Annotated in this window: 46 protein-coding genes and 1 other RNA gene (2 of these 47 running past the window's edge); 22 read left to right on the top strand and 25 right to left on the bottom strand. The window is 48.0% G+C overall.

All coding sequences use genetic code 11. The features are described 5' to 3' along the window. Window positions 1-522: the 5' portion of a LysR substrate-binding domain-containing protein gene (locus tag H6F52_RS17335; protein ID WP_190536220.1), read on the bottom strand. It extends 387 nt beyond the left edge of the window; the window shows 522 of its 909 coding nt (coding positions 1-522); it begins with the start codon at window positions 520-522; the stop codon falls past the left edge of the window. Between the two features lie 227 nt (window positions 523-749). Here H6F52_RS17335 and H6F52_RS17330 point away from each other — a divergent pair, with 227 nt between their 5' ends. Together H6F52_RS17330 and H6F52_RS17325 are read left to right on the top strand one after the other, a co-directional pair. Beyond that, complete coding sequence (locus H6F52_RS17330) at window positions 750-1,631, top strand: aspartoacylase (RefSeq protein WP_190536219.1); 882 nt, start codon at window positions 750-752, stop codon at window positions 1,629-1,631. A 144-nt stretch (window positions 1,632-1,775) separates the two neighbouring features. After that, window positions 1,776-2,645: a hypothetical protein gene (locus tag H6F52_RS17325; protein ID WP_190536218.1), complete on the top strand. Its 870-nt coding sequence runs from the start codon at window positions 1,776-1,778 to the stop codon at window positions 2,643-2,645. 176 nt (window positions 2,646-2,821) lie between these two features. Here H6F52_RS17325 and H6F52_RS17320 read toward each other — a convergent pair whose 3' ends face one another. Then, on the bottom strand, window positions 2,822-3,427 hold the full coding sequence (locus H6F52_RS17320) for a thioredoxin family protein (protein ID WP_190439919.1): 606 nt from the start codon (window positions 3,425-3,427) through the stop codon (window positions 2,822-2,824). Between the two features lie 72 nt (window positions 3,428-3,499). Here H6F52_RS17320 and H6F52_RS17315 point away from each other — a divergent pair, with 72 nt between their 5' ends. Further along, complete coding sequence (locus H6F52_RS17315; protein WP_190412776.1) at window positions 3,500-3,904, top strand: NIL domain-containing protein; 405 nt, start codon at window positions 3,500-3,502, stop codon at window positions 3,902-3,904. 37 nt (window positions 3,905-3,941) lie between these two features. Here the strand turns inward: H6F52_RS17315 and H6F52_RS17310 are convergent, their stop codons facing one another. Then, window positions 3,942-6,095, bottom strand: a complete 2,154-nt coding sequence (locus tag H6F52_RS17310; RefSeq protein WP_190536217.1) for a HEAT repeat domain-containing protein — start codon at window positions 6,093-6,095, stop codon at window positions 3,942-3,944. Window positions 6,096-6,173: 78 nt separating this feature from the next. Here H6F52_RS17310 and surE point away from each other — a divergent pair, with 78 nt between their 5' ends. The 4 genes from surE (at window position 6,174) to H6F52_RS17290 (ending at window position 8,338) form a co-directional block, all read left to right on the top strand. Then, on the top strand, window positions 6,174-6,851 hold the full coding sequence (gene surE, locus H6F52_RS17305; RefSeq protein WP_190536216.1) for a 5'/3'-nucleotidase SurE: 678 nt from the start codon (window positions 6,174-6,176) through the stop codon (window positions 6,849-6,851). Between the two features lie 100 nt (window positions 6,852-6,951). After that, window positions 6,952-7,137 (top strand): hypothetical protein, encoded by a 186-nt coding sequence (locus H6F52_RS17300; RefSeq protein WP_190412893.1) that lies wholly within the window; start codon window positions 6,952-6,954, stop codon window positions 7,135-7,137. Next, entirely contained in the window at window positions 7,134-7,391 is a 258-nt protein-coding gene (locus H6F52_RS17295; RefSeq protein ID WP_190412779.1) for a hypothetical protein, read from the top strand. The genes H6F52_RS17300 and H6F52_RS17295 overlap by 4 nt, the downstream gene beginning before the upstream one ends. Before the next feature lie 11 nt (window positions 7,392-7,402). After that, window positions 7,403-8,338, top strand: a complete 936-nt coding sequence (locus H6F52_RS17290; protein WP_190536215.1) for an NAD-dependent epimerase/dehydratase family protein — start codon at window positions 7,403-7,405, stop codon at window positions 8,336-8,338. 71 nt (window positions 8,339-8,409) lie between these two features. Here H6F52_RS17290 and pgsA read toward each other — a convergent pair whose 3' ends face one another. The 4 genes from pgsA to H6F52_RS17270 all read right to left on the bottom strand — a co-directional run bounded on the left by pgsA (window position 8,410) and on the right by H6F52_RS17270 (window position 15,789). Next, window positions 8,410-8,937, bottom strand: a complete 528-nt coding sequence (gene pgsA / locus H6F52_RS17285; RefSeq protein ID WP_190536214.1) for a CDP-diacylglycerol--glycerol-3-phosphate 3-phosphatidyltransferase — start codon at window positions 8,935-8,937, stop codon at window positions 8,410-8,412. A gap of 111 nt (window positions 8,938-9,048) precedes the next feature. Continuing rightward, window positions 9,049-9,690: a sugar transferase gene (locus H6F52_RS17280; RefSeq protein WP_347275936.1), complete on the bottom strand. Its 642-nt coding sequence runs from the start codon at window positions 9,688-9,690 to the stop codon at window positions 9,049-9,051. A gap of 466 nt (window positions 9,691-10,156) precedes the next feature. Then, window positions 10,157-12,073, bottom strand: coding sequence for a hypothetical protein (locus tag H6F52_RS17275; RefSeq protein ID WP_190536213.1), 1,917 nt, complete (start codon window positions 12,071-12,073; stop codon window positions 10,157-10,159). A gap of 74 nt (window positions 12,074-12,147) precedes the next feature. Continuing rightward, window positions 12,148-15,789: a hypothetical protein gene (locus tag H6F52_RS17270; protein WP_190536212.1), complete on the bottom strand. Its 3,642-nt coding sequence runs from the start codon at window positions 15,787-15,789 to the stop codon at window positions 12,148-12,150. 530 nt (window positions 15,790-16,319) lie between these two features. On the opposite strand from H6F52_RS17270, the gene H6F52_RS17265 reads away from it, so the two are divergent. The 4 genes from H6F52_RS17265 to cobT all read left to right on the top strand — a co-directional run bounded on the left by H6F52_RS17265 (window position 16,320) and on the right by cobT (window position 19,687). Further along, window positions 16,320-17,027, top strand: a complete 708-nt coding sequence (locus H6F52_RS17265; protein WP_190412784.1) for a Crp/Fnr family transcriptional regulator — start codon at window positions 16,320-16,322, stop codon at window positions 17,025-17,027. Between the two features lie 58 nt (window positions 17,028-17,085). Continuing rightward, window positions 17,086-17,613 carry a universal stress protein gene (locus tag H6F52_RS17260; RefSeq protein ID WP_190439805.1) on the top strand — a complete coding sequence of 176 codons (528 nt, stop codon included), beginning with the start codon at window positions 17,086-17,088 and terminating at the stop codon, window positions 17,611-17,613. Window positions 17,614-17,727: 114 nt separating this feature from the next. Continuing rightward, complete coding sequence (locus H6F52_RS17255; RefSeq protein WP_190536211.1) at window positions 17,728-18,483, top strand: DUF2232 domain-containing protein; 756 nt, start codon at window positions 17,728-17,730, stop codon at window positions 18,481-18,483. An 88-nt stretch (window positions 18,484-18,571) separates the two neighbouring features. After that, a complete protein-coding gene (cobT, locus tag H6F52_RS17250; RefSeq protein ID WP_190536210.1) occupies window positions 18,572-19,687 on the top strand; it encodes a nicotinate mononucleotide-dependent phosphoribosyltransferase CobT in 1,116 nt (371 codons plus the stop codon). A gap of 92 nt (window positions 19,688-19,779) precedes the next feature. Here cobT and H6F52_RS17245 read toward each other — a convergent pair whose 3' ends face one another. Further along, window positions 19,780-20,157 (bottom strand): hypothetical protein, encoded by a 378-nt coding sequence (locus H6F52_RS17245; protein WP_190412895.1) that lies wholly within the window; start codon window positions 20,155-20,157, stop codon window positions 19,780-19,782. Window positions 20,158-20,647: 490 nt separating this feature from the next. Here H6F52_RS17245 and H6F52_RS17240 point away from each other — a divergent pair, with 490 nt between their 5' ends. Further along, a complete protein-coding gene (locus H6F52_RS17240; protein ID WP_190536209.1) occupies window positions 20,648-21,283 on the top strand; it encodes a phycobiliprotein lyase in 636 nt (211 codons plus the stop codon). A 49-nt stretch (window positions 21,284-21,332) separates the two neighbouring features. Further along, window positions 21,333-22,487: an extracellular solute-binding protein gene (locus H6F52_RS17235; RefSeq protein WP_190536208.1), complete on the top strand. Its 1,155-nt coding sequence runs from the start codon at window positions 21,333-21,335 to the stop codon at window positions 22,485-22,487. Here H6F52_RS17235 and H6F52_RS17230 read toward each other — a convergent pair. The 5 genes from H6F52_RS17230 to H6F52_RS17210 all read right to left on the bottom strand — a co-directional run bounded on the left by H6F52_RS17230 (window position 22,435) and on the right by H6F52_RS17210 (window position 31,806). Next, window positions 22,435-23,109, bottom strand: coding sequence for a hypothetical protein (locus H6F52_RS17230; protein WP_242033978.1), 675 nt, complete (start codon window positions 23,107-23,109; stop codon window positions 22,435-22,437). The genes H6F52_RS17235 and H6F52_RS17230 overlap by 53 nt on opposite strands. Window positions 23,110-23,208: 99 nt before the next feature. Further along, on the bottom strand, window positions 23,209-25,008 hold the full coding sequence (locus H6F52_RS17225) for an EAL domain-containing protein (RefSeq protein ID WP_190536207.1): 1,800 nt from the start codon (window positions 25,006-25,008) through the stop codon (window positions 23,209-23,211). Between the two features lie 519 nt (window positions 25,009-25,527). Next, the gene (locus H6F52_RS25805) at window positions 25,528-29,760 is read right to left on the bottom strand and encodes a PAS domain S-box protein (RefSeq protein WP_190536206.1); all 4,233 of its coding nucleotides are present in this window, start codon (window positions 29,758-29,760) and stop codon (window positions 25,528-25,530) included. Between the two features lie 316 nt (window positions 29,761-30,076). After that, window positions 30,077-31,204 (bottom strand): aldo/keto reductase, encoded by a 1,128-nt coding sequence (locus tag H6F52_RS17215; RefSeq protein WP_190536205.1) that lies wholly within the window; start codon window positions 31,202-31,204, stop codon window positions 30,077-30,079. A 101-nt stretch (window positions 31,205-31,305) separates the two neighbouring features. After that, window positions 31,306-31,806: a bifunctional nuclease family protein gene (locus tag H6F52_RS17210; RefSeq protein ID WP_190412793.1), complete on the bottom strand. Its 501-nt coding sequence runs from the start codon at window positions 31,804-31,806 to the stop codon at window positions 31,306-31,308. 131 nt (window positions 31,807-31,937) lie between these two features. Between H6F52_RS17210 and H6F52_RS17205 the strand changes: the two genes are divergently transcribed. Both H6F52_RS17205 and H6F52_RS17200 read left to right on the top strand, forming a co-directional pair. After that, a complete protein-coding gene (locus H6F52_RS17205; protein WP_190439813.1) occupies window positions 31,938-32,108 on the top strand; it encodes a hypothetical protein in 171 nt (56 codons plus the stop codon). An 88-nt stretch (window positions 32,109-32,196) separates the two neighbouring features. Continuing rightward, window positions 32,197-32,904 carry a riboflavin synthase gene (locus H6F52_RS17200; protein WP_190536204.1) on the top strand — a complete coding sequence of 236 codons (708 nt, stop codon included), beginning with the start codon at window positions 32,197-32,199 and terminating at the stop codon, window positions 32,902-32,904. Between the two features lie 41 nt (window positions 32,905-32,945). On the opposite strand, the gene H6F52_RS25800 is transcribed toward H6F52_RS17200, so the two are convergent. Further along, on the bottom strand, window positions 32,946-34,619 hold the full coding sequence (locus tag H6F52_RS25800; protein ID WP_242033977.1) for a M23 family metallopeptidase: 1,674 nt from the start codon (window positions 34,617-34,619) through the stop codon (window positions 32,946-32,948). A 118-nt stretch (window positions 34,620-34,737) separates the two neighbouring features. Beyond that, window positions 34,738-35,565, bottom strand: a complete 828-nt coding sequence (locus H6F52_RS17190) for a biotin--[acetyl-CoA-carboxylase] ligase (protein ID WP_190536203.1) — start codon at window positions 35,563-35,565, stop codon at window positions 34,738-34,740. 95 nt (window positions 35,566-35,660) lie between these two features. Between H6F52_RS17190 and pgeF the strand changes: the two genes are divergently transcribed. Next, the gene (gene pgeF / locus H6F52_RS17185) at window positions 35,661-36,452 is read left to right on the top strand and encodes a peptidoglycan editing factor PgeF (protein WP_190429690.1); all 792 of its coding nucleotides are present in this window, start codon (window positions 35,661-35,663) and stop codon (window positions 36,450-36,452) included. A gap of 232 nt (window positions 36,453-36,684) precedes the next feature. On the opposite strand, the gene H6F52_RS17180 is transcribed toward pgeF, so the two are convergent. The 3 genes from H6F52_RS17180 to H6F52_RS17170 all read right to left on the bottom strand — a co-directional run bounded on the left by H6F52_RS17180 (window position 36,685) and on the right by H6F52_RS17170 (window position 42,999). Next, complete coding sequence (locus H6F52_RS17180) at window positions 36,685-39,240, bottom strand: hypothetical protein (RefSeq protein WP_190536202.1); 2,556 nt, start codon at window positions 39,238-39,240, stop codon at window positions 36,685-36,687. Between the two features lie 468 nt (window positions 39,241-39,708). Beyond that, window positions 39,709-41,862: an iron uptake porin gene (locus tag H6F52_RS17175; protein ID WP_347276226.1), complete on the bottom strand. Its 2,154-nt coding sequence runs from the start codon at window positions 41,860-41,862 to the stop codon at window positions 39,709-39,711. Between the two features lie 444 nt (window positions 41,863-42,306). Then, on the bottom strand, window positions 42,307-42,999 hold the full coding sequence (locus tag H6F52_RS17170; protein ID WP_190429670.1) for a RibD family protein: 693 nt from the start codon (window positions 42,997-42,999) through the stop codon (window positions 42,307-42,309). A gap of 263 nt (window positions 43,000-43,262) precedes the next feature. Between H6F52_RS17170 and H6F52_RS17165 the strand changes: the two genes are divergently transcribed. Beyond that, the gene (locus tag H6F52_RS17165; RefSeq protein WP_190536201.1) at window positions 43,263-45,434 is read left to right on the top strand and encodes a sensor histidine kinase; all 2,172 of its coding nucleotides are present in this window, start codon (window positions 43,263-43,265) and stop codon (window positions 45,432-45,434) included. A 178-nt stretch (window positions 45,435-45,612) separates the two neighbouring features. On the opposite strand, the gene H6F52_RS17160 is transcribed toward H6F52_RS17165, so the two are convergent. The 4 genes from H6F52_RS17160 to rnpB all read right to left on the bottom strand — a co-directional run bounded on the left by H6F52_RS17160 (window position 45,613) and on the right by rnpB (window position 49,590). Then, window positions 45,613-46,695: a Gfo/Idh/MocA family oxidoreductase gene (locus H6F52_RS17160; protein WP_190536200.1), complete on the bottom strand. Its 1,083-nt coding sequence runs from the start codon at window positions 46,693-46,695 to the stop codon at window positions 45,613-45,615. A 90-nt stretch (window positions 46,696-46,785) separates the two neighbouring features. Beyond that, window positions 46,786-47,415 (bottom strand): ribonuclease III, encoded by a 630-nt coding sequence (gene rnc / locus H6F52_RS17155; protein ID WP_190429694.1) that lies wholly within the window; start codon window positions 47,413-47,415, stop codon window positions 46,786-46,788. Next, window positions 47,351-48,760 carry a DICT sensory domain-containing protein gene (locus H6F52_RS17150; RefSeq protein WP_190429667.1) on the bottom strand — a complete coding sequence of 470 codons (1,410 nt, stop codon included), beginning with the start codon at window positions 48,758-48,760 and terminating at the stop codon, window positions 47,351-47,353. The genes rnc and H6F52_RS17150 overlap by 65 nt, the downstream gene beginning before the upstream one ends. Before the next feature lie 414 nt (window positions 48,761-49,174). Next, window positions 49,175-49,590: RNase P RNA component class A (gene rnpB, locus H6F52_RS17145), an RNA gene on the bottom strand. A gap of 176 nt (window positions 49,591-49,766) precedes the next feature. Between rnpB and H6F52_RS17140 the strand changes: the two genes are divergently transcribed. The 3 genes from H6F52_RS17140 to H6F52_RS17130 all read left to right on the top strand — a co-directional run bounded on the left by H6F52_RS17140 (window position 49,767) and on the right by H6F52_RS17130 (window position 52,776). Next, window positions 49,767-50,645, top strand: a complete 879-nt coding sequence (locus H6F52_RS17140) for a 6-carboxytetrahydropterin synthase (RefSeq protein WP_190536199.1) — start codon at window positions 49,767-49,769, stop codon at window positions 50,643-50,645. A 264-nt stretch (window positions 50,646-50,909) separates the two neighbouring features. Beyond that, window positions 50,910-51,968, top strand: coding sequence for a tetratricopeptide repeat protein (locus tag H6F52_RS17135; protein WP_190536198.1), 1,059 nt, complete (start codon window positions 50,910-50,912; stop codon window positions 51,966-51,968). A gap of 421 nt (window positions 51,969-52,389) precedes the next feature. Next, window positions 52,390-52,776 carry a CAAD domain-containing protein gene (locus H6F52_RS17130; protein WP_347275920.1) on the top strand — a complete coding sequence of 129 codons (387 nt, stop codon included), beginning with the start codon at window positions 52,390-52,392 and terminating at the stop codon, window positions 52,774-52,776. Between the two features lie 293 nt (window positions 52,777-53,069). Here H6F52_RS17130 and H6F52_RS17125 read toward each other — a convergent pair whose 3' ends face one another. The 3 genes from H6F52_RS17125 to H6F52_RS17115 all read right to left on the bottom strand — a co-directional run bounded on the left by H6F52_RS17125 (window position 53,070) and on the right by H6F52_RS17115 (window position 54,849). Next, window positions 53,070-53,666 carry a pentapeptide repeat-containing protein gene (locus tag H6F52_RS17125; protein WP_190412805.1) on the bottom strand — a complete coding sequence of 199 codons (597 nt, stop codon included), beginning with the start codon at window positions 53,664-53,666 and terminating at the stop codon, window positions 53,070-53,072. Window positions 53,667-53,834: 168 nt separating this feature from the next. Then, window positions 53,835-54,671: a pentapeptide repeat-containing protein gene (locus H6F52_RS17120; protein WP_190412806.1), complete on the bottom strand. Its 837-nt coding sequence runs from the start codon at window positions 54,669-54,671 to the stop codon at window positions 53,835-53,837. Then, window positions 54,658-54,849 (bottom strand): hypothetical protein, encoded by a 192-nt coding sequence (locus H6F52_RS17115; protein ID WP_190412807.1) that lies wholly within the window; start codon window positions 54,847-54,849, stop codon window positions 54,658-54,660. The genes H6F52_RS17120 and H6F52_RS17115 overlap by 14 nt, the downstream gene beginning before the upstream one ends. A 662-nt stretch (window positions 54,850-55,511) precedes the next feature. Between H6F52_RS17115 and ilvD the strand changes: the two genes are divergently transcribed. Both ilvD and H6F52_RS17105 read left to right on the top strand, forming a co-directional pair. Next, the gene (ilvD, locus tag H6F52_RS17110; protein ID WP_190536197.1) at window positions 55,512-57,197 is read left to right on the top strand and encodes a dihydroxy-acid dehydratase; all 1,686 of its coding nucleotides are present in this window, start codon (window positions 55,512-55,514) and stop codon (window positions 57,195-57,197) included. Window positions 57,198-57,306: 109 nt separating this feature from the next. Beyond that, window positions 57,307-57,671, top strand: the start of a protein-coding gene (locus H6F52_RS17105) for a cytochrome P450 (protein WP_190536196.1). Its footprint extends 967 nt past the window's final position; 365 of the gene's 1,332 nt are visible here — the first part of the coding sequence; its start codon is at window positions 57,307-57,309; the stop codon falls past the right edge of the window.

The raw sequence follows: 57,671 nt of genomic DNA, 5'->3' as shown, positions 1-57,671 counted from the left end.
CTCTGGTAAAGCGACAATTAAAGACTCATGGCAAATCGTCATCCAGGATAAATCAACTTCTTCTTGCATCCAGGACGGCAAATGGAAAAAGCCAACATCCAGATGGCGATCGCGCAGTGCTTGCATTTGGATGGAAGTTGCTAACTCTCGCCAGACGAGTTCCACAAGCGGAAAACGTTCAAGATAAACTCGCAGAATATCTGGCAAAAAGCTGTTTGCCATTGAGCTAGTAAAGCCGATTACCAAACGCCCGATTTCTCCACGACTAGCACGTTGCGCCATATTGACCGCACGATCTACGCTAGCGATCGCGCTTCGAGCTTCGTCTAAAAAGACTCTTCCAGCGAGGGTTAACTGGAGCGGTCGCTGGGTGCGATCGAACAGCTGCACTCCCAGATCGTCTTCGAGATCGTGAATTTGTTTGCTCAAGGGAGGTTGCGCGATATGCAGACGAGCAGCAGCACGAGAGAAGTTTAACTCCTCTGCAACCGCGATGAAGTAATGCAAATGCCGAAGCTCCATTCGTTCTTCACCACTATGTCTTTGCCCTAATCTTGGCAAGATAGGAATGCAAATGTCAAATTAATATCAGTTTTTAAACACTATATCTTTGCAATATAGTTGCCTAGCCAAGAAAGTATTAGACATCTAGTAAACCCTTCGTTAATCTAGATGAAAAGACGTTATCAACCTCAACACATCTAAGTTAATAGATAGTGTTGTAAATAAGTATAGGGAGCCATTATTTTATGAAGAAGATCGAGCGTGTTGCCATTGTAGGGGGAACGCACGGAAACGAACTCACCGGAATTTACTTAGTGAAGAAATTCGAGCGATCGCCCAACTTGATTCAGCGACCTAGCTTTGAAACTCTTACCCTGTTAGCGAATCCCAAAGCCTATGAAATCGGGAAACGGTATGTTGATACCGACCTTAATCGCTGTTTTCTTCGCCAGGATTTGGAGAATTCGAGTCTTTCTAGTTACGAAGCGCAACGAGCCAAGGAGATTTATGGGAAATTTGGCTCTGGGGGGAGCCATCAGGCAGATTTGGTTGTTGATTTACACAGCAGTACAGCAAACATGGAGCTAACAATTATTCTCGCTAGCAAGCAACCTTTTAACCTTCAATTAGCGGCTTATCTCACATCTTTTCATTCAAAAGTGAAGGTACTTTACTCGACAACCAGAAATCAAGGCACCCCTCATCTGGACTCAATTTGTGAATTCGGCTGCACAGTTGAAGTCGGTGCGGTGGCTCAAGGGGTATTAGATGCAACTTTATTTCAGCAAACGGAGGAACTTGTCCAGGCAATTTTAGACTACACGGAAGCCTACAACCAGGGAACGCCACCTCCTGTAAGAGATACCCTTACCGTTTATCACAGCATCCAGACAATAGACTATCCCAGGAATGAGTTTGGAGAGATTCAGGCAATGATTCATCCCCAGCTTCAATTTAGAGATTATGAAGCGCTTCATCCCGGCGATCTCATGTTTTTAACGTTTGATGGTCAAGCGATCGCTTATGAAGGTGAAGCAACAGTTTATCCAGTCTTTATCAATGAAGCAGCCTACTATGAAAAAGGAGTTGCTATGTGTTTGACTGAAAAGCAGGAAGTCACCATTTAGCAAAAGTCTCAAGTGTCGAATTCAGATTAAATCATTTCTAACTCTTCGTCAGTTAAAAAATATCGCGAACTTGGAATTGTGGATTTTATTGATTAACAAAAATAAAAAGTAAATCGGTAATTCAAAAACACAAAGGAGTCATAAATGAAGGCGCAGCAGGCAGAACTTTACCAAAGTATTCAAGAATTCCCCCTTGACGATCCGGAGTCTGCTTTTCCCTTTAGTCAAAGGTTAGCAAGAGAAAACGGTTGGACGGCTCAATATACTCAGCGTGCCATTAACGAATACAAAAAGTTTATTTTTCTTGCCCTTGTAGTTGGGCATCCTGTCACGCCTTCCGATCAAGTAGATCGAGTTTGGCATTTGCACTTAACTTACACTCATTCCTACTGGGATGAGTTTTGTGACAAAGTTTTAAAAAAACCATTGCACCATCACCCAACGAAGGGCGGTTCCAGCGAACAGGATAATTTTTACAGGTGCTATAACGAGACGCTGATTAGCTACGAAAAACTCTTTGGACAGCAACCTCCTAGCGATATCTGGTCACCACCCAACACTCGATTTGGTAAAGACATTGAGTGCAGACAAGTCAACACTCATCGGTACTGGATCGTACCCAAACCATCTTTTACTCTGACTTGGTTGCCATCTATTTATCTCCCTCGCTTGCCTTTGGGGCAATTCCTAGCGATCGCTCTATTGTCATTTATATTAGTTCTAACTATCAGCAGCTCTACGCTACTGATAGCAGGGATTTCTACTCAGACAACTCACTCTATAAGCTCTGAATTAGCACTGGCTCAAACAAGCGAAAATTCTCCGCTACCTCGCAAGACTCCAACCCCTACTCCTAAGAACAAAGATCGTCCTACTTCGGAAAAATCTTCAGGATCGTTTTGGTGGTGGCTGCCAATATTCCTCATTTTTTCCCTGTTCGGAAGTCGCGGCAATAACAGTGGTGGTGGTAGTAATGATAGTACGAACAACGGCTGCGGCTGTGGCTGTATGTGATCGGGCATCTGTTTAAGACTGGACAAGAGACATACAACTAGAGAAACCCTGTCCAAAACCCTTGAGTGGGCGTCATTTTTGGCGTTACCTTCAGCAATCAGGTATCACCAGGATGGATTTCTGATTGATCGGTGCAAACCCCAAAAATCTTCTAACAGCGACTGTTCTCGTAATTCTTAATTGCTTTTTACTTGGCTACCGTGGCTGCGAGGATCATCCTGACTAACTTTGGCGGGTGTAACGGGTGATTGGAAGGCAGAAACCTGTCCCCCAGCTTGGGCGTAAGGCAGAGGTACAGAAGCAACAAGGGCGTCAATGTTTGCCTGCATGACGGGACGAGGCACCTCACCAATCGTTTGAGCGATCGCGTCTCCGTTATTGCCGAAATAGACAAAATGGGGAATCCCATCAACGCGGTAGCGCGTCATCTCTGGCAACCACTTATTGTTATCCACATTTAGCATGACAAAATTCATCGAATCAGCATACTGCTCTTTCAGTTCGCCCAGATCCTTTGCCATTGCCTGACAGCTGGTACACCAGTTCGCATAAAATTCCATCAACGTCGGCTTGCCATTGCTCAAAGCCACTTCTAACGGTGTAGATTGCTCAGCTTGGGTGTCCAGGGAAACTGAACTTGTCTCAGTTTGTAGTCCCAAGAATAGGAAAACGCTGAGGACAATCGCTACTAAAGCAATCAAGAAGTTTGTGACACGTTTCGCGCCGGTTCCTAGCGACGGCGGCTGGGAGGTTGCAGTTGATTCAGGTGAATTCACAGCCATCGAAGATTTTTTCACGATTGTTATAGATGAGCTACCTTTAGTGTACCAACTCCCTCCAGAGCTACCTTTGCCGTGAAAAAACGAGTAACGTTGACTTTTCCCAAACGAGCGATTCAGATGCCAGTAACTTATCGACTGGCGAAGGATTTTAATGTAGCGGCGAATATTATTCGTGCCCAAGTGGCACCCAATCAAATTGGGAAGCTAGTGGTGGAACTTTTGGGCGATATTGATGCAATAGATGCGGGAATCGAATGGATGCGATCGCAAGACATCAGCGTTTCTTTTGCCAGTCGCGAGATCGCGATCGATGAAGACGTTTGCGTTCACTGCGGGTTATGCACTGGCGTTTGCCCCACAGAAGCTTTGACGTTAGAACCGCAGACATTTCGGCTTAATTTTACGCGATCGCGCTGTATTGTCTGCGAACAGTGCATTCCCACCTGTCCCGTAGAGGCAATTTCCACTAATTTTTGAATTGAAAATGCCTCTTTTTGGCGAATTGAGTCCAAGACTAGGCGATCGCATAATTGTAGTAACCGCAGCGCTCTTGAATGGCAGCGATCGCATCGAGGATCGTGCTAAGAGCAACGCTATTCTCCGATTTTAAGAGCATCTGGCGTAGATGAGGCAATGCTCCAGCGCTGCCGATTTTCCCTAGACTATAGGCAGCCTTCTCCCGAACGCTAACGTCTTCGTGGTTAACAGCTTGCCTGAGCGCCCCTACAGCCGACGGGCTATTGATTTGACCTAAGGCCCAAGCAGCACTCCCTCGAACGCTAGCGTCTGGGTGGTTGAGAGCTTGTCGCAGTGCTGCTACCGCCGCTGGAGTGCCGATTTGACCTAATGCCCAAGCAGCGCTTCCACCCACAGTCGCGTCTTCATCGTTCAACGCCCCCAACAGCCCCACCACCGCAGCCGGAGAACCGATTTCCCCTAAAGCCTCCGCAGTCTTCTCGCGCACCCGATAGTCGGTATCGTGCAAAGCCTCCAGCAGCCCGGTTACGGCAATCTGGCAGCCAGTGCTGCCTAAAGCAGAGGCAGCATTTTCGCGCACCCGATAGTCGGTATCGTGCAAAGCCTCTAGAAGTCCCGCTACCGCTGCTGGGGAGCCTATTTTTTCTAACGCAGCGGCAGCACTTTGACGAACCCCAAAGTCTTCATCATGTAACGCTTGTCGCAGCCCCACAACGCTGACTTCACTGCCGATTTTCCCTAAAGCCTCAGCCGCTTTTTCTCGAACATCAAAGTTTGGATGGTTTAAAGCTTTCAGTAGCGCCGCTACGCCTTCCTCCTTGCCCATAGAACCCAGGGCATAGGCAGCCATCCAACCCACCCACGAATCGTCATCGTCCAAAGCTTCTAAAAGCCCAGCTACCGCCGCTTGGGCAGGCGCAGGCTCGATGCCCTTTCTGCCGATTTTCCTTAAAGCATAGGCAGCACCCCTGCGAACATAAAAGTCACGATCCTTTAAAGCTTCTAGCAACCCTGACATTGCCGCCGGAGAACCGACTAAACCTAACCCATAGGCAGCACAACTGCGAACCTCATAATCTTCATCTTTCAGCGCCTTCAGCAGCCCCGATACTGCCAACGGATTGCGGGTAAGGCCTAAGCCGAATGCAGCCCTCTCGCGCACCCGATAGTCTCGATCCTGCAACACTTCCAGTAGTGTCGCCACCGCCTCCTCGCTGCCAATTTTTCCTAAAGCATAGGCAGCTCTTCGGCGAACATCAAAGTCATCATCGTTCAACGCTTGCCGTAGCGCCATCACCGTTTCTTGCGTGCCAATCGAACCTAATGCTTCGGCTGCTTTTTGACGCACCCGATAGTTTTCATCATTTAACGCTTGCAGTAGCGCTGATACCGCCTGCTGAGTGGGAATTTGACCTAAAGCATAGGCAGCATTGTAACGCACCCGAAAATCTGCATCGTTCAAAGCTTCCAGTAGCGCCGACACTGCTTCCTCGGTGGGGGTTTGACCTAAAGCGTAGGCAGCTCTCCCACGCACATCAAAGTCCTCATCGTTCAATGCTTGCCGCAGCACCCCTACGGCTGCCTGGGTACCAATCGCGCCTAAGGCATAAGCTGCACTCTCGCGCACCTGAAAATCTTCATCGTTCAACGCTTGCCGCAACCCCATCACTGCGGCATCGGTGCCGATAGAACCTAATCCATAAGCTGCACTCAAGCGAACACCAGAGTCGTCATCGTTCAATACTTCCAGCAGCGCTGTCACGACTGCATCGGTGCCGATGGAAGCTAAGCCATAAGCTGCACTTTCACGCACCTTATCGTCAGGGTGGTGAAGCGCTGGGAGTAGGCTGGGGATTGCACTATCAGAGCCAGTGATGCCTAAAAGTTGAAATTTCAACTCTTGAGGAACTTCTAGAGAAGCAACTAAACCGACGGTTGCGGCTTGAAACTCCGGTTTAACGGCTCCTGCCATCTGTGCGCCTAACCTCAAATCCACTTCTAAGGCTAACTTCACGACTCGCACTACCTGAGCTTTTTCCTCCAAGCGCTGTAACATCTGGACTATGGGGTCTGTCCATTTCAGATAATTTAAATATTCCTGTTTGAGCTGGTCATCACTCAGTGAGAGTACCTGTTGGAGGAGGTTTTCGGCGGTGTAAGATTCCTGAATCGGTTGGTGATGCAATTCCATCTAGTTGCCTTCTCACATTTGAATCAATGGGTGCTTGAGCAAACCGTCTAGGCTACGTCCGACTCAGCAAAAAAATATATGACTTTGATTTTAACGAACGACGACGGAATAGACGCTCCTGGAATCCGAGCGCTGCACAAGGCGATGAATGGCAAGGGGATGATTGTGGCTCCTCAAGACCATTTATCCGGATGCGGTCATCAGGTGACGACAACTCAAGCGATTCATGTCCGGCGTCGCTCGGATTTTGAATATGCGATCGCGGGTACTCCCGCTGATTGCGTTCGCATTGCACTTACGCATCTTTGCCCTACTGTCAAGTTTGTCCTTTCTGGCATCAACGCCGGTGGCAACTTAGGAGCCGATGTTTACATTTCAGGGACTGTCGCCGCTGTGCGCGAAGCAGCCTTTCATGGCATTCCGGGGATTGCCGTTTCCCACTATCGCAAAGGTAAACTGAATGTCGATTGGGATGTGGCGGCGAGGTGGACGGCTGGAATTTTAGCCGATCTACTCAACCGTACCATTGAACCGGGAACGTTTTGGAATGTGAATTTGCCGCATTTGTTACCCGGAGATCCCGATCCGGAAGTGGTGTTTTGCGAACCTTCTCGGCAACCCTTGCCAGTTAACTATCGCGTTGAAGGCGATAATTTTTACTACGTCGGAGAATATGCCAAACGCGATCGCACTCCTGGTAGCGATGTTGATGTCTGCTTTTCCGGCAAAATCGCCGTAACTCAGCTGCGACTTTAAAAAAGGTGAGGTAAGATACCGCTCCCATAAGAGTTAGCGAAAATCCCTTAATGCAGTCCCTTCGTGTAAGATAGCCAAGGTTAAATTGAACTCAATAGTGGTGGAACCATCCGAAGCACAATACCTAATTCTCAACGCCTTAGATACCTTAGAGCTACTTAGCAATGCGGTGTATGATGAAGACACAGGAATTTGGGTAATTGAAACCCCTAGCAATGTCTTACCCTATGCTCGACTCCTGCAAAATAGCGATATTGTTCCTATCAAATGGGTATCGGAACGATGACAAAACCTACTGAGATTGAAAAGCAACAGTATGCAAGAATAAAAGAACTTTTTGCTTTATCTCGACAGCGCTACTTGGATGCAGGAGGCGATCCTCGAAAGCGCCCAAGTGGTCTTAAAGGTGATGATTACTTGACCGATGAAGAAAGGCAAGAACTATTTGCGATCGCTCGCGGTGGAGTTAAAATCATCGGGGACGAAGTTCACTGTGAAGGGCGGTCTTGGAAAATATCCGCAAAAGATATAAATAATTAGAATTAATCAAAATGCGAATTTTAATCATGGGCGGAACCCGTTTTATCGGGGTTTATCTAACAAAAATTTTGGCAGAACAAGGACATGAAGTGGTGCTGTTCAATCGGGGAAATAAACCAGCGCCCGTTGAAGGTATCAAACAAATTCAGGGCGATCGCACGGATGCTTCGCAACTAAAAGAAAAGTTATCTCAAGAAAAATTTGACGCAATTTTTGATAATAATGGTCGGGAATTGAGCGACACCCAACCTTTAGTAGAAATTTTTAAGGATCGGGTGCAGCATTTTATCTACATGAGTTCTGCGGGTGTGTATCAAAAGTCAGATCAGATGCCTCATGTAGAAGGGGATGCCGTCGATCCAAAAAGTCGTCACAAAGGTAAGCATGAAACGGAAGCTTACCTAGCACAACAGAAAGTGCCTTTTACGTCGATTCGTCCTACCTATATTTACGGCCCACAGAATTATAACGATCTGGAAGCTTGGTTTTTCGACCGGATTGTGCGCGATCGCCCAATTCTCATGCCCGGACATGGCTTCCATCTCACCCAACTCGGTCATGTAAAAGACTTAGCGGTGGCAATGGCAGCAGTTTTGGGCAATTCTCAGGCAGTGGGACAGATTTATAATGTGTCGGGCGATCGCTATGTTACTTTTGATGGTCTAGCGCGTGCTTGTGCGATTGCAGCCGGGAAGTCCCCTGAGAATTTACAAATTCTCCACTACGAACCCAAAAAGTTTGACTTTGGCAAACGCAAAGCTTTTCCTTTCCGACTTCAGCACTTCTTCGCCTCAGTAAATAAAGCCAAGGCTGAACTAAGATGGCAACCAGAATATGACTTAATTTCTGGGCTAAAAAACTCGTTCCAGAAAGATTATCTTGCCTCTGGTCGGAACAAAGCCGAGATAGATTTCTCAATTGATAACGAAATTCTAGAAGCAGGCTAAATCAACTACAAAGACACGAAGACACGAAAGAGCGATTAGTCGTTGTAGAGATACGATGAATCGTATCTCTACTAGCTAACCGCTGAGGGTTGCTCGGTTTTTTGGGGGAGAAGGTAAATAACTCCAGAAATCAAAGTAAAGGCAACGGAAATCCAGAAAGCAATTATGGCGGGAATTTCCCAAAAGACAGGCAGAGGTGCGATCAAAAGCGCGATCGCAATAATTTGACTGACTGTTTTTAACTTGCCCCAAATATTTGCTCCACTAATGGTCGTTTTGTTAACGCGCCAACCCGCGATCGCTAACTCTCTTGCCAAAATTAGAAATACGCCCCATGCCGGTACTTGACCGAGTTGAATGAGCGGCAGTAGCGGAGCCAACACCAGTAATTTATCAACTAACGGGTCAAGAAATTTACCCAAATCTGTAACTTGATTCAATTTACGAGCCAAGTAGCCATCTAACCAATCCGTAGCCGCCGCAACCAGAAAAATTACCAATCCCACAGTGCGAGTTTCAGTTGTTGGGGTGTCCAGGCAATAAAGCAGAACTGGCAAGGCCAGTAAGCGAGATAAAGTAATCCAGTTGGGTAGCGTCATAACAAGCATCGATCTGATAAGTTAAAAAGACTGTAGACTCCGGACGGTTTCGCGTCCAGAGTCTACAGCCTGAAATTCTAAGTTTACAGTTAGCGATTCGCGATTCGCTTTTTAACAAGCACCTTTCTTCTTCACAACTGCCATCACCGTCTTGAAAATCAAGCTGAGGTCGTAAGCAACAGACCACTTTTGCTGGTAATCAATATCCATGCGGACGATGTCTTCAAAGTCTTGGACGCTAGAACGACCGTTCGCTTGCCACTCGCCAGTAATTCCCGGCTTAACATTCAATCTTTCCCAGTGATGAGCATCGTAGCGCATGACTTCATCAACGGTCGGCGGACGGGTTCCTACTAAGCTCATGTCTCCCATCAGAACGTTCCAAAACTGCGGGAATTCATCTAAGCTGGTGCGACGTAAGAACTTACCGATGCGGGTAATTCGGGGGTCATTTTCGTTTTTAAAAATATGCCCTTTCGCTTGGTTATCGACCAGATGCTTGAGCTTCTCTGCACCAACAACCATCGAACGGAATTTCCAGATGCGGAACTTGCGTCCATTCAAACCGCAGCGAATCTGACTGTAAAAGACAGGACCTGGGTTATCCAGTTGCATTGCGATCGCAACTGGAATTGTAATTGTCGCTGCGATCGCTAACCCCACGACGCCTCCCAAGATATCAATCAGGCGCTTCTCTTTGCTAGTGACAGAGGGATGACAGCTTGGCTGTTTTGTAACATCAACCAGATAGATTTCATCAAACGCCGACGAAGCAACGTCGAGGGATTCGGGGAGGTGGGAAGTAGTAATCACTGTTTTTAAGTTGGCTTCTAGAATCAGGTTGCTCTTATGTCAATATAGGCAACACCCCTTACAGATGAATCGTTGAAAGCCCTTACTTTACCGAATCTTTAAGGGAATCGGTATTTTTTTAAGTTTTGTTAGAAGTACGGTTGACAAGCTACAGATTTCAATTATTTAATCCTCTGCCTGTAGGAGGATTGAGAAGGATAATTCTTTTTACCTGAAAGTACGTCGTTACGCGTCTCTTGCGGGTCAGAACTTACCCGGCAAGGATTGAGAAGGATAATTTTTCACCTTGAAGTACTCCTCCCCAGTCTTTTGCAAACAAAGATTTTTCCCGATTTTCCTCCGCACGTAGGGGGAATTGCGGAGGGATGTTCTTGTGACTGAATACAAGCAGTCTCGGATCTCATCGCTAAACTGTTGCCGGTACTAACAAGTCAAAAACTAATGGTTCTTCTAGTTTTTGATAAGTGCTTGTCAGGATAGTGTTTAAATAGCGAAGATAGCGATCGCCCTGCTGAGCATTCAGTCGATACATCTGGGTCGCTTCTTTCTCAAAAAGTGGAGCCTCTGCGATCGCTTGATAGTCAGGATTTTGCTCGGAGGTGGAACTCAGCAGTCCAAACTCGGCTTCCGACGGCACGATACCCGCAGGCAGCTTTCCTTCCAAAAGCGCCATGACGCGAGAATAACAAACCCGCGTATTAATGCCGCGATACTCTAATAACTGCATAATTTCATTCAGCGGCAGCGGTTCTTCGGGTAAAGCGCGTAAAAGTTCCAAAAGCAGAAAATAATCGCTGTACTGCTGCGTTTGTTGCTCCAACAGTTGAGGATACAGCGGTAACGTAGCCAAACCGTAAGCCACTGGACTACAGTTTAGGGTTGAGTCGTTTGCGCCAGTATCCCGAATCAAGACTGCTTTTGGGAGTTTTTGTCGCAGCCATTGAGCGATTTCTCCGACGGCTGCGGTTCCGCCAGTACAGATAATTTGATGAATTCCTGATGCGGGTATCCCTGCCTGAGTTAGCAGCGCATTCAATTCTTGATTCAGTTTTTCAAGAAACGGTTTGAACACGCGGTTTTCTAAATCTCGGCGTGTCACCAAACAGGACTTTCCGCCCAATTCCACGGTATAGCTGTCTTGCTGTTGCAGAATTCGTTTGACAGAATTGGCAGCTTCCAGAAGCGCTTGTCCCAGGGGAGAACTTTGCAATAACGATGCCAAGCGATCGCGCGTTGCTAAATCGGGTTCCCCGGCTTTGGGAAGGCTCAAGGATGAAGAATGCAGGATGAAGGATGACTCGAATTCATCTTTCATTTTGCCTTCTTCATCGTTCAAGAGTAATTGACCGATGATGTCTTGATCGATAGCGTTACCTGCATAGGCAAGACTTCGACAAGCAAACTGAGAATACGTTAAGTCTTTAAGATTTTCGGGCAAATTCACCACAGCGAGTTCGATGGTAGTGGCACCCGCGTCGATCACCAGAGTCCCGCCTTGCCAGGGGACTCCCGGTAAGGTTGCACCTTCAATTCCTGCCAACAAAGTAGCGATCGCATCTTCAAGAAAGAAGATTTCCTCCGGATTTTCCACCAGATGGGCACCCAGTACGGCTTCGCGGATGTTGAAGCGGTAGGTATCCCCCCATTTAGCAGGACAACCGACAATCACACCACTCAAGCAACTCATCGCTGCATTCAGCGTAGAGGGCTTTAAACCTGCGGCACCCACTAAATTAGGTCTCAATTGTTCTGTGGGGGATAGCGGGTTTCCCTGCCTTCCTAGAGGTCTTAGAGTGGCAAATAACGCTTGCAATGAGCGTCCCAGCCAGTAAAGGGAAATTGGCTGGTCGAGCGACCACTGCAATATCGGCTCCCATTTTTTGGCAGATGAATAGTAAGGAATTCCCACCTTCAAGTACGGTTTAAAGCCTTGAATAAAGACTCCTTCTTTACGATTGGCAAGAGAAGACGCCAGAACACCCACTGCGATCGCCGCTGGTGTATGCGCGTAAGTGTTACTCGCGGCTGGTGTATCGGCGTAAGCGCTACTCGCAACCCCCGATGACTGCTCTGAATTGCTCCAAGCTGGCCCCGTGTAAGTCACTGCGGGTAAACGAAAGCTGGTTTGGGTAGATTCTGTCTGTCCTTGGCTTATCCAATAGATGGGATATCGTTCACCCGTCGAACCATTTAACAAAACCGCAGACACGCCAGTTGTGCCAAAGTCAATCCCTAAGTACCAGGCATACTTGCTGACATTCTCCGCAGGCGATGGTTTTGCAGACTCAAGGACAGTGGAAGAATGAATTGAATTTGGATTCATTATCCCGATCGGGAGCAATTTTGTACTTTCTAAAACGAATGGGGATTCAAGGGTAATTTTCTGAGTGGGTATCCCTACGGAGTTTTTTTTTCCGGGTTCGATGAGTCTGAAAATATATCCAGCTCCAAATCAAAATCGTCAGTTTGAGGCAGCGTCGGCTCAGAAACGGCTTCTTCCTCGGTTGCCATCGGTGGATTGTTAGGGAACTGAGCGATCGCATCGTCTGGTGGAGCGATCAGTTCTTCCAATCGCAATAATTCTTCCTGCCAATCCGATTCCCCTAGGTGTGTTATTTCGACTTGCGAAATTTCTGGCATTTCCTCAAATTCCCAGTCGCCTAAATCTTCTTCCTGCAACCCAGTTAGCGCATCAATATCGGCATCGGACGCGATCGCTCTTTCTCTGGGTGTTTCTAGACTCTGTTCCTCATCGGCAAATAATTCCCACGATTCATCGAACTCAATCGATACTGCTGTCTTCTCACCAGTAATTTCTGGCGTCTGTTGTGCTTCCGAGTCAGAGAAGTATTCTTGCTCTAGCGCCGCCGTTTCAGTAGGTAGTAGATTGACTTCTTCGGGGAAGAATGACAACGATTCGTCGAAATCGATGGCGGCTGGTGCCTCCCTTGGCGGATTGGCTGACTCCTCCGACTCCCAGTCGGCAACGTATTCTTGCTCTAACGCCGCCGTTTCGATTGGTGGTAGCTCTAGATCGACTTCTTCTTCGGAGAATACCAACGATTCGTCGAAATCGATGGCGGCTGGTGCCTCCCTTGAAGGATTGGCTGGCGGTGGCATTTCTTCCCACTCCCAGTCAGCAACATATTCGTGTTCCAGCCCCGCCGTTTCTGTAGGTAGCTCCAGATCGACTTCTTCGGGGAATACCAACGATTCATCGAAATCGATGGTTTCTGGCATCTCTTCTGGCGTTTCTGTTGACGTGATTTCTAACGTCTGTTGCTGGGAATCAGCTATGTATTCTCGATCCTCCTGTATTCCTAGTTCTGCTTCTAATGTCGAACCCAGCGAGGGCAATACTTCCGACGATTCATCAAGATTAGCGGGGGGAAGAAAAGCGATCGCTTTGTCTGGCGCTGGGTCTAAGGGTTCTACAGGGAACAAGGAAGCCAAATTCCAATCCGCTCTTTCATCGGCTGTTGTCGTGTTCGCCGTTTCCGGTTGCTCCTGATGGGAATTTTGTGGATGGTGAGCGATCGCGTTTTCTGTTTCTGAATCTAAACTGAATTCCCCAGACGGCAATCTTTCCGACTCCCCATCTGTTCCCGGAACAGAATCCTCCTCCACAAAGCTATCTAGGGCGAGATCGTCCCAATCTTCCATCAACAACTCATCCAGTTCCGTCACTGGCAAAGCTTCCTGGTGTCTCTTCCCCTGGGTTACTTCTGACGCTTCCGCTTGTGTTTCAACAGCGTCAACCGTCCCCTCTGGTATCTCCGTCCCAAAAAGCTCTTCCTCCTCTGCGAACCAGTCATCTTGAGTCTGAATTTCTGTCGCGTTATCGCTAAAATCCGCCTCTCTATGGCTCCTCTGCTCCTCTGATTGCGGGAACACGCCCCCCTGCGGTGCCTCAAAGCTAGACAGATCTTCACTCAGCAGTTGCAGCGTATCTCTATCCAGCCAGAAAAACTCGTCTTGGTCAACTGAGAAAGTATCCATCGCCAGCAGATTTTCGTCTGGCGAAGCGGGAATGTAGATATCTTCTTCCAGACTTGCAGCTTCCTCGGTTGCAGGTTGCTCTGTATCCTGGATTTGAGTTTCCTGGATTTGAGTGTCCTGGATTTGAGTATTCTGGATTTGAGTGATTTCCTCCACACTCGGAGGTGTGACGAGCGCTAAGGGAGATTCCGCTGGCAGTACTTCCTGCTCCTGGAACAGATCCTCCTGCAACAGATCGGTTAGTGCCGAAATGACCAGATCCCCTTCTTCCACTGTTTCAGGATTGAAGGCTTCATTAGTTTCGACATTTTGTTCGTCTCTGGCAATCGTCGGAGCGATCGCCCACTTCTCAACTTGGATAACCGTCTTTTCCCAATCTTCGGGAAATAAGACATTTTCCCAAGAGTCCTCAACTTGCTCGACTCTCGCAGGTGGTTGCGCGATCGCGGCATCTTCAGCGGGGTCTTCCAAACCTGCAAACAGGGCATCTTCTAAAGAGTCCTGACTGCTATAAGGGCGAGGGTTCCTCTCTCCGGCTGAATCTTGAGGAATGATTGGATTTATACTTTCTGATTGAGTTTGGGTATCTCCGGCGGGATTATTCTCCGGTTGTTTCTCAACTTTTTGAGCTTGTTGTTCGGGATTCTGTGGGAGCGGCGGCGTCCCAAACAAGCTTTCAAAAAAATCGTCGATTTCGTCGCGCTTCCTGTCGGGAATCGTGGGAAGGATAGGCTCCGTCTGGAAGATAGTTTTCATATCATCGTCATCCAGCGATGCCATCTCCAGATTGCCCAAGTTCTCTAGATTCAAGTCTTCCAGACCGCTACTCTGGGCACCAGAGGTAGGGTTCGATGGAGTGCTAGCAGACGATGCTGTCCCAAAAAGATTATCCTTTGAGGAGGCTTGCCTTTGTACCGACTCGCCTAAGCGGTCCGTTGGCAGATTGAACTGGGGACTTTGCGGCTGCTCCTGTTCCACCGAGCGGAGGGGCAATTCAACCCCCGGATACGGCAATGGCTGTCTGGCGACAGGAACATCATTCGGCGAGAAATTGAATTCGTTGCGATTAGAAGGTGGAGAGGAGGGTTGATCCAGCGTTTGGGGTTCCCTCTGGGGATAGGGCAGTTGCAGAGCGCCGATCCCTGGTGTTGTCGCAGTCGGACTCGCGCTACTTGCATCTACTTGTGACTGCCGAGACGATTGCAAAATTGCTGAGGCTTCTTGCTGGAACTGCTCGGTGAGCTGATTTACCAACTCTGTAAACATCACCTCGCTTTGCTGCCCCAAGTTGTGCATTTTATCAAGTCCTTGGGCCAAGGACTCTTGATAGCTAACAAGATTGCGTTGCAGTGCCTCGAAGACTGTACGAATGGTTGAATCCAGCGTTGCTAGCAGTTGATCGGATTTTGCCTGTAACGTTTGCAGTTGTTCCAGGCGCTCTCGCGGATGTAAAGGTAAAGAATTGCTAGATATCGCGTCTGAATAGCTAGGTGAGAAATTATACGGTTGTTTTTGACCTTCTGGAGGGAGTACCTCAGCACTCAAAAACTGAGTTTCCAAATTTCTCAGGGTTTGAGCCATCTGTTGCGTGAGAGTTTCCTGCAAGCGACTAGAAAGTACCTGCAAAAATTCGGAAATTAGTTGCTGCTGTGCCGCTTGTTGCTGGGCAAGCGTTCGATGGTGCAGCCGATAACTCTCCATCTGCCGAATCTCTAGAACCAGAGATTCCCGCTGTTGGCGGAGACTCTCCAGATCCCCCTGCAAGGAGTGCATCAAGCTGGTTCGCACCGCTTCCATGTCTTGCTCAACCGCTTGCACAATCTGTCGTGCTGTTGCCTGCGGTTGGTATTCCTGATGCCGAGCTTCATCTCCAGCGCCTAATTGTTGCTGTGAGACTAAATAGGTACGAACCTGCTCTAGAAGCCGACGCTGCTCTTGGACATCAACTGACCTGAGCCAAGGCCGACGGGAGCTGGCCTTGTAGAGGATGCTGTCAATGTTAGCGATTAGTGTAGAAATCGCATCCGTCTCGTGAGTCACAATGGAATCCCTGGCTAGAACGATTGCACAGTTATCAGAAGTTACTATACTGCCACTGCCTATAATGTTAGACTGCCCAACAAGAACAACTTATATTAAACAGGGTGTTGCATCTACCGGGTGAATTATTTCAAGACTGGTAATTCTAAATGTAGATAGAATTTTGGGTTGTAGCGTTTTGTCACCCAATGGGTACAAAGAAAGCGATCGCCCAAAATCAAAGCGTTTTGGATTAAGATGTGAGTTTTGCTAGATGCGTCAGCAGCGAGTCGCGGGTTTCCTCTATGAGGATAATAAAGATAGGGTCACTGGCTCAATGGGTGCCTCCTAACTCTGATTGGTACGCTGCCAAGAGCCTCCTGTTCAGCCTAATTATCTTCGAGAGCGTAAACACCATATTCGGGAGATGCCGACCTGATTGCTGAAAGTTTCCGGCTCAACGGTTGCTCTTGATTCAAACGCTACCAGCTAGCCCCACTCCAGTGGGCCACTCTTTATCAGTTCTTAGCTTTTTCATTTGTGTTGGCCCGATGGAAGACCGATACACCCCCCGCGAACCGAACTCTAACATGAATGCGTTGATTCGCTCCACACCTTTGTTTACCGGCTTACCAGAGACCGTTGTGGAGAAAGCCACTTCCCATGTCGTCACTCGTACCCATCCTGCAAATCAGGTGATTTTGCTGGAAAATGACTGGGGCGGCTCTGTCTACTTTATTCTGGAGGGTTGGGCGAAAATTCGCACCTACAACCTTGATGGTAAAGAGGTAACGCTGAATATTCTTGGCAAAGGAGAACTTTTTGGCGAAATGGCAGCGTTGGATGAGGTTCCTCGTTCAACGGATGTAATTACGCTAACTCCTACGACGATTGGCAGTATGCCTGCTCAAGATTTTGTTCAGTTAATTCATAACGAACCACTAGCAGGCGTTCGCTTGGCTCAGCTGATGGCAAAACGCCTGCGTCAAGTCAACCGTCGCCTCCGATTGCGAGAATCAGATAGTATGTCCCGCGTTGCCGACACGTTATTATTCTTAGCAGAAGGACAGGGAAAAACTGCCCAAAAAGGAACGATGATCCCGAATTTACCCCATCGTGAGTTAAGCAGCCTCAGCGGTCTGGCGCGAGAAACGGTGACGCGGGTTTTAACAAAGCTGGAAAAAAAGGCGCTGATTATGCGCGACCACGATATCTTGTGCATTCCCGATTTGGCGGCTTTGGAACGGCTAATCGTCTAATAAATATACGGCAGCGGCACTCTGGGTGCCCAACTGCCATTTATCTGGGTGCCTAGTCATGGGTTTTCAGAAAATATTGGTTGCTATCGACGACTCTTCTTTATGTCAGGCTGTCTTCGCTCAAGCGCTGGAATTGGCGCAGGCGAATCGTGGAGCAATGATGCTGCTACATTGCCTCAATAGCGAGATACTCGGTGAAATAACGCCACGGCTCTCTGGTGAGATGGGTTTGTATCCTCAGATGATGACATCCTATGAGAATCACCACCTCACGCTCGAAAGGCGAATCCAACAGGTGCAAGATTTGCTCCGAAGTTACTGCGAAAAATCTACCCGTCAGAAAGTGCCGACGGAGTTTGATTACAAAGTAGGCGAGGCTGGGCAAATGTTATGTCAAGCAGCTGAGAATTGGGGTGCCGATTTGATTGTGATGGGACGTCGGGGGCACAAGGGATTGACAGAAGCTTTGCTGGGGAGTGTGAGTAATTATGTGCTGCACCACGCTCCCTGTTCGGTGTTGGTAATTCAGGGCATAGATACGGAGCATCCTGAATCACTGGCGACTGGGGAAATAGCGGATGGATAAAGGGATACTGGAAATTGGTAATGGGTCTTGTAATTCTCTCCTGAAGCTGCTGAAGCTCGGCTCAAAACGGGAATAGAGGTTAAATTTAGGATCTGGCTTTGTTTTTTAATCTGCATGAGCGATCCTTTTGAAGACGGTCAAGCTTCTGGTCTGGGGAATTCTCAGAAAATCGAAGATGAGGCGAATCTAAGCGAAACACCCCCGGCAACCAGTGCCCAAGGGAACAATTATTCCGAACCCCAGGTGAAAGCAGTTGCTCCCCTGATCATGGTGGAAACTGCCTTTCTGGCTAGTACTTGTAGCCTGATTTGGCTGATTAATTATTACTTTCCAATGGGACCGCTGCTGCGGATGTTTTTCCCAATCCCGATTGCCCTCGTATACCTGCGATGGGGACACCGGGCGGCTTGGATGGCAGCGTTGGTTTCTGGGTTGCTGTTGTCCGTCCTAATGGGACCAACTCGCAGCATTCTGTTTCTGATCCCCTACGGTCTCATGGGTGTCCAACTGGGGGCTTTGTGGCGGCGCAGGAGCAGCTGGCTGTTCTCGATTGGTACGGGGACAATTATTGGTACGTTTGGATTCTTTTTTCGGTTTTGGCTGCTGTCGATTTTATTGGGGGAAGACCTCTGGGTTTACATGACTAGCCAGGTGACGGAACTGGCAGAGTGGGTATTTGTCAAGATCGGGCTACTGCAAGAGCCGAGTCTATCTTTGATTCAAGCGATCGCATTCGGCATGATTATTCTCAATAACGTTATCTATATGTTTGTCGTGCATCTGGTGGCTTTGCTGCTACTCGATCGTTTGGGCAACCCGATTCCCCGTCCCCCTCATTGGGTGCAAGTGCTGCTGGATTATGAAGAATGAGGGAGAAAAGTTAAAGGTTGATTTCGCCTTTTTCCAGTTGCTTTGAGCCTCACCACGACTCAACCCTCAATCCAAAATCCAAAACTCGATGATTCATGTCTACACTCAGATAGAACCGGGACATCGATGGCTCCAGCGATATCGGGGACGTCCATCGGTGTTTGCTTGTATTTTGGGCTTTACCGCCACCGGGCTGATCCCCGGTATTTCAGCAGCTGGAGCAACGCCAGAGGATCGACAATATACAGCGATCGCAGATGCGGAATTTTTGTATAAAGGCCCTCAGCCTCAGCCTCAATATCCTCTGCCTCCTCTGCAAGCGGGTGCCTCTCCAGTGCTAATCTCCCGCGCGGTGGTTGAAGCACTCGGTATTCCTGTTTATTTGTTCAATGCTGGATTGCCCCAGCCGCCAACTGTTCCAGTCATTGATTTGGAAGGTGCCCCTGCCCAGTGTCTCAGCGGCGGAAATGCTTTGCCTCTTGCGACAGTGAAACATCTGTGGGAACAAGGACTGATTTGGGGGCAAAAACTAGCGGCAAGTATCCCGGATGGATATTTAATTCTGGGAGAGTGCGTCGTAGGGGGAACGACAACGGCTTTGGCAATTTTAACGGGCTTGGGTGTCCCCGCTGCCGGTAAGGTCAACAGCAGCCATCCTAGCTGCAATCACGCGCAAAAGTGGGCGGTGGTGGAAGCTGGGCTGAAAGCCTTTAGGAGCAGAGAAACTCAGGGACATAAGGGTAGCGTTCATCTGACACAAGACCCGTTACATCTGGTTGCGGCAATTGGCGATCCGATGCAAATTGCGGTTGCGGGGATGGCGATCGCTGCAAGTCGCACTTGCGGTGTCATGCTGGCGGGTGGAACGCAAATGCTGGCTGTCTATGCCTTGATGCAAGCGCTTGGGCGTCAATATTCCCTATCTTGGGAACCCGAACAAGTTGTGGTGGGAACGACTCGCTGGGTGGCAGAAGATCCAACTGGTGATACGGTCGGCTTAGCAAAAACAATTAGCCCAGTCCCCTTATTGGGGACTGGGCTGAGTTTTGCGCCCTCTCGTTATCCTCAACTGCGGGCTTATGAGCAGGGATACGTTAAAGAAGGCATGGGTGCGGGCGGATGTGCGATCGCGGCTCATTTAACTCAGGGTTGGCACCAGGAGCAATTACTCCAAGCCATTGAAATGTTAATCGAGCGTTGTTGAAGTCCGAAATATGAAGTGTGAAGCATAAAGCCAGTGTTTATTCTTTCTTCTCTATCTGCAAGCCTTCTAGCTGTATCCCGCCTGCCGATTGTTTAAGAGTGAATTCTCTGAGAGAGTAACTGTTCTTCTAAAGCAGCAATGCGATTATAGGCAGCGGTGAGCTGTGCCGTTAGCCGTTGGATTTGAATGGTCGGTGACAAATCTTTCTCGCTGCTATGAGAGTTACTATCTACAGAGTTTGTATCAACTAAGACATCTTTGTGCTCCATTACTGGAGACTGATTGCTGTAGCTTTTATAGGCATAGCGGCTATTACTGACTCCTAAAGGTGCGGGTGTACCTCCTTGGATAGCCGCTGCTTTGCTTTTAGACAAAGCTTCAGAGACTTTTTCGCTCAACTGGTCAATCATTTCGTAAAGGACATCAACTTTATGATTTAAAGTGATGACTTGCTTTTGAAGTGAATCCATGCAATTCCCACTAGGCGTTAACTTGATTTCTTTCATGTTATAAAAAAATAGTTAAAAAACTGTTTTACTTACAAATTATTTAACTATTGAGCAAGATGAATTTATGAAGCTGGAGTTGGGATCGATTGAGCCTTTTTAGGTCAAGGCTGAATAAACATGAAAAGCGGTTTTTATAGCAGGATTTATGATGTAGAAATATTAAATTCTCAATTCTGAAGATTTATTGGAAATTTTCGCGATTCTAGCCCTATATTCCGTTTATTTTGATTTTCAGCCCTAAGAAGTTCCTCTATCAAAAGGAGGAACAGAAAATATACTTATCCAATATACTTATCGAATAGATAAAGAAGATGGCAACGGCGATCGCAGTGCAAAAAACTGTAGCAACGGCTAGAACCTTTATCAGCACCGAAGAACACGGACGTATGTTAAGTTAATCAAGCAAGCTAATCACCTTTTACTTGCGTTAAATATTGCTTTTTTGGAAAAAATGCTCAGCATCAGAGAGTTTTTTACCGCTTGCACCGGGGTATGGACAACAGAAAGAATGTATCATTCTGTCCTTAGCGGTCAGATTGAACGCTCTCATACGGAATATTCGGTAAAAGCCCTGACATGGGAACAAAAGCAGCAAATTTTGTCCTTTTCTTCGTCAAATGGCATAAAGGTAAATCTTGCCCAAGCAACCGAAGAAGAAAATGCCTGTCCTGGGTTTGCGATCGCCTTTGATACCGTCTCGGAAACGGGCGAACGAGTATCCATGAGTTTGAAGGCTTTATTTGTGCCGGATGCCTACGTGGTGCCTGGGGAATCGCCCGCCGAAATCCCCGCTCCACCGAGCGTGGCGGAAGTTGTAGATGGGGAAGCGATTAAGGGTTTTTATCTGCGGGATGAGGGATACTCAGAAGCGGGAGCGATCGCGGGGCGCTTTACCTATCAGCCCACTCGCCAAACGCTGGAAATGATCACCTATTATCGACGTTCTGTTGCGGTCGATCAAATGCGGATTGTAGCGCCGGATACGCGGCTCAGAACAATTATTACTTACCAACGACCCGAACCCGGAGAACAACCAACGGTAATCGATTTGGTCGGCTTTGGTGTCGAGCGCCGACAAGCGCTATAAACAGCGAATAGCGAATTGCTAATCAGAAGGATTGCTAGTTGCTACAACTATGAAGAGACGGTCTTTTCTGCTGGGTGCTGGAACGCTGACCTTGAGTCAGATGCTTGCAGGGTGTGGAAATTCCCAAAACCCCACACTAAGAGTTAGACTTCTGAAAAATTCCATTCCCGCTCAGCTGTTAACTAAATTTCGCCAGAGCCTCAAGCAATCGGCAACTCTAGATTTTACGCCAGCCACACAGTTAAAAGATTTATTTGCGAGTCTAGAAACTTGGCATAATCCCGGTAAAGCGAACCAGGGCTGGGGTCGGAACTTACCGCTGATTACCCCGAAAAAACCCGTCATTGCCGATCTAGTGACTTTGGGAGATTTCTGGTTAGCACAGGCAATTGAGCAGAAACTCATTCAACCCCTCGAACTCACACAGGCGGGAGGGTGGAATCAATTGCCAATCCGATGGCAAGAACTTGTGAAACGCAATAGTCAAGGTCAATCTGACCCCGCTGGAAAAATTTGGGGTGCGCCCTATCGCTGGGGAAGCACAGTAATTATCTATCGCCGCGACAAATTCAAATCTTTGGGATGGACACCGACGGATTGGCAAGATTTGTGGCGAGAAGAACTGCGCGATCGCATTTCACTTTTAGATCAACCGCGAGAAGTGATTGGTCTAACCTTAAAACGGTTGGGTCATTCTTACAACACGGAACGGATAGACAGAATTCCTGAGTTGAAAAATACCCTGCAAAAGTTGCACCAGCAGGTGAAATTTTATAGTTCCGATACCTATCTGCAACCGTTATTGCTAGGAGACACCTGGCTGGCGGTGGGTTGGTCAACAGATGTATTGTCGGTGATGAAGCGCGATCGCAACATTGCTGCGGTGGTTCCTGTGTCTGGAACCGCCTTGTGGTCAGACTTATGGGTGCAACCTGCTGGTGCTGCGGCGAATCCTCTGTTGCAAGATTGGATTAATTTTTGTTGGGAATCCAAACCGGCTACGGAAATTTCTCTGTTCAGCCGCGCCGCCTCACCAATTGTTGCTGGCATGAACCCAGCAGAGTTACCTGAATTTTTAAAAACGAACTCCATCTTGCTGCCAGATACTCAGATACTGGACAAGAGTGAATTTCTGTTTCCACTTCCCCAGTCTACGGCGCTTGCGTATCGTTCCCTGTGGCAGGAAATCCGCCCAACGGTTTAGAACGAACTCGCAGACTATTTTGACCAGAGGAGACAATATCCAGATCGCAGACGACTGGATTGGTACTGAAATTACAAGTGTAGGTTGCTAGCGGTTCTTGTGGTTGATTGGCAATAAACACCCTGGTGTTATAGCCATAATCTCTGGCAACCGTCCCAAAGCTGTTGACAAAGCTATAGCGTCCTATATAGTTCAGAAGGCTCCAGAGTTGTCGGTTTACAACCAAATCCACCCGCTGGCGATCCGGGTACGCTAGCCAGTTCTCTAGTAATTTGCCACCAAACTGTTCCTCCGCCCACCAAAGGCTGGGAACCGTTGGTTTAGCTTGGGACATACTATCGGCTCTAATGACTTGACTTCTCGGTGGGCGAGACTCTGGATCGAGTAGTTTTAAGTCTAAAGGTTCGGGAGAAGGCAGCAGTGTGGGTGGTGTTTGTGCCTGCGTTAACAAAGGGACAAGACACGAAGTAAGAATTGCTAAAGCTGATAACAGCAAGGAAGAAGCAATCTTTTTCCCTGTTTGATGGATCTGACTTCTCGCAGCATTGTCATCTGCCGTGTACGCCTGCCTAAATTGTTTAAGTTTCGCTCCAGATTTGGTTGGTTCCTGTAGAGGTTCCATGTTTACTCGCGCTAATTCATGCAGTTATTGTCTGGTAAGAATTGCTAATGGTTCCAGCGATTGATTCAGCGAACGGTTTGTAAATAAACGTAGATTAATTCATACAACTTGCATCGGCAACCGTTTACCGGCACTTAACAAGGTTTCAAATTCTGCTGCGGGTACGGGACGACTAAATAGATAGCCTTGCATGGCATCGCAATGCTGCTGGCTTAAGAAAGCTAGTTCAGCGCGAGTTTCTACCCCCTCAGCCGTAACTTTCAAATTCAGATTGTGAGCGAGTTGAATCACAGCGGTCATAATCGCTCGGTTTTGGGTATCGCTAGTAACATCCTGAACAAAGCATCGGTCAATTTTCAAAGTATCGAAGGGAAATTGTTTGAGATAGCTTAAGGAAGCATAGCCAGTACCGAAATCATCAATTGCGATATGAATCCCCAACTGTTTCAGTTCATTTAAAGTAGCGATCGCCATTGAAGCATTTTGCACAAGGATACTTTCAGTCAGCTCCAATTCCAATGCATCTGGGTTCAAACCTGTAGTTTCCAATACTCGGACAATTCGCTGGCTTAAATCAGCTTGGCTAAATTGACGCCCTGACAAGTTCACTGACACGCGGAACGATATAAATCCAGCGTCTCGCCATTTTTGCGTTTGGGCACTGGCAGTTTGCAATACCCACTCGCCAAGCGGGACAATTAAACCCGTTTCTTCTGCCATAGGAATAAATTCAGCGGGTGAAACCAGCCCCCGCGTCGGGTGCTGCCAACGCACTAAGGCTTCTGCACCGCTAATTTCTCCAGTTTGGAGATTTACTTGGGGCTGATAATACACGTGAAATTCACTTTGTTCTAAGGCACGGCGCAGACTCGCTTCTAGCACCAGCGCTTCGCCATAATCAGCCTTGATGTCCGTCGCATAAAACTGATAGTGATTTCCTCCCAGCTTTTGGGTGTAGGACATCGCCGCTGCTGTCATCTTCATCAGGGTGTCTAAATCTTGCCCGTCGTTGGGATAGAAGGTAATGCCAATGCTGGCAGTGAGGAAGATTTGACCGTCTTCTAAGGAGAAGGGTTCATTCAGCGATGACAAAATCGCTTGGGCGACACTGGCAACCGTTTGTCTTTGACTTAAGGTTGCCAGAATAATTGCAAATTGATCTAAATTCAATCGCGCAATCGTGTCCTGTCGGCTGAGACAGGTGGTGATTCGTTCGACAATTAGTTTAATTAATCGGTCACTCCCTTGATTTCCCAAGATGTCACTAATCCGTTGAAACCGATCTAATCCTAGAAACAGCAGCGGGACAGGTTGAACGTTGAGTGGCTGCTGGGCAGAGGCAAGAGGCGATTCGTTCTCCTGGGTTTTGGAATCGCTTTTGTGTTCATCTTGTCGCTTACTGATAACTTGATTAAACCGCTCTCGCAATAGCAAGCGATTGGGAAGGTTTGTCACGCTATCGTAATGAACTAAGTGATTGAGTCTTTCTGCTGCTTGCCTGAGCGCTAAGGTATAGGGTTGAGTAATGGCTCTTTGTCTTTCGAGGCGGGCAGCGATCGCTTTGAGTATTTCCTCAGGCGTACAAGGCTTGGTTAAATAGTCGTCTGCCCCTAATTCCATCGCTTGACGCAAATCGGCTTTTTCAGCTTTGGCAGTCAGAAAAATGAAGGGAATTGTTGCGGTGACAGGATCTTGACGCAGCGCCATCAAAACACCAAAACCATCTAAATCGGGCATCATGACATCGCAAATAATTAAATCTGGGCGAATCGTTCTTGCTATCTGTACGCCAGCAAGACCATTTTCTGCACCTGTCGCCTCGAACTCTTCTGCCTCCAATAGTTCTAATATGTTTTCGCGGATTGCTTCTTCATCTTCAATAACTAGAATTTTTGACATTTCTCTAAATTTCCTTTAATTTATGGTTTTTCTTACAAAATCAAACTTTTTATTTCCCCGATGTTGTGCAAACTATTTAATTTATAAAGGTTGTCCTACTTCCTGAATTTAGATTTTATCAATCTGTAATAACATTTGTTTAAGTGAAATTATGCACCCCCTCACTGGATAAAAGTCTATTTTTATACTTTTTCAAAGCCAGATTTACCAGCAATATCTATGGGGTTATCCATAAATATTAGACAATTAATTCATTATAATTTCACTTGCAAGGGAAAGTAAATTAATTGAATTCAAAATTTTATATTTAATGCTTATCAAAAATAAATATAAGAAGTTCTTACCTTCCTATAGTAACTAACCTTATTAATCGAACCTAGGTAACGGTCAAGCCGCCTAGAATGAAAAAATCAGCGAAGACAGGAAAAGAATGTAGAGGAAGATTTTTTCCAAGTTTGGTATATAAAGATACCGTTATTAAAATCCTTGCTATAACGGGTTAAAACTAGCCCCTGAAGCTTAACAATCCCCGCTCAACGGTAACTTAATCGTAAAGGTTGTACCCACTCCGACTTCACTTTCTACGGTGATTTTGCCTTTGTGTAAGTCTACAAAGTTTTTAATAATCGCTAATCCTAAGCCAGTTCCAGGAATATTGCCAACATTAGAAGCTCTATGGAAGGTTTCAAACAATCGTTGCCGATCTTGTGGAGGAATGCCAATTCCTCGATCTTTAATTTGGAAGATGGCTTCCCCATTGTGGCAGCTAAGTTCGCATTTTATAATACCCCCCCCTGGGGTATATTTGATAGCATTTGAGAGTAAATTGCTGAGGATGTGGCGCAGCAGTTTTTCATCAATGCAAGCTGCGAGACATTCTCCCTGACTTGAGAAAATTAGGGAATGGCGATCGCCTGCTGTTAGTTCCATTTCTGCTACAAGGTCTTGGCAGAATGTTCCTAGCTCTATCGCGGCAGGGTTAAACTCTGTCTTGCCAGCTTCATTTTTGCCAATAAGCAACACTTCATCTAACATCCCGTCCATCCGTTGAACAGCAGTTTTAATTCGATGCAGATGAATCCTTTTCTTCTCTTCTGTCCATTTAAAGCCGTAATTTTCAAGCAATCCAGCCGAAAACAAAATAGTCGATAACGGGGTACGAAATTCGTGAGAAGTCATAGAAACAAAACGGGATTTTAGTTCGTGCAGTTCCTTTTCTTTTTCCAAAGCATTGCGAATTTCTTCTTCTGCTCGCTTGCGCTGCATGAATAATCCCAATTCAGTTGAAGCGGAAATCAGTTCGATGAGTCGTTCGTCTTGTTCGCAAGATTCAAACATATAAAACACAAGGACAGCCAAAACAGTATCATCAGCAATAATTGGAATTCCTAAAGCGGCTTTTAATCCAATTTTCATTGCCAAATTTACCCTGAAATAAACTTGATGCGACTCACCGGAAACATCTCGTTGCCACTCTGGTTGTTTTGAGACCCAGACACGACCGGGTAACCCAATCCCTGGTGCAAAGGTCAAGTTCTCGCCTCCTTGCCGGAATTCCTCTAGACAAGTGGCACGGCTATACCAACCTCGACTGCATTCGAGAACGCTGTTGTCGGATTGTGGAATCCAGGCTTCCCCAAAATCCCAGCCAGTGGCTTCACACACTTTCTGGAGTGCTACGAATAGCGCTGAGTGAAAGTCTGGAGACTCAAAAATAGCTTGGGTCATGGTTTGCAGAAAATAAACCTCCTCCTCCGTTCGCTTGCGATCGCTAATATCCTCTGCAATTCCGGCAATTCGATAGACTTGCCCTGTCTCGTCCCGAACTGGAAAGGAGCGATCGCGTATCCAGCGAATCGTCCCATCCGGGCGGATAATCCGATATTCGTAGTCGTCCACTTCTTGTTGGCGTTTTTCAAGCCCATCTATCACCGACTGCCGATCTTCTGGATAAATAGAATCCAGCCAAGATTCAGGCTGCTGATAAAGGCTTTCGCAAGTTTGCCCCCATACCTGCTCATAAGGGGGACTGATATAGAGCATTTGTTTCTCATCGGGAGTCGTCATCCAGAAAACTTGCGGAATATTTTTCGCTAATTGGCGGAAACGCTCTTCCGATTCCCGCAGCGCTGCTTCTATCTGCTTGCGTTCGGTAATGTCTTGAATGGTGGCAGTGCTAAATTGAGGGGCACCGCTGGGACTGCGAATCAAAGAAACGGTCAAGTAGCCCCAAGCCACATGACCATCCTTGCAGATATAGCGCTTTTCCAAATGGTAAGAATCCTGCTTTCCAGCCATTAACTCTTGGTAAAGTTCCCGATCTTGCATGGCGTCATCTGGATGCGCCAACTCAGTGAAAAGCATCCCTTGTAGTTCTTGTTCGCTATAACCTAAAATTTCCCGAAACTTGGGATTACTTGCCAAAAGCCGCCCCTCTAAAGTGGTCAGGACGACACCCATCGCTTCTCTTTCAAAAATTGTTCGGAATCGCTCTTCACTTTCCCTCAGAGCTTCTTCAGATTGTTTGCGTTCGGTAATGTCCCGATCTATACCGCGATAGCCACAAAATTTCCCAGAGCTATCAAAAACTGGGACGCCACTGGTTTCTAGAACAACTCGATGACCGTTTTTGTGGATGTTAATATTTTCTAGGCAAGAGAATGGTATTGCTTGGGCAGCAATTGGCCCAAAAGTGTTCGCAATCCGGAAGGCTTCTTCCGGCGGCATTAAGTCAAAGGGCGTTTTTCCCAAAACTTCTTCAGGTTCGTAACCTAAGATGTCGCGCACTTTGGGACTTGTGTAAATATAAACAGCATTCTCATCTACCTCCCATACCCAATCGCTGGTAGTTTCCAGCAAATTGCGGAACCGTTCCTCGCTTTTTTGCAATGCCTCCTCTGCCAGTTTGCGTAGCGTGACGTGCCGGAGGCTTTCGCTGATATCCCGAATAATACTTAATAAAACTCTTTGATTGTCAATTACCCAGCTTTGGGAACTGACTTCCACTGGAAAAGTGCTGCCATCTTTGCGGCGGTGAGTGGTAGTAAATAAGATGCCTCGCTGTTCTGCTTGCTCCAGTTGTTGAGCGATCGCTGTATGAGTTGGAGGATCTCGCAAGTCCTGAATGTTTAACGCAACAATCTCTTCGCGTTCGTAACCGTATGCCTGAATTGCCGCCTGATTCGCTTCGATAATTTGCCCTTGATTCCCAATAAACAAAACAATGTCACGGGCATGTTCCGATAGCAATTGATAATGCTTTAAGGTTTCTTGAGCGAGCTTGCGTTCGGCAATCTCTGCTTGGAGTGCCTGGACAACATCTTCTAGCTCAACGGTACGCTCTTGGACTCGGATTTCTAACGCTTCATTTGCTTGCCGTAAGGCTGTTTCTGCCTGCTTGCATAACATCGTCTGCCGTTGCCTTTCGCTGATGTCTGCGGTACTGCCGTAGTAATAGAGAAGGCCATCTTCTATGGCAGGTCTCGCTGTAATTTCAAACCAGCGATCGCCTCTATGAAGAGTGTGAAAAAGATAAACAACCTGATAGGGTTCGCCTTTGGTAATTGCTTCCCAAGCTATCCGAATTGCTTCTTGGGATTCATGCCCTAAATCGACTCGCTCGTCCCAAACTTGATAATTCTCAAAAAATGCCTGTGTAGAAATGCCACTGAGTTCGGTTAGAATATCGCTGGCATAGATAAACTGGGTGGTCGCAGGGCAGAACTTCCAGACAAAACTGGGCAGCATATTAAAAATTTGATTAATCTCGCCAGCACTTCGCTGAAGTAACGCTTCAGCGGCTTTGCAGTCTGTGATATCTTGCAATGCCCCCAAAATCCGAATAACTCTTTGTTTTTGCTCATCCCATTGCGATCGCGCATAATTTCGTAACCATCGAACTTCACCGCTACGGGTCACAATCCGGTGTTCGCTAATCTCAGAGTGACCAGAAACTAGGTTGAGAAAATTTTGCTGAACTTTTAACCAGTCGTCGGGATGAATAAGCCGCCGCCAGCCATCAAGAGTGATAATTTCCGCGAACGTGTAACCGCTCACTCGCAAAAAGGTCTCTGACACCCATTCGGTTGTCATTTGACCGTCAGGGGCAACTGTTAGGCAATAGGTATCAGAGGTCAGTTCTGAGATAACGCGATATTGTTCCTTACTGTCGAACAGTGCTTGCTCTGTCCGCCTACGGCTGGTAATGTCTTCAACGGTACCTTCGTAGTAAAGTAGCTTGCCACTGCGATCGCGCACAGCACGGGCATTAGAAGAAATCCAAATGCAACTGCCGTCGGGGCGATTAACCTGAGATTCAAATCCCGTTACGGCATCAGTTTTTTGGAGTAATTGGTACAACTCCAAATTGCTTGCGTGCCAATGAAGATTGCCAATAAGTTCATTTGGTGAGTTGTAGCCATAAATGCGTGCCAGCGCTGGATTCGCATTCATATAGCGTCCATCATCCGTAACTTGATAAATTCCCTCAACGGTGTTCTCAAAGATACGGCGATAATTATGCTCGGATTGTTGCAATTGTAAGCCAGCGCGAATTAGAACATACAACAACCCGCTAATAGATAGAATAAATCCCCACTCTTTCAGCGTCTCTAACTGGATTAAAAACGCTAAATTCTTGCTCAGTAAATTAAGTATTTCATTCCCAGAAACAATATAAATAATGCTAATTAATATATAAATAGATACAATTCTGCGAACTAGATTTTCTGTAGAGGTAAGCTGATTTTTCATGACTACCAAATATAGTTATGGAATATTCAAAGCCCACCTTCTCAAAGTCAAACTTTAAACCAACCTTAACCAATGGATTAGCAAAATTCTTTTTTAAGCTATTTTACATAAATCAATGTGTCGGTAATCCAGATCACTAAACATCTTAACAAGTATATATCTTTAGATAGGTGTAAAACTTAAACCAATAAGCTAAAGATACTGTTCATCGTCGGAGTGATAACAGCATCAGGCAAGGGCACAAATACCCTGTCCCTACATCCTGGTTGCCTTAAAATCTGTTCACGCAACTATCTTTACGCAACTACCGTTACGATTATTCCCAAAGCCGACGCCTAGGTTGTCCATTCAGACGCTGGTGAGAATCACGCAAAAGCGCTGGAATGTCTAAATGTTGAGGGCATCGGGGCAGACAGTCACCACAGTCAGTGCAGCGATCGCCTTTCATCCCCGGAAACCAGTGACCGGCATTTTCAAACATTCGGTAGCGGTATTGACCATACGCTGTCATGTCATAAGCAACCGCTAAATTACGCAGGCGCAATATTTCTGGAATATTGATGTTTTCTGGACAGGGCAAACAAGCGTAGCATTGACTACATAAATCTGGAGAAATTACTCCTAAATGAGCTTGTAAGCGGTCGAAAACTTCAATTTCCTCCGGTTTTAGCGGTTCATCGCGCTCAGCAACCGCCAAACATTCCGTCAATTCGCTGGGGTTCGCTGGGCCAACACTGAGGGTGGTAACGCGGCGATCGCTCAACAGAAACCGATAATTTAGTTCTAGGGGTGAAAAGGGATGGCACAGATGTTGAAGCGTTTCCGGTGGCGTGTAGAGTAGCCCCCCCTTATCCGCTGGTGAAATAATAAAAATTCCCATATCCTTTTGGTTGGCTAACTCAACCGCCGGGGCATGGCGCTGGAAAAAGTAATAATAATGCAGGTTGACGAATTCAAATAAATTGGTGTTAATCGCCGCTAGAATCACATCCAGCGGTCCGTGGGTAGAGAAGCCAACGTGTCGAACTCTGCCATCTGCTACGGCTTCCTGCACCGCCTGCATACAGCCTCCATCCGCTTGCACCCAGTTTAAATGTTCCCTGGTGTTAAGGCCATGAATCGCCAGACAATCCACAAAATCAGTCTGTAAGTTCAAGAGCGACTCATCAATCCACCGACGCATCGTATCGGCGTCACTGCTTGGGGGAAGTTTGGTAGTGATATAAAGCTGTTCTCGCGACTGGGGCAATCCTGCGGCTAAAGCGGCACCGAGATATTCTTCGCTTTTGCCGTAACCCCTCGCGGTTTCTAAGTGATTAATTCCACAAGCAACGGCTTGATGCACCGTCTGGTAGGCATCTTCAAAGGAAGCCAGACAGCGCATCGTCCCGCAAGAAAACACTGAAAGCGGTAAATTTGTTTTTCCAAACCGCCGATAACGCATAAAAAGTAAAAAGAAAGAGCAAGAGACAGCCGCGATCGCCCAAGTAAAAAGTTCATTTTCTTGCTTTTGGCTTTTGCCTTTTTACGTTTGCCCTTGGTGTGCTATGATTCCGTGCTGGAGCCTCCTCGCTGGATCAAATCTTCCGGTCGAAGCTTCGATACAAAATCACGGAAGGCTCGGCGTTCTGCCTCATCGGCATCGCGATCGACAGGGATAGAAGCATCAGCAATGACTTCTTCCATTACCCAAATGGGGCTGCCAGTGCGGATGGCGATCGCGATCGCATCACTAGGCCGAGCATCAATCTCCTTTTTTACCTCACCCTGCCGGACACTCAAGATCGCATAAAAGGTATTGTCCTGAAGCGAGTGAATAATGATCCGCTCTAAGGTCATATTCCAAACGTCCAGGATATTCACCAGGAGGTCATGAGTCAGGGGACGGGGAGGGGTTTGTTTTTCCAAAGCGCTGATAATTGCCTTTGCCTGATCTTGCCCAATATAAATTGGCAAGGCTCGTCGCTCCGAGGCATCTTTGAGCAACACAATCGGGCTGCGCGTCACGGCATCTAATGCAATTCCAGCGACTTTCATTTCAATCATCAGCTTGGCCTCTAGAACACGGTAGGCGTCGGGGGGATAAAGCAAAGCTATAAACTGGTACTGGAGGTAGTGGGGTTTAACAAACACGCTTGCGGTTCTAATCACCTTACCAAGCGAAGGTACAACCAGCTATGAAGACTTGGTTAAGTTGGGATCAACAAAGCTGTATCTCCCAGTATGCCTCAGTCTTAGAACGATTCGCTGGAGATTTTACTAAAAAATATAGACCGATTGCCTTCATCCCTTCGCTGGTTGTTCGCTATCAGTTATCAGTAGGTCGAAATCCGATTAATTACATCTAAAAGCAAGTTGTTTTTCGGTTTTTTCACTGAATCATGAGCGACGACCGTTTGCCAATGACCGTTATTTACCTAATTTCACTTAAAAACAGTGTTTACCGGATTAATTCAAGCTCTAGGAACTATTAACTCTCTGGGAGAAGACCGTTTTGGGCTTTCCTGCGTGGGAGATACTTGTCAGCTGATACTGTCAGATTTAGCGATTGGCGATAGTGTGGCGGTGGATGGCGTTTGTCTGACGGTAGAGGAAATTTCGCCTCAAGGCTTTGTGGCAACCGCTTCTCCGGAAACTCTCAGTCGCACCACCTTAGGACAGCGAGAACAAGCCGCCGCCTACGTGAATTTAGAAACCTCTCTCCGGGTTGGCAGCAAGCTAGGAGGACATTTTGTAACAGGTCACATAGACGGAATAGGCTGTCTGCAAGAGTCGGTACAAACTGCTACTTCCTGGGAAATGCGCTTTGAGATACCGGCAGCAGAGGATGGGGAGCAGCGCCAGATTGCTCGGTACATTATCCCCAAAGGCAGTATTGCCGTTAATGGGGTGAGTCTGACGGTGGCAGATTGCGACCCTGATGGAAGTTGGTTTACGGTAGCGGTGATTCCTCATACTTATGCCGAGACAAACCTACCTTATTTACAAACTGGCAGTTTGGTGAATTTGGAAGGAGATATTCTGGGCAAGTACGTGGAAAAATTTCTGCGTTATCCAGCACGAACATCTGAGCAGAATGCACCCGCTACGATCGGGATGGATGGAATTACACCCGCTTTCTTGGTAGAACACGGGTATCTTTAGAAATCAAAAATTAAAAAAGATGAATTTTTAATTTTTAATTCTTAGCTGCCTGGTTGCGGGGTTAACGGAGCAGATGACGCTGATGGAGCGGAAGGAGCGGAATGGGCGGTTTGCAAAGCTTTGATCATTTGCGCCAGACCATATTCCAAGTAGGCATCTGAGTCCACCGCCATCCAGCCTTCTTGCGTTAGCTGGCGGATTTCAAAGTGAAGGTGGGGACCTGTGGAATTGCCGGTACTACCAACCCGCCCAATCACGGTTCCTTGTTCGATCTGTTGACCGGGTTGAACCAAAATTTCCGACAGGTGAGCATAGAGAGTTTCTTGGGTTTCGTTGTGTTTGAGGACAACAGCTTGACCATAGCCGCCCATCCAGTCAGCGATCGCAACCTTCCCCGCAAAAGCTGCCAGAACGGGTGTACCCAGAGGTGCCCCTAAGTCAGTACCTGCATGGAACCGGCGAGTGCCGGAAATCGGATGCGTCCGCCACCCGAAAAGCGAGGTAATTGGCGCAGGAATCGCCAGTGGGAATATTAAGCTGGTATTGCCGTTAGCCAAGCCCCGGAAAATGGTCGGAATCGGGGCTTTGTATTCGGGCACATTGAATGGAATAGAGCTTTGGCTGCTGCCAACGTTATTAGCAGCGATCGCCGTCGCTCGAGTAACGGCAGAGGAACCCAAAGACCTGGAGCGACGACGGTTAATTGAGCGAATGCCTTGAGGGCGATCGCGAAGTGGGCCAATTGCGACAGGACTTGCAGAGGCAACCAAGATTTGCTGACGGATCTCCCGTTCTGGCTGGTTTACCGCCAAACGGGCGCGGCTGACTCTACGATTCGCCAAGCCAGAGGTCCGTAATGCTTCCGGTACGTCTGTGTCACTTGCGTACTCCCTACGGCTTCTGGTCGGGTAGGTTAATCTAGCAGTTTCCCTTAGACGGTTGGTGTTCCTAGAAGGGATCCGTGCAACACCACAGCTTCCACCAGATAAACCTTGCCCGCTCTGCAAGACTCTTTGACATCCTGTTGACCGTTCCGACAGCACAACGGCAGGTGGTTCATCGTAAGAACGAATCGGCTCCTTGCCTCGACTCGTTGCACCAAGACTATAGTCAGTCGGATCGATATAACTATTGTTGTAATCGCTGGAACTTATCCCGCTCTTTTCAGCTTTGCTCGGTCTAAGCTTGGGAGGCTTTACATAAGAAATCGTGTTTGGCTCCACCAACCTGGGAGGAGAAAGTTTTGCTTTTCTTGGAACAGCAACCGAAGTCTCTGGTGCTGATACTGGAAGCGAGCGACGACGGACAACAGCAGGTTCTGGAGCTGAACGGCGACGACGGACAGATGTTGTCTCTAACGCACGCTGACGAGCCAAGCGGCGGCGACGGACACCCGCTGAAGCCTTCTCTGCGGCTGGAGCCGGAGCCGAGCGACGGCGTACAAAATTTGGCTCTGGTTCTGGCGCTGAAACTGAACGGCGACGAACAACAGTCCGCTCAGTCCCTTTCCGGGGGTTAATCTCCATTTTTACAGTAGGCGGTGCCTCTTGGGTAGTAGGCGTGCCTATTGTGTCTATGCTTGGATCGCTTTGTGCCCAAACAAAGCCGCTGCTGAGGACACCAAGACCCCCAATCCAACTAAGCCCCTGCACCAGCAGAGGACGGCGGCAAAACAGACCAAACGGAGTACAACTAGGGTGGTTTCGCTGGCTCATTTCCGAATCACTCCTCATCTCACTCACTCTATGGGGTCATACTGGTTAGTGTTTTTGGTATAAAGACATGGCTATCGTCTCTACGCCATCCATTTTCACTTCCAGAGCTTGTGTAAAATTACTGATCGTAGCCAAGACTGATTGTACCGGGCTTGAGGCAGATTTCCTCAGCAGCAGCTAAAGAGTTCAGGCGGACTTGAAGTTCGCCGGTGGATGCGACACCCACAATGACTCCAGAGCGTCCGTCTACGATGACAGAACGCCCTCTGCAACTGAGAAGCTCCACGTAAGCGGGAAGTAGGGCGTCTATTCCTTCTAGGGAAACGTGTCGATATCCGGATAAAATGCCCTGCAAAGTTATTGCCGCTAATCTTTCCAAGGCGTTAGCGAAACATGCGTGTAAGGCATTCGCTTCGATTGGCTGCTGCTCCAAAAACGATTCCAGATTGATGCCAGTTTCCGGGACTGGATTCGCCCAGTTAATTCCCACACCCACGACGGCTTTGGTAATCCGTCCTTGTTGCACTCTAGTTTCGGTGAGAATGCCCCCTAATTTGCGTTTGCACAAGATTAGGTCATTCGGCCATTTAATCAATGCTGGGATGCCGTAACTCCGCAATGTGGTAGCAATTCCCCAAGCGCTGCATAGGGTCAAATGGGCGCTATTGGTTGCGACTAAATCGGGAGCTAGCGCGATAGATAGGTAAAGTCCGCCTGTACTGGATTGCCACTGGCGTCCCCACTGACCCCGCCCAGCGGTTTGCTGAAGGGCAATGACAACGGTTCCTGGTGTTGCTCCTCGATCGAGCAGTTCCCAAAGAGTTTGATTTGTGGAAGGTAAAGTCTCAAAGATATGCAAAGAAAGTGGTAGAGAAACATCCCCTAAAAAGGCTTCCAGACAATGCCGATCGAATGCCACGGTTGCTAACAAATTGATTCGTAGCATAAGTTAGCATAATGTCACCGATATTTCAGGAGTTCCGAATGGCGATGCTTTCCCGCACCAATTTGAACCTGGGCGCAGGAGAATCACAAACTTCTATAAATACCTGGCACTGGCGGACTTGGGAAGGATTGCCCTATCTAACTTGTAGCTTGCTAGAACGCTGGTCTCACGGATTTTTTACTCAACAATTTTCGCCCCGTTCTCCGGCAGAATTAGTCAGCGTTTTACAGCCGGATGCTAAGGTGTATCGCGTGAAACAGGTGCATGGCAATAGGGTGATGACGCCCTCAGAAATAGAAGCGGCAACCCGTGAGGGTCAAGAGGGGGACTCACTACCCCCCGCTGATGGGATTGTCAGCGAGCAGGTTCAGCAGGCAGCATGGGTGTGCAGTGCCGATTGCACGCCGGTTTTAATTGCCGACCCCCAGACGGGACAGGTGGCAGCGATTCATGCGGGTTGGCGCGGGACTGCTACTAGAATTGTCCCCCAAGCGATCGCCCGTTTCCTAGCTTCCGGCAGTCAACTCCAAAATCTGCTGATTGCGATGGGTCCCGCGATCGCTGGTGATGTCTATCAGGTGTCTGTAAATGTGGCATCTGAAGTAGGAGCCAGCATCTTACCAGATAAAGATCCGCACAAAGATACAGAATCCATTCTTGATGCCTTGCAGCAGTTGCCACATTCACCGTTATTAGAAGATTCGCAACCAGGACGGGTGCGACTAGATGTGCGGCGAGTCAACCAGCTGCAACTGAAACAACTGGGAATTTCTAACGAACAGATCGCGATCGCGCCTCACTGCACCTACCAGGAACCAGACCGTTTCTTCTCTTACCGGCGGGACAAGCTCAAAAAAGTCCAGTGGTCGGGAATTGTAAGTAAATAAGCTGTTTTATTGTTTAGAAAGGGGGCGCACGTTCAACGTGCGCCCCCTTTGTTGTTTGTGGATATACGTGCCAAAAAAATCGCCTCCAAGTCATGGACTGGAGGCAATCGCTATACGATTTGTCTAACTCAAACTAGAACACCTTGTTGTTGGTCTATTTTCCTGCTTTCAGGAGCATGAGCTAAACCTTTGTCTTCAAACAGATAGCGATCGCCATCTGTTTGAGTTATGACTATTGTTGAGGAGCAGGGGCTGTTGTATCGCTGGCTGGGGCAGTATTTAAGCCTTCTGCACCACCTGTTGTTGGAGTAGTAGTCGAGGTGCTGGCGTCATCGTCATCGCCATCATCATCGCCATCATCATCGCCCTCGTCATCGGCTTCAGGAGTCGATGTGTTCGCATCATCGTCATCGCCATCGTCATCACCATCATCATCGCCATCGTCATCACCATTGTCATTGGTGTTGGTGTTGGTGTTGTCGTTAGTGTTGGTGTTGGTGTTGGTGTTGGTGTTGGTGTTGGTGTTGGTGTTGGTATTGGTATTGTCGTTAGTGTTGGTGTTGGTGTTGGTGTTGTCGTTAGTGTTGGTGTTGTCGTTGGTTTCAGCGCCAGCGTCACCTTCCACGTTAGTAACCTGCTCGGTTGAAACCTGACGCAGACCGACCAACCCAAAACCTAGACGGCTTTCTGGTCCCACTGACTGATAGGCTGCGACTGCCCGACCTTTCTTCTGTTTGTAGGTACCGAGAGCCAGACCTCGGCTATTTTGGCGCACAACCAGCAATCTTTGCTTGCCACGACCTTTCTCCACAAAGACTCCAACAGGGCCACTAGACGTGGAAGCAACGTTGTAGACCTTATTAGAACTTTGGACGAAGGAATTAGACAGAGAAATCAGATTGAAGGTTGTGCTGTTGTAAATGGTGATAAGCGATCCGCCGTTCCCCTCTGCGCTAGTGCTGGTACCGCTGCCGCCGCCGCTACCACCTGTACTACCAGTGCTGGTGCCGCCGCCTGTGCTACCGCCTGTGCTACCACCTGTGCTGCCGCCTGTGCTGCCGCCGAAGCTACCACCGCCGCTGGTGCCGCCGCTGCTACCTGTACCTATGCTGCCACCACCGAAGCTGCCGCTAGAGTTGTTGATGACGGTGTTAAAGTTACCATCATTTTGGAAGATGAGGTTGTAGCTCAAGCTTGTTTTAGAACCAAAGCCTGTGTTTTGGCCTGTAGCTGCACCTGCACCTGTCGAGTAGGAGCTGCTGCTGCTCTGGTAAGAGGTATTGTTCGTAGCAACATCGTATCCACTTGTTCCACCCAATTGGCTGGCAACTGCACCAACAGTGAATTGGGTACGACCTTGACTTTCACCTTTGAGTTTGAAGGCGTTCGATCCCTCTTGCCCAAATTCAAACTGGGTTTTGCTGTTATCGCTTAGATAGCCAACCGTGGTGTTGCCATTTATCGAGGTGATGCCATTCCCTTCGCCTGTAACTTTGAACTTGATGGCAGAATTGCTAAAAGCGCTGGGATTTGTCAGCTCAAGCTTAGTAGTACCACCGAGTTTAATATCTGTGCCAACTCCGGTGCCCTCAATCTTGAATTTTTCGCCTTCTATTTTGAATTTGGTTTGAGCATTATTGCTGCTGAAGGCTACTTTGTTAGTGCTGCTAAAAGTTTGAGCGTCGCCGGTGCCACTAGCGGTTGCAATTTGACTGCTTGTTGAGTCGTCGCTATCGCTTGTGGTTGAGGTGCCATCTGTTGGCGTCGTGCTGCCAGTTGCAGTTGTAGTTGAGGTGCCATCTGTTGGCGTCGTGCTGCCAGTTGCAGTTGTAGTTGTGGTGCCGGTTGTAGTGCCACTTGTTTGCGTGCCACCAGTTGCGGTTGTAGTTCCGTTGGTTGTGCCGGTGCCACTGCTGGTTGTGGTGCCATCAGCTTGTGTGCCGGTGCCACTGCTGGTTGTGGAGCTTTGAGTTGTGGGTTGATCCGAAAAAGTGCTGCTTAAGGTGCCGAATCCTTGCCCTTCCAGCTCAAATTTTGTCTTTTGCCCCAAGCTAGTAGATGGAGGAAGAGGAACAGAGCTGCCGCCATTGAACTTCAGGGATGTCGGCAAACCAATATTGCCCGCAGTGAGTTTGCCCTCAAAATTACCAACTTCTAAAACCCCAGATTTGGCAGTGTAGTTAGCCTGAGACTGAGTAGATAGTTTGACGTTTGTAACGGGCAGGAAAACCAGCGGAGCCGAACCTGTCTCCTTAGGAGCAATCAGCGAACCGCCCAAAAAGGCGCTGCTGGCAAAGGAATTCAGAGTAAAGTCTAGTTTCGTGGGGATGTTCGAGAAGGGAACAGCTGCGCCACCAGAAGTGAAGGCTAGACCGGATAGGGTACCGACTAAGCTACCTTTGTCATCTTTTCCAGGACGACCAACGTTGCCAGCACCGACGTCTTTGAAGTCTGCTGCCTGGGGTACGAAGCGAGCAGAGCTGGTGTTACCGGAAGTTGTTTGCAGTTGCAGTGTGGTGACGGCAGCGTCAAACAAAACCGGGCTACTTGTACCACCAGTAGTCCCAGTAGTAGTCTGTGACTGTAAAGGCGAAAAGAAGGCAGCTTGCCCTCCTAACAGACCGCCTGTGATTGAAATCGACTGAGATTGAGTGCTTGTAGCGGAAGTAGAAGTCGTAGTAGGAGCAGCAGTCGTAGTCGTCTGAGCGTGAGCTGTGGGAGCCAGAGCGATCGCCAAGCCTCCAGCGATACCGAAACAAACAGCATACTTAGTTGATTTCGCAATCATGTTAGGACTCCATCAGTGAGTATAAGAGGACAGGGTGAATAGCAGAATCTAGCTCAATTCGATAGTCAACAGGGGATCATAAGTTTCTTCAGCATTCATCCTGAGCAAGCTCAGAACTACAAGTATTAGAAGAGAGTAATAACAGCATCCTGATTGAATAAGCATTAGGGCAAGTGTGACTAGCATTAAGTAGAACTAGGTCATACTTGCTTGGCTTTGCTTGTGCCCGTGTTTGGATAAATGACTGTTTGGTTTCTCAACGAGTTCCCAGTTTTTTGCAAAGTTTTTGTAAAGTTATTTACCCGTTTTATATACGTAAATACACTTAAAAAATTGTTCTATTTTCGGCTGTTGCGAGGTTTGCGTTGAAATTACTTACGAAGTTATTTGTAATGTTTTTATAAAATTATCAGGGAGATCCTTGAATGAATCTCCCTGACAAAGCGATCGCTATTTTTCAGCCCACTTTTAGAAAGTAAAAGTGGTTCGGATGGCACCGATTGTGATTGTGTCGTTGTCCTGGTTGTGAAGCGGATTAAATAATACGATCACCCCTGGCGTAACCGTGATATTCTCAGAAACCCGGAAGCGGTAGAAAGCTTCTACGTGAGTTGTACTTCCTGGCTGACCGCCTTCATCTCCAAAGCCACCCTCACTAATAAAATCAGGGTAGTTTCTTCCAATTGGCAGGTCACTACTGGTAATTTTGGGTGGCTGACCGACATAAATACCGCCGAGGTTGCCTTCACCAAGCAGATCGGGGAAATTCAGGTAAGCCATCCAGTTGAATGTTTCTACATTTCCGGATATTCCTTGCGCGTCAGAAGTCGTGTAGCCGCCCCAACCGCCAATTGTAATGTTGGGCGTTGCTCGGAATTCTAAACTGGCACCAAAAGCATTCGTATTAATTGGCCCTCTGCCTGCCGGAGTCGGGAGGAGAACCAAATCGTCGCCAACGCCAGTCCCCAATCTTCCAAACGGAGAGTAGGAGTTGATGTATTGCAGACCAATATCAAGCGTATCTAGGGGCGATACGACTAACTGCAAGCCAGCTGCGGTTTCTCCATCTTGTCCACCGCCGATACCCCCACGAAAAGCATCTGCGGGTCTGCTGGCAGAGTAGACGCCTTGTAAACTGATCCGTGGATTGACTTGCCAGTCAAAGCCTAAGCCTCCACGTCCCCCGGTATTAATAATTGGGTTGCGTTGAGCAAAGCGGGAAAGTGGCCCTTGACCGGCACTTTCTACGCGGTTTGCTCCCCGGAAAACGTTCACTGGGTTGACCCCTTCCGGACCGATGATGAAGGCAAAATTATTACCGATTAACTGACGATAAGTGAGGTCGCTCAGTACAATGTCGTTCCCGGTGTCTCCTTCATATCCCAAGAAGACCATATCGTTGTTGAGCAAACGAGGTCCCGAATTTCCAGAACCCGCTTGCAATCCAGTCAGCAGCAGGCTGCGAGGACTGAACTGGGTGAACAAACTCAACTGGACGTTGCTAATGACGTTGGGATTTGTATTCTGGTCTTCTAATCGGTTCCCAGTTGATTTTCGGTTCAGGAACAACTCAAATTCATTCTCATTGCGTCCCTGAACGCCGACGACTGCCTGTCCAAATAGCTTCGTCGTGGTTGAGAACTGATGGCTTTCCAAGAAGGCGGTACGACCTTCCAGATTATCTACCCGCGTCCGTAGGGTCGCCAGTTCCGGCCCAAACTCATCAACGAGTCGTCGCAGGGTTTCTAAATCCGCTTCGGTAGCTGCATCAGCCGAACTAGCGGCAATTAATTTCTCAATTTGCTGAAGACAGGCATTTACCCCTGCGGCAAATTCATAGCGACTGAGTGCCCGGTTGCCGCGAAAAGTGCCATCAGGATAGCCTGCAATACAGCCGTAACGCTCTACAAGACTTCGCAATGCTTCGTAAGCCCAGTCGCTTGGTTCCACATCGCTCAACTGGGACACATTGGTGACTTGATCCAATGGGTTGGCTTCCATGTCCTCTGGGTTTCCCATTTCCAAAGGATCGCCCGGTGGAAGCATTTGTTCGCTAGCCTCTTCAGAGGGCAGCGCTTGAGCTTGCAGGGTGTTGGGATTGCTAACAGTTGCTGCGTCTACAAGAGTGCGAGCCTCTTTTGTTGTTGCAGATGTAGTGGAAGATGCATCCAAGCTGCGACGGCTAGCAGACAAGATAGGAGACTTTGTAGTCGAAAATTTTGGTAAGCTAGCTGCCGGTTGCAACTGGCTTGTTTCAGTTGGGGGGGTTAAATTTACCGCAGTGGCAGATTCTTGAGTTGCCGCTAAACTAGGCGAACTTGCTGCCGGTTCCGTTGGCGATGCTTTTAGTTCTGGCAGTACATTCGCCGATGCGAGTGTTCCCTCGGATGCAGCTGCCGCCAGCGAATTTGCTGTCGTTTTTGCCTTGGTTACATCCGTTCCTGTCGCTAAATCTGTAGATGTCGAGAATCCCTGAGTTGAAGACTGGACTGCCTCAGCAGCTGTGGTTGGGTCGATATCGGTGGCTGCAATCGCCGGGGAGAGGCTAACTGCTAGTAAGCCAAAGGCTGTAAACACTAGCGCTGAGGATGCTGTTTTCTCTATTCTCCACTGGGATTTCACGGGTCTAAAACTCCTCAAAACACACCATACTTGCTGAAATTTTACAACAATATTGTGTCAGTCGCTACTAACGCTTTGGATTCCTTTTCATTTGTTAGGGATTGAGGTTGGCAGGTGACGTTTACCCAAAAGGAAAGTTCCTGGCTGAGTTTCTTTTTTTTTATAATCGCTGACAAAAAATTGCTCCTAGGGATTAACGGAGAAGCAATTTTTATACACGGAGGTTTGATACTCCCCGCCTAATTACTCAAGGTCATCTCAGACAAGTGTGCGATCTCAGATGAACACAGCCGAAACAGGCGCGATCGCTTCTTCTGGGTCAAATTAGTTTATAAATCCTAACAATGAGTGTCCGAGCGATTTTCAACATCATTTCTGTTTCGTTCGTGCAATAGAGATTGTGCAAATAATTGTCAAGTTTTATCTACAAATTACCAAATTCAACTAACGCTGCCGCCGGTAGTGTAGAAAAACTTCTTGCTCAATCGACTCGACTGACAAGAGTTCCAGCCTAGGTGCAAAATCTGCCAAAAATCCAGAACCTTCTACTGGCGTCGGTGCTGTCGCTCCTCCTAAAATTAACGGACAAACCGTGAACCAGAATTCATCGATTAAATCAGCCGCCACTAAAGCACCTACGAGTTCCCCACCTCCTAGGACAGCGAGATGTTCCAAGCCTAGCTCCCAGAGCTGTTGAAAAGCAGCAATCCAGCTAATTCCATCGGTCGTTGCCTCCACTTCTAGAACCCGCTCAAATTCTGAGCATCCTTGCCAGCGCTTGGCACCTGCCTCTCCTGTAAGTAACCACCGAGGTATGGGTTGACGAAAAAAGCGCCATTGCGGATCTAGATTGGCTGATTGAGAGCAAACAATTTGGACTGGTTGGAGCGATCGCCCTCTCTGTTGTCGCCAGCGGAGCAAATCGGGATTCGTGACGCTCAGCGTCGTACCGTAAGCGCGGAGAGTCCCTGCGCCAAATAAAACTCCGTCCGCTTGGGCAATCTGTTTTTCCAGGTGCGCCAGATCCGCTGGAGACGAAAATCGGGCGCGATCGCGACGAATATCCGCAATCTTGCCATCGGCACTCATTGCCAAAACAACTGTCGTAGAAGGGCGTTTCCAGACAAATCCCGTCATCGCTGCTGGTCGCTCAAATATTTAATTAAAGTTTAAGAATTGCTTATATTACGGGAATTAGTGTAGAGATTCCACAAAGTCAACCTTTCCAGAGTATACGAGGATCTGGAACCGTTCTAGGATGGAATGGATCTGTCAAACAGTATCGCTCTACCAACACGATTAACCCAGAAAAAAGTAGGCTAATCAATACCCCCACTCTGATGGGGTGATTTTTGAGAATTCTTGCTATTGGGTTTTACACCTCAAATTAGAGAAGTCCTATGGCTAAGCCGGGTCAATCCTCCTTCCGTCGCATCCTGCTGTCACGCATTTTGCTTTTGAGCGTCCCGGTACTGCTGATGGGGGTGTATGTAACCTACAGAAAAGCACGATCTAGCATACTGGAAACCGCTCGCCAAAATCTTACCGAAAGTGCAGTGAGAAAAGGAGAGAGCATGAGCGAGTCAATTAAAGCGCTCTCTGCCAACTTAGTGACTGCAAGTGAAGCAGTCGTACTGCAATCGCGATCGCCCGAAGCGCATCAAAAATTTTTAAACCAACTCGCCCAACAATTGCCAACGCAAGTCCAGTGCATTCAACTCATCAACGTTGAGACGGGAAACATTGCTGCCAGCACTTGTGGGGAGAAACCCATCAGTACGCTAGATGCAAGTCACTGGCCCCAGCAGCAACAGGAATTACTGTTAGATACTTCCAAGGTGCAGGTGAAATCGCTGCTTCCAGGCACCTCCCCCCTGAATTCAACTGTTAAAGAGAATCAACCCAGCCCAAAAAGCCAACTAAGATTGATTTTCAGTGCGCCTGTTTATGACAGCACGGGTTCTCTGCGTTATGCCCTGAGTGTCCAATCAGCTCTACTGAAACAAGAGCGTGCCAAACCAGGGTCTCTGAGTGGCTATCCAGTGGTGATTGACCAGGATGGAACCATTTTGGCGCATCCGATTACCCAGCGAGTTGGAAGAAATATTAAGCAGGAGGCAGATGGGGAAAGGCTCGAAACGGTCATGAAAAACGCGATCGCGGGTAGAAATGATTTTCTGCACTTGTTTTCTTTCGAGAAAAACGGTGTGGAATTACTCGCAGGGTATACCCCAATTCTCAGCCCGATTAGCAACCAGCCAGATCGCCAGTGGGTTATCTTAGCCGTCACTCGCTTAGATAGTGCCTTATCGGGTCTAAAAGAAATTCAACAGGTGTTGGTGATTCTGACATTTGGCTTAATCGCCGCTAGCCTGCTGGCAACGCTGTATATCTCTCGCGAACTGGCGCTGCCATTGGAGCAATTGAGAGACTACGCTGGGTCGAAAGGGCACTTTCACTCTACAGATCGAGTTCCTCAAAACTTCAAAATCCGGGAATTCAATCAATTATCGGAAGCCCTCGATAATATGGTGGAGCGACTGAAAGCATGGGCAGAAGAAATCGAAACAGCCTGGAAAGAAGCACAAGCAGCGAATCAGCTGAAAAATGAGTTTCTAGCGAATACTTCTCACGAACTAAGAACTCCCTTGAATGCCATCATTGGTTGCATTCGCCTGGTACGCGATGACTGCTGCGATGACCGCGAAGAAGAGATGGATTTCTTACAGCGAGCGGATGATGCAGCGATTCACCTCCTGGGAATCATCAATGACGTTCTGGATATTGCCAAAATTGAAGCGGGTAAGCTTTCCGTCGTTATGGAGGCAGTCGATCTGCGAAAGTTGCTTAAGGAAGTGATTGATTTACAGGCTGTTCCGATTCAGCAAAAAGGTTTGCAGTTTAATACGCCAGATTTGCCAGAATCGATTCCTGTTCGTACTGACCCCGCAAAACTCAAGCAGGTGCTGCTAAATGTGGTTGGCAATGCGACTAAATTTACTGAAAAAGGCAGCGTTACGATTACCACCCGGATAGAGACTAGTTATGGCAAAGAACAGGCAGTGGGGAATTCTGTCCCTCCTAGCTCTCATTTATCGAATGGGGTCGCTCAAGCCGCGACAGTGAGTCATGAAGAACAAACAAAAATCCAGGCGGCGGCATCTGTGGGCAATGGGCAAGAAGTTAGAGGAGAAGATGCCTCTAGCATCTCGAATGGAGCTTCTAACATTTCTCGAAGCCTTCTAACAGGAACTACGAACTCTCTCAAAGAGCGTCTCGTCCCTTCTGCGCGTGTTGTTGTAACAGTTCACGATACAGGGATTGGTATTGATCCGAATCAACAGCATAAGCTCTTTCGCCCCTTTGTCATGATTGATGGCACGACGACTCGGAAATTTGGCGGCACAGGTCTGGGACTCGCAATTTCTCGGAACTTAATGGAACTGATGGGAGGTAGCATTACGCTATCAAGTGCAGGAGCTGGTCTGGGCACAACTGTGGAGATTGCCGTGCCCATGATTGATACTTCAGTGTTGCCAACTCTTGAGTCTACGAATGCGGCAAAAAATTAAGAATTCAGCTATCTGTTTGACTGCGGAATGAAACCCACTCCTCGTTAACGAGGAGGGGTTTATAGAAGGCATCTCAATGGTGAAAATTTACCTCAGACTCTTTCTCAATCTCTCTGTTTACATACAGGGAAACGTAAGATTTCGCGATCGCCTTGAAAGAGGAAAAATTGAAGAAGCTTTAATTTTTCACGGACTGGGGAACTGTAACCGTCAGTCCTCCCTGTTGTAAAGATTCGCTCAGACATCGAAGAATCTGTACCAGCTGGGCACCCACCCATCCCGAAGAAATCTCTGAAGATTGGTTCTGGTGGATACAGCTCAAAAAGCGATCGCAAACTCGCCCTAAAGGTTCGCCCGGTTCTATGCTCAATACTTCCCGGCTTTGATTGGCGGGAGTATAAGGGCCAGCACTGGTATTTTCAAAGCGTCCATGCTGAATAGTTAGCGGTGCTTCTGCTTGTAACTCATCAAAAATCAAAGTTCCCTCACTCCCCACCACGCACAGGCGACGCTGTTTGTCAGGATTCAGCCAGCACAGGTGGATAAAGGCTTGAAAGCCGCTAGGGTAGGTGAGTGTCGCCCAAACAAGGTCTCTTAAAGGATGAAGAATCAGGGATGAGGGAGGAGTCTGAGAATTGACTTCATCTTTCATTCCGGCTTCTTGGTGCAAAAAAACGGTGCCGCTGGCTTGCACCTGAGTTGGCGTTGCCTGAAGCCAATTGTTGAAAATATTAATATCGTGGATGGCTAAGTCCCAGAGTGCATCAACATCCTGGCGCACAGGGCCTAGATGGGTACGGGTGGCGTAGCCATAGCGCAAATCTCCGAGAATTCCAGATTGGACAGCGGTTTTACCGCGTTCAACCGCTGGGTGAAACAAATAGGTGTGGTCTACGAAGAGTTGCCGGTGCTGTTGTTCTGCTAATCGGCACAGTTCCAAGGATTCAGACGGATCGAGGGTGAGTGGTTTTTCTGATAAGACGTGATAGCCTTGCCGGAGAGCGTCGGCGATCAAGGTGTAGTGTGTCGTGGCTGGGGTTGCGATCGCAACTGCCTCGACTTCCGGCATCTGCTGCACCTGGGACCATTCGGTTGTTAGCCGCACGCTGTCATCTAACTTAAACCGTTCTCGAAGTGCTTCCAAGCGCTCCTGCTTCGGGTCTAATACCGCGACCAAGCGGGATTGAGGATGCTCTAGGAAATTCCGCACGAGATGTACACCCCAGCGTCCAGCCCCCAACACAGCAATTCCAGTTTTCATCGTTGTTTATTGTTCGTTGTTCATTAAAGACTGGCTAATTGTTCTTTGTCATTCCCCATTAACCAGTCTTCAAATTAGCCATGAACTAGGCTAATTGCTAATGGCTAAAAAAGCTTCCCTCGCCGCAGCTTGTTCGGCAGCTTTTTTAGAATGTCCCTTGCCTTGACCCAATCGACGCCCTTGCAGCCAAACCTCGGCGGTAAAACGTTCTGGATCGCCGTGAATTCGTCTGGTTTCCTCGACTCGATATTCTGGCAGTATTTGGTAATGACCTTGCGTCCATTCCTGGAGGGCGTCCTTGTAGTTTTGGTAGGCTGGGTCTGTCCGAATTTCGGATGCCAGTTGTTTAAAATGAGAATCTAGCCACGGACGCACTAGTTCTAAGGTATGCGTACTCAGGTACAGGGCACCCAACACCGCTTCAAAGGCGTCTGCCAACCGCGAGGTAAGACCTGCTTTGTCACCTGCTGCACTTTCAGAAATTAACAGGTAGCGATCTAGTCCGTAACTATCTGCAATACCGGCTAAGGTGCGATCGCTCACCAGTACCTTCCGAATTGCCGAAAATTCACCCACAGAACAATCAGGATAAACTTCCCATAAAAATTCAGAAGCCGCCATCCGCACTACCGCATCCCCCAAGAACTCCAATTGCTCATAGTTCGCCGTTGTCGAAATTGTGGGGTGGGTGAGCGCTAAGTTGAGGAGCGACCACTGCACTGGTACCTGCGGTGGAAGCCCTAACTTTTGGATCAGACTTTGCAGCTGCTTTTGACGAGGAGGATAGCTGAGATTCATGGGAATGCGTTGGACTTAGGGGAACCCCAATCATTTTTGCAACATCACTGAATAGCGCCTCAACCTGAGCCATCAGTTCTCGTTGAATTGGTAAGAGGTGGACTTCTTCCCGGAGTTTTTGCTGCAAATCGCGCAGGCGGGCGATGGGTTGACGCAACTTGGAGATTGTCTGCTCTAAGTGTTTGGCACGTCTGAGTTGTAACACGACATCCCCGCTGAGCTGGGTCTTCTGTTCGATGAGTACCGCCAGCATTTTAGCGATCGCCATCACAGTCTGACCGTCTTCCTCATTCCATTGCTTCGGTTCTCTACCACCAACTGTCACAACACCGTAAACGCGACGACGACCTTGCAACGGGGCTGCCATTAGCGTTTGAGCTGTGGGCATCAGGGGTTCCATCAAACCATTCTGGCGCACATCTTCAACATAAATCAATCTACCCTCACTGATTGCTTTACCGCTAGCTCCATCGCTAATTCCGACAATTGGTTTGTTGGTGCTGATGTTGCCTGCTGCGGAAACAACCATAAAATTGTCATTGTTCAAGTTGAGAGCGATGACAGCATCGGCGGCACCAAAATTGGTAAATAATATCTGCACCGCATCTCGCAATATACAGGGCAAAGGTTGATACTGCGATAGAGCCGTGGAAAATTTATGCAAGGTAGAAAGCTGCACCCAACGGCGGTGACTCGTGAGTTCGGCTTCTTTAAGCCGTCCCAGCAACCGTCCATTAATTTCGGCAATGTGGGCACTTTGCTGAACGTAGTTTCGCGTTCGGATCGGCTGGTAAAACGTCCCCATGACTTGGGACATCAGCAACGAAACCCGCGCCACTACTTCTTCATCGTAAGACCACAGCCCATCAAAGCTTTGACTACTGCTGTTGCGCTCTGGCCCTTCCACAGCTTGAGTCAATACCGCCGTCCAGAAATCGGGGGTATCAACCAGCCAAAACCGCTCCCTGGACAAGGCTGAGTTAGGCTCAAGCCCAATAAATTCGATTCCCGGAATTTCGGGGGGATGAACGTCGGGAACACCAAATATAAAGACCCGCCGACATACCTCACCTAAGTAACTATATCTACGGAGATGTTCGAGGAAGTGAGAGAAACGCTGGAAGCCAGCAAACAAATCAACCGGAAGTTTGTGGTTGAGCAACTGATCTTCGAGGAGATCGCCGATAACGTTCATCGTTGCGATCGTGTGAATACCGCGCAATTCTTGGTATTGGTTCGCAATCGAGCGGAACAATGATATGTCCACTAAGCCACCCTGATTAACAAGAGTTCAAAATCGTGTAAATATCGCTTCTGGCAGACAGATTACCGCTAAATGTTACGGGTGGCTATGCAAAATTTCTTGAAGTCTTGACTTTTGTGACTGCATCAAGAGAAAAACAAGCTCATTTTTACATGAAGCTTCACTGAATTTATTAATTAAATTGATTTAGCCTGAGAAAAGGATTACTTTTCCGACCGCTCGTCCTTGCAGCCTCTACTAGCGCGATCGCGATCGCCAACTAACACTGGGCTTTGCTCGTCCTGTTTTGCCGGGAAGACTCGATAGGCGATCGCTCAATTTACCCAATTTTTCAAATGCCTGTTGAGCCGGAGAGTTTCTCGAGCTAGACTCACCCTCGCCTCTCTAGCTCTTGTTCACAACAGTAAAGCAATTTAAGGGAGAGAGTCGGTCATAAGCCGGGTTCTGTTCTCCACAGCAGCAGTGCCGCTGGAAGGGCGGTTATCTATCTGGGACGCCTGTTACCAGACGCCTCAAGCGGTTTTAAAACGGAATCGGAAAAAGACCAACCGTGATTCCCTACCTTGCTCCCAACCGGGGTTTACCGAGCCAGCGCCTCTCGACGCTGCTGGTGCGCTCTTACCGCACCTTTGCACCCTTACCGGGATAATTAAACATTAAAAATTCTTCATTTTGCATTTTTAATGTTTAATTATCCCGGCGGTATCTTTCTGTGGCACTATCCTCACGGTCGCCCGCACTGGGCGTTACCCAGCAAGTTTGGTCTTTCGGGAGCCCGGACTTTCCTCAGACTCGCACAAACGGCAAATCTGCAACCACCTGCGCCTACTCTCTCCCGTTCTTCAGTGTGGCATATTCAAGAGCTTTAGAGAGCGAATCTTCGCTTTTGAATTCTCACTTTGCCGATGCAGTTTTTCAAGAAAGATTGGAGATCCCCGCCTAAATTTCGATTATCCTGAATAAAGGGAATGATTTACGTAACTTAATAATTCTGCTGGTTACTGGACTTATGAGATGCATCATCAACCGCCGCGCTCAGTTTTCGGCGAGCCACCGTTATTGGCTGCCAGAACTGAGTCAAGCGGAGAATATACAAGCGTTTGGTCGCTGCACTCAGTCGCCCGGACACGGACACAACTACGTTTTGTTTGTCTCCCTTGCCGGGGATCTGGATGAGTATGGCATGGTGCAAAACTTGTCTGAAGTCAAACGGGTGATCAAACAGGAAGTCACCAGTCAGCTAGACTTCTGTTATCTCAACGATGTGTGGTCGGAATTTCAACAAACCCTGCCCACTACAGAAAACATCGCGCGAACCATTTGGCAGCGTCTAGCACCTCATTTACCGTTGGTAAATATTCAATTATTTGAACATCCCGAACTCTGGGCTGACTATCAAGGAAACGGAATGGAAGCTTATCTGACAATTGGTACCCACTTTAGCGCTGCTCACAGACTGGCTCATCCGAACCTCAGTTACGAAGAGAACTGCGAGATTTATGGCAAATGCGCTCGTCCCAACGGTCACGGGCACAACTACCACTTGGAAGTAACAGTTCAAGGCGAAATTGATCCGCGCACGGGCATGATTGTGGATTTAGGAGCCTTAAACAAGGTAGTGGAAGATTATGTGCTTGAGCCGTTTGACCATACTTTCCTGAACAAGGATATCGCCTATTTTGCCCAAGTTGTTCCCACCGCTGAGAATATTGCCATTCATATCCGGAATCTTCTGCAAGAGCCTATCCGGGAATTAGGGGCAAAGTTGTATAAGGTAAAACTGGTTGAAAGTCCGAATAATTCGTGTGAAGTATACTGTAGCGAAACCGCTCAAAACTTAGCGGGAATTCAACAGAGCGATCGCTCTCTAACGCCTGTATCTACTTGATGTTTTAGCCGGGAGGCGCAAGTTTTTAGAAAATTTCGGGAACAAACCCGCTATCGATTTGCGTCTACCGAATCCTAAGCAGCGTTCGTCCAGTGGCAAGCAAGGGTTGCATTCCAACGCCTAAAGCGATAAATTGTAAAGTTTTTTGAAAAATTTGTTCAAAGCATGAGAGCTTAACCAGCCGATCCGGGAACACTAAAAAGAGACGACCTAGCCTTATACCGCAAGTCGGTGCTAAGCGAATCAAGGTGTTGAGAAAAATATATGGATCGCCGCGTTAACCATCACAACAGCCAACAAGAGGGCGACCTACCTGAGGAGGAACGCATCACTGTTGTTCCTTCTACAGATATTAGCGCTCATAGCCAGCATCAGCCAAAAACCGATAATTACACCAAGGGAGAAGCCGATCGACTGCTGGAGCAAGGTGCCCAGCAGCACCAAAACGGTCATTTCGAGGCGTCACGACTATCCTTTCATCAAGCACTCACGGTCTACGGCGAACTTCAAGACCAGCGAGGACAAGGAAGAACGCTCGGCAATTTGGGGCTAGTGTACTATGCCTTGGGAAATTTTGCCAAAGCGGTTGAGTATTCTGGGCAAAGTTTAGCGATCGCCCAAAGTATCAACGATCAGCGATTGGAAAGTCAAGCGCTGGGAAATATCGGCAATGCCTACCGTCACTTAGGCAACCATGCCAAAGCCATTGAGTTTCAGCAACAAAGTCTGCTAGTCGTGCGGGAACTGAAAGACTTGAGTGCAGAAGTGGCGGCGCTGAATAATCTTGGACTAGCTTACAAGGCACTGGGAGACTACTCAGCGGCAATTGAATACCAGCATCAAAGTTTAATAGTGGCGCGGGAACTCCAAGACCAAGAGGCAGAGGGTCAGATCCTGAGAAATTTGGGAAATGCTTGCTACGCTTTGGGCGACTATGTCAAAGCGATCGCCTACTATAAGCAGCGTTTAGCACTCGTGCAGCAGACTGGAGATCACCGTATTGAGGTACAGATTCTGAGAAATCTGGGGAACGCCTGCTACGCAATCGGGGACTACTCTGCGGCGATTGACTATGGAGAGCAACGCCTAGCGATCGCTTCGGCAACGGATGACCTCCGCTCCCAAGAGCAGGCACTTTCGCATTTAGGAGTGGCTTACGAGGCATTAAGCAACTACGCTAAAGCAATTGACTACTATGAACAACGCTTAAGGATAGCGCGAATCCTCCAAGACAGCCGAGTCGAAGGGCAGGCTCTGGGAAGCCTCCGAGTTGCTTGCTATGCTTTGGGCGATTACGCCAAAGTGATGGAATACGACCAATAGCATTTAATTAAAAATAAAAGTTTATAAGGCAATCTATGTATTGCCGAGAGCTTAGGTGCGCCCGAAAAGCTTATCTAGTAAGCTTTTCAGCTTTGGTTTCTAATATATATCCGTACAGCGTAGATTGAACTAAAAAGTTTCTTGATTTTTAATTTTTCATTTTCTCTAGCTACGTCCCGCTTTTGGGAGATGCATGGAGACCGCTCGCCCGATTATCACTAAGTTTTAACCGGAAAATTCTGGACTCAGCGAAGTGGTCTTGGGGTGTCTGATAATATGAGCAAGAGGAATTCACCCCGCAATTGTACCCAGCTATCTTGCCTAAACGATACACAATCGTACCTAAAACAACGATATGGAGGATATGGACACCATGCAAACTGATTATTCCGCTCCAGAGACCGAAAAAACCCAGGTAGAAATGAGAGTTGACGCCCCAGGCGAATTGGCAGCTCTACCCCCAGCCACCCAATCAACGGAAAAGTGGCAGCAAATTGGAGAACAAATTTCCGCATTTTTCGCAGAACTACCCGAATACTTAGGTGAGTTCTTCTCAGAGTACCAGCGCCCCTTGACCACTCTAGGTCTAATATTAGCTGGCATCATTACCGTGAAGGTGACACTGGCGGTTCTGGATGCGCTTAATGATATTCCTCTGCTAGCGCCGACCTTTGAACTGGTAGGAATTGGCTACTCAGCCTGGTTTGTGTACCGCTACTTACTCCGAGCTTCTAATCGTCAGGAGTTGTCCGAGGAGTTTAAAGCTCTCAAGTCGCAAGTTGTCGGCGGGGATTCCAATAACTCGTAAATTTCTCATTTCCGCATAGCTCATTTCCGCACAGCATTGTTGCCCTGCGTCTCTGATTTTCTGACTTAGGGGTAGCACACTAGTGACTGCCCCTAATAATTTTAGTTGTAAATTTCTTAATACTGGTAGAAAGCGCGTGTGCCCATCACATGATATTTTTAAGCGAGTCGAATCCAAAATATCATTTTGGATTTTAGCTTCTAGATTGTAGAAGACTGGCAGGAATTGCATCTCTACCACTAAGTTTGGCGCGATCGTGGGATTTGATCGTTGAATTTACCAGCGATCGCGGCTCATTTGCTCTCGCTGGGTGTAAAGTGTTCAACTGGCATAATTGTCCCGCTCAATTCCGCTCCACTTAAATCGGCTCCGTTCAAATCAGTTTCACTTAAGTCGGCTTGACTCAAATTTGCCTTAATTAAGTCGGTTCTATTCAGATTTACTCCAATGAGGAGGGCGCTAGTCAGATTGGCTTCACACAAGATTGCATCGCTGAGGTTGGCGTAGCTCAAGTTTGCCCTTCTCATATCTGCGCCAGTTAGATTTGCGCCAGTTAAGTTCGCTCCAGTTAGCTCAGCACCAATCGGTTCGGTTTTAACAAGCCTTGTTCCAATCAGTCTGGCTTTATCAAAATTGGTTCCGATCAAGTCAGCACCCGTGAGATCGGCACCCGTGAGATCAGCACGACTCAAGTTTGCTCCACTCAGATCGGCACCTGTTAGGTTCACCCCCCGCAGGTTGGCTCCGGCTAGGTTAACTCCCTCCAGAATCGTCTCGCTGAAATCGACCTGGCGTAGGTTCGCTCCTTCCAGATTTGCCGCCTTCAAATCTAACTTCTGGAAATCCCGTTCTCCAGCAGCATATCGTGTTAAAACCTCATCCCCATCCATTTCTATTGCCTCTAAATTGCTTCCAGTTAGCGTGGACTTAGGAATTTTGGATTTTAGATTGATTTTCCATGAATTGCCAATCTAAAATCTGGCTGGCGATCGCGTACAGCCCTTTGGGCATGAAAACAGCGAAGCAAGGCGTTAGTTTAGGGCTGACTTGTCACTTCGCTACTCGTGCGTAGCTGCATTAGGCATGATGGCACCAGTCATATCGGCGTCACGGAAATTGACCCGATTTAGGTTAGCGTCAATGAGAACCGCTTCAGTGAGAATTGCCCCAGTCAGGTTTGACCAGCATAGTTTTGACCTGTACAAGTTAGCTCCGGTGAGATTCGCTCCTCGCAGAGTCGCCCAACTTACATTTGCTCCCCTCAGATTGGCTTTAATTAAGATGACATTTGTCAGATTGGTTCCGCTCATCTTGGCGCGGCTCAAGTCTGCTTGCGTGAGATTTGCTCCAATTGCACTGGCTCCATTTAAAACAGCGTTCGCTAAGTTGGCTTTCTCCAGGTTGGCTCCAATTAGAATGGCATTCGTTAAGTTTGCACCTTCCAGCACAGCTCCAATCAACGTAGCATTCGTCAAGTTGCTTCGACTTAAGGGTGCATCAATTAGTTTGGCTCCAGTCAGATTGGCATCGCGGAGAATAGTCTCGCTCAAAAGAGCGTGACTCAGGTTAGCTCCGGCGAGGTTAGCTCCGCTGAGATTGGCAGCTCGTAAACTCGCTTCAGTTAAAATCGCTTCGCTCAGGTTGGCGTCAATCAGGCTAGCGCCGATAAGATTTGCCTCGCTGAGATTGGCGCGGAGAACCGCTCCATTGAGATTTGCCTCCCGTAGGTTGACTCCGATTAGGTATGCCCCAATTAGATTTGCTTCGCGCAGGTCTGCTCCCCGCAGGTTCGCTTCGCTCAGGTCAATTCCCATCAGGTCTGCTCTTCGCAGACTTACCTCTCGAAAATCTCGTTCGCCTGCTGCGTAGAGACGTTTCAGTTCATCGGCATCCATCTAGACCTCCCTTCAGGGTACTGCCGCTACAGTCGTTAGGGATGGGGTTCAACCCCTCTCCTAGAGTGGCAGGAAAATAGCGATCGCAGTCTATGCCAACTGCCCAAGGGTGGGATGACAGACGCTCAAAGCCAAAAATAAAGGTTCTAATCGACGATTGGGATCGACACAGAACCATGACACATTGAAGCAGGAGGCGACACTCCCTAACCCTTGAGTGCGTAAAACCTCCTGGGTACACAGGTAGAGCGAACATTTGTTTAGATCCTTCACTTCGAGCGGGATTCAAAAACGGTAGAACTCGCGTTTGGAGCCTGGGTCAGTTTAATCGTTGGACATTCAGTCAGTGTAGATGCTTGAGCGAGTTTGCCTGTTGGATACTAGAACCAGTAGCCGTGAGGTTGAGAAAGCTTACACTATAACCGTAAGGTTAAGTGTGGGATAAAGTCACTATGCTTCACCGCGCCTAGAATTTTGGCGGAGGGGTGGCAATAGCGTACAGCCCTTTGGGCATGAAAACAGCGAAGCGAGGCGTTAGCCTAGCGCTGACTTGTTAGTTCGCGCATTTTCTATCAAAGATTTACAAGGCTGGAAACTCCTAAATAATCATGAGAACTAGAGGTTAATCTCTAGCTACTGAATCTTATTCCTAACTTGAGCGCTCAACTCCGCTCAATTAACTCTAATTGTTACAAAATAGCTGCCACCTGGTAGCTGTCAGCGGGTAGCTCTTTGACAAGAAGATTCCTGTAATCTAGTTATATGGGGAGACCTTCTCTCAAACACCAAACCTGCAAAGAGAATAGCCGATCCACCGAAAAGCAATCTTAAGGACAGAGAATGCCGGAGAATTTGAGAAGCCAAGTCGTCACCCAAGGCGTACAGCGATCGCCCAACCGGGCTATGTTACGTGCTGTTGGTTTTGGAGATGAGGATTTTACGAAACCCATTGTGGGAATTGCCAATGGGTACAGCACCATTACCCCCTGCAATATGGGGTTAAATGATTTAGCGAAACGGGCTGAAGCTGGAGCCAAGGTGGCTGGGGCGATGCCTCAGATGTTCGGCACGATTACCATCAGCGACGGCATTTCGATGGGCACCGAAGGGATGAAGTATTCCCTGGTGTCGCGGGAAGTCATCGCCGATTCGATTGAGACTGCCTGCAATGGGCAGAGTATGGATGGAGTCCTGGCAATTGGGGGCTGCGATAAGAATATGCCCGGAGCCATGATTGCGATCGCTCGGATGAATATTCCGGCTATTTTCGTGTATGGCGGTACGATTAAACCGGGACATCACAACGGGCGCGATTTGACGGTTGTGAGTGCTTTTGAAGCGGTGGGGCAACACAGTGCCGGAAAAATAGACACGGATGAGTTGCTGCAAGTAGAACGCAAGGCTTGTCCGGGTGCCGGTTCTTGCGGCGGAATGTACACTGCCAATACAATGTCTTCCGCTTTTGAAGCGATGGGGATGAGCTTGCCTTATTCTTCCACAATGGCAGCAGAAGATGCTGAAAAAGCAGAAAGTGCTGAGAAATCTGCTTTTGTCCTAGTAGAGGCAATTAAAAAACAACTTTTACCGCGACAGATTGTTACCCGAAAAGCGTTTGAGAATGCCATTTCTGTAATTATGGCAGTGGGCGGTTCTACGAATGCCGTGCTGCACTTACTCGCGATCGCTCATACGATTGGGGTCGAATTATCCCTGGATGATTTTGAAACCATTCGCGCCCGCGTTCCAGTTTTGTGCGACCTCAAGCCTAGCGGTCAGTATGTCGCCACTGACCTCCACAAAGCCGGTGGAATTCCCCAGGTGATGAAGATGCTCCTGGTACACGATTTGCTACATGGGGACGCCCTGACCATCACCGGACAAACCATTGCTGAAGTCTTGGCAGATGTCCCAGAACAGCCCCGTGCTGACCAAGATGTTATCCGTCCCTGGGATAACCCGATGTATGCTCAAGGGCACCTAGCTATCCTGAGAGGCAATCTGGCAACGGAAGGGGCTGTCGCCAAAATTACCGGCGTCAAAACCCCTTCAATAACCGGCCCAGCGCGGGTGTTCGAATCTGAAGAAGCTTCTTTAGCAGCCATTCTGGCTGGCAAGATCAACCGTGGAGATGTCCTAGTGATTCGCTACGAAGGTCCCAAGGGTGGCCCTGGAATGCGAGAAATGCTGGCTCCCACTTCTGCCCTGATTGGTGCGGGATTAGGGGATGCTGTTGGCTTGATTACCGATGGACGCTTCTCTGGTGGGACTTACGGCATGGTTGTCGGTCACGTAGCCCCAGAGGCGGCTGTAGGAGGCGCGATCGCTCTCGTGGAAGAAGGCGATACGATTACAATTGATGCACGCGATCGCCTGTTACACCTTCATGTACCCGATGAAGAGCTAGAGCGTCGTCGCGCTGCTTGGCAACCGCCTAAACCGCGTTATACAACTGGCGTACTGGCAAAATATGCCAAGTTAGTTTCTTCTAGCAGTGTCGGTGCCGTGACGGATTTAGATTTAGGTTGAAAACAGTCTTTAACTGTTAGATAAACCAAAAAATGAAGTATAAAAGAAGAACCCTGAAGTTTCTCTTTATACTTCATTTTTTTATAACTTTTAACGCAGATTAACAATAATGAACAGCGATAAACTTCCTCCTGGTAGGATGGGGTTGCCGGTGCTTGGCGAAACACTCGCGTTTGTGTTCGACCCCAAATTTATCGAAAAGCGCTATCAGCAATATGGCTCTATCTTTAAGAGTCATGTTATTGGCAAACCTACGGTTTTTATGGTGGGGCCAGAGGCAGCTGAATTTGTTCTCTCCAGCCACATGGATTGTTTCTCGTGGCGCGAAGGGTGGCCCAACAATTTTAAAATGCTGCTGGGCGAATCACTATTTGTGCAAGATGGCGAGGAGCATCGGAGAAATCGCCGCCTGATGATGCCAGCTTTGCATGGCGCAGCGTTAGGAAACTACGTTGCCACAATGGAGTCGATTAC

Origin of the sequence: Coleofasciculus sp. FACHB-542, assembly GCF_014695825.1 — a bacterium.
Lineage (GTDB): Bacteria > Cyanobacteriota > Cyanobacteriia > Cyanobacteriales > FACHB-T130 > FACHB-T130.
Note: the sequence above shows the minus strand (reverse complement) of the source record. Positions and strands in the feature narration are given on the sequence as shown.

What these genes read in the sequence shown, in the direction of transcription:
- H6F52_RS17320 (WP_190439919.1), bottom strand. Translation starts at nt 3,427, where the DNA reads ATGGCTGTGAATTCACCTGAATCAACTGCAACCTCCCAGCCGCCGTCG.
- H6F52_RS17115 (WP_190412807.1), bottom strand. Translation starts at nt 54,849, where the DNA reads ATGGTTCTGTGTCGATCCCAATCGTCGATTAGAACCTTTATTTTTGGC.
- H6F52_RS25805 (WP_190536206.1), bottom strand. Translation starts at nt 29,760, where the DNA reads ATGAAAAATCAGCTTACCTCTACAGAAAATCTAGTTCGCAGAATTGTA.
- H6F52_RS17240 (WP_190536209.1), top strand. Translation starts at nt 20,648, where the DNA reads ATGCTCAGCATCAGAGAGTTTTTTACCGCTTGCACCGGGGTATGGACA.
- H6F52_RS17135 (WP_190536198.1), top strand. Translation starts at nt 50,910, where the DNA reads ATGGATCGCCGCGTTAACCATCACAACAGCCAACAAGAGGGCGACCTA.
- H6F52_RS17330 (WP_190536219.1), top strand. Translation starts at nt 750, where the DNA reads ATGAAGAAGATCGAGCGTGTTGCCATTGTAGGGGGAACGCACGGAAAC.
- H6F52_RS17235 (WP_190536208.1), top strand. Translation starts at nt 21,333, where the DNA reads ATGAAGAGACGGTCTTTTCTGCTGGGTGCTGGAACGCTGACCTTGAGT.
- H6F52_RS25800 (WP_242033977.1), bottom strand. Translation starts at nt 34,619, where the DNA reads ATGAGCCAGCGAAACCACCCTAGTTGTACTCCGTTTGGTCTGTTTTGC.
- H6F52_RS17190 (WP_190536203.1), bottom strand. Translation starts at nt 35,565, where the DNA reads ATGCTACGAATCAATTTGTTAGCAACCGTGGCATTCGATCGGCATTGT.
- H6F52_RS17230 (WP_242033978.1), bottom strand. Translation starts at nt 23,109, where the DNA reads ATGGAACCTCTACAGGAACCAACCAAATCTGGAGCGAAACTTAAACAA.
- cobT (WP_190536210.1), top strand. Translation starts at nt 18,572, where the DNA reads ATGATTCATGTCTACACTCAGATAGAACCGGGACATCGATGGCTCCAG.
- H6F52_RS17260 (WP_190439805.1), top strand. Translation starts at nt 17,086, where the DNA reads ATGGGTTTTCAGAAAATATTGGTTGCTATCGACGACTCTTCTTTATGT.
- H6F52_RS17165 (WP_190536201.1), top strand. Translation starts at nt 43,263, where the DNA reads ATGGCTAAGCCGGGTCAATCCTCCTTCCGTCGCATCCTGCTGTCACGC.
- H6F52_RS17130 (WP_347275920.1), top strand. Translation starts at nt 52,390, where the DNA reads ATGAGAGTTGACGCCCCAGGCGAATTGGCAGCTCTACCCCCAGCCACC.
- H6F52_RS17325 (WP_190536218.1), top strand. Translation starts at nt 1,776, where the DNA reads ATGAAGGCGCAGCAGGCAGAACTTTACCAAAGTATTCAAGAATTCCCC.
- H6F52_RS17140 (WP_190536199.1), top strand. Translation starts at nt 49,767, where the DNA reads ATGAGATGCATCATCAACCGCCGCGCTCAGTTTTCGGCGAGCCACCGT.
- pgsA (WP_190536214.1), bottom strand. Translation starts at nt 8,937, where the DNA reads ATGACGCTACCCAACTGGATTACTTTATCTCGCTTACTGGCCTTGCCA.
- H6F52_RS17290 (WP_190536215.1), top strand. Translation starts at nt 7,403, where the DNA reads ATGCGAATTTTAATCATGGGCGGAACCCGTTTTATCGGGGTTTATCTA.
- H6F52_RS17265 (WP_190412784.1), top strand. Translation starts at nt 16,320, where the DNA reads ATGGAAGACCGATACACCCCCCGCGAACCGAACTCTAACATGAATGCG.
- H6F52_RS17125 (WP_190412805.1), bottom strand. Translation starts at nt 53,666, where the DNA reads ATGGATGGGGATGAGGTTTTAACACGATATGCTGCTGGAGAACGGGAT.
- H6F52_RS17160 (WP_190536200.1), bottom strand. Translation starts at nt 46,695, where the DNA reads ATGAAAACTGGAATTGCTGTGTTGGGGGCTGGACGCTGGGGTGTACAT.
- H6F52_RS17120 (WP_190412806.1), bottom strand. Translation starts at nt 54,671, where the DNA reads ATGGATGCCGATGAACTGAAACGTCTCTACGCAGCAGGCGAACGAGAT.
- H6F52_RS17180 (WP_190536202.1), bottom strand. Translation starts at nt 39,240, where the DNA reads ATGATTGCGAAATCAACTAAGTATGCTGTTTGTTTCGGTATCGCTGGA.
- H6F52_RS17295 (WP_190412779.1), top strand. Translation starts at nt 7,134, where the DNA reads ATGACAAAACCTACTGAGATTGAAAAGCAACAGTATGCAAGAATAAAA.
- H6F52_RS17245 (WP_190412895.1), bottom strand. Translation starts at nt 20,157, where the DNA reads ATGGATTCACTTCAAAAGCAAGTCATCACTTTAAATCATAAAGTTGAT.
- surE (WP_190536216.1), top strand. Translation starts at nt 6,174, where the DNA reads ATGACTTTGATTTTAACGAACGACGACGGAATAGACGCTCCTGGAATC.
- H6F52_RS17215 (WP_190536205.1), bottom strand. Translation starts at nt 31,204, where the DNA reads ATGCGTTATCGGCGGTTTGGAAAAACAAATTTACCGCTTTCAGTGTTT.
- H6F52_RS17275 (WP_190536213.1), bottom strand. Translation starts at nt 12,073, where the DNA reads ATGAATCCAAATTCAATTCATTCTTCCACTGTCCTTGAGTCTGCAAAA.
- H6F52_RS17210 (WP_190412793.1), bottom strand. Translation starts at nt 31,806, where the DNA reads ATGATTGAAATGAAAGTCGCTGGAATTGCATTAGATGCCGTGACGCGC.
- H6F52_RS17205 (WP_190439813.1), top strand. Translation starts at nt 31,938, where the DNA reads ATGAAGACTTGGTTAAGTTGGGATCAACAAAGCTGTATCTCCCAGTAT.
- H6F52_RS17225 (WP_190536207.1), bottom strand. Translation starts at nt 25,008, where the DNA reads ATGTCAAAAATTCTAGTTATTGAAGATGAAGAAGCAATCCGCGAAAAC.
- H6F52_RS17255 (WP_190536211.1), top strand. Translation starts at nt 17,728, where the DNA reads ATGAGCGATCCTTTTGAAGACGGTCAAGCTTCTGGTCTGGGGAATTCT.
- H6F52_RS17170 (WP_190429670.1), bottom strand. Translation starts at nt 42,999, where the DNA reads ATGACGGGATTTGTCTGGAAACGCCCTTCTACGACAGTTGTTTTGGCA.
- ilvD (WP_190536197.1), top strand. Translation starts at nt 55,512, where the DNA reads ATGCCGGAGAATTTGAGAAGCCAAGTCGTCACCCAAGGCGTACAGCGA.
- H6F52_RS17310 (WP_190536217.1), bottom strand. Translation starts at nt 6,095, where the DNA reads ATGGAATTGCATCACCAACCGATTCAGGAATCTTACACCGCCGAAAAC.